Source organism: Streptomyces sp. NPDC051243 (genome assembly GCF_044455405.1).
Taxonomy (GTDB): domain Bacteria; phylum Actinomycetota; class Actinomycetes; order Streptomycetales; family Streptomycetaceae; genus Streptomyces.
This window is the reverse complement of sequence record NZ_JBITES010000011.1, coordinates 1-55935: the sequence shown is the minus strand read 5'-3', so window position 1 is coordinate 55935 and position 55935 is coordinate 1. Positions and strand designations below refer to the sequence as shown.

Annotated in this window: 56 protein-coding genes and 1 pseudogene (1 of these 57 only partly in view); 33 read left to right on the top strand and 24 right to left on the bottom strand. The window is 68.8% G+C overall.

Going from position 1 to position 55935, the window contains the following annotated elements:
* The 14 genes from ACIBAG_RS27380 to ACIBAG_RS27315 all read left to right on the top strand — a co-directional run.
* Positions 1–164, top strand: the 3' end of a protein-coding gene (locus ACIBAG_RS27380) for an SH3 domain-containing protein (protein WP_399108426.1). It extends 196 nt beyond the left edge of the window; only the last 164 of its 360 coding nucleotides appear in the window; its start codon lies off the left edge, out of view; it ends in the stop codon at positions 162–164.
* Positions 165–275: 111 nt separating this feature from the next.
* Positions 276–737 (top strand): hypothetical protein, encoded by a 462-nt coding sequence (locus tag ACIBAG_RS27375; protein ID WP_399108424.1) that lies wholly within the window; start codon positions 276–278, stop codon positions 735–737.
* Positions 734–1177: a hypothetical protein gene (locus ACIBAG_RS27370; RefSeq protein WP_399108422.1), complete on the top strand. Its 444-nt coding sequence runs from the start codon at positions 734–736 to the stop codon at positions 1175–1177. The genes ACIBAG_RS27375 and ACIBAG_RS27370 overlap by 4 nt, the downstream gene beginning before the upstream one ends.
* A 12-nt stretch (positions 1178–1189) precedes the next feature.
* Positions 1190–1612, top strand: a complete 423-nt coding sequence (locus ACIBAG_RS27365; protein WP_399108420.1) for a hypothetical protein — start codon at positions 1190–1192, stop codon at positions 1610–1612.
* A 30-nt stretch (positions 1613–1642) separates the two neighbouring features.
* Positions 1643–2542 (top strand): winged helix-turn-helix transcriptional regulator, encoded by a 900-nt coding sequence (locus ACIBAG_RS27360; RefSeq protein WP_399108418.1) that lies wholly within the window; start codon positions 1643–1645, stop codon positions 2540–2542.
* On the top strand, positions 2539–3114 hold the full coding sequence (locus ACIBAG_RS27355; RefSeq protein WP_399108416.1) for a hypothetical protein: 576 nt from the start codon (positions 2539–2541) through the stop codon (positions 3112–3114). The genes ACIBAG_RS27360 and ACIBAG_RS27355 overlap by 4 nt, the downstream gene beginning before the upstream one ends.
* Positions 3111–4352 (top strand): MFS transporter, encoded by a 1242-nt coding sequence (locus ACIBAG_RS27350; RefSeq protein WP_399108414.1) that lies wholly within the window; start codon positions 3111–3113, stop codon positions 4350–4352. The genes ACIBAG_RS27355 and ACIBAG_RS27350 overlap by 4 nt, the downstream gene beginning before the upstream one ends.
* A 235-nt stretch (positions 4353–4587) precedes the next feature.
* Complete coding sequence (locus tag ACIBAG_RS27345) at positions 4588–4719, top strand: hypothetical protein (RefSeq protein ID WP_399108412.1); 132 nt, start codon at positions 4588–4590, stop codon at positions 4717–4719.
* A gap of 110 nt (positions 4720–4829) precedes the next feature.
* Positions 4830–6047: an ATP-grasp domain-containing protein gene (locus tag ACIBAG_RS27340; RefSeq protein ID WP_399108922.1), complete on the top strand. Its 1218-nt coding sequence runs from the start codon at positions 4830–4832 to the stop codon at positions 6045–6047.
* Entirely contained in the window at positions 6044–7207 is a 1164-nt protein-coding gene (locus tag ACIBAG_RS27335; RefSeq protein ID WP_399108410.1) for an MFS transporter, read from the top strand. The genes ACIBAG_RS27340 and ACIBAG_RS27335 overlap by 4 nt, the downstream gene beginning before the upstream one ends.
* Positions 7204–7845, top strand: coding sequence for an HAD-IA family hydrolase (locus ACIBAG_RS27330; protein ID WP_399108408.1), 642 nt, complete (start codon positions 7204–7206; stop codon positions 7843–7845). Before ACIBAG_RS27335 ends, ACIBAG_RS27330 begins: the two co-directional genes overlap by 4 nt.
* Before the next feature lie 29 nt (positions 7846–7874).
* Entirely contained in the window at positions 7875–8714 is an 840-nt protein-coding gene (locus ACIBAG_RS27325) for a DUF317 domain-containing protein (protein WP_399108407.1), read from the top strand.
* Positions 8715–8724: 10 nt separating this feature from the next.
* On the top strand, positions 8725–9510 hold the full coding sequence (locus tag ACIBAG_RS27320; protein ID WP_399108405.1) for a DUF317 domain-containing protein: 786 nt from the start codon (positions 8725–8727) through the stop codon (positions 9508–9510).
* 49 nt (positions 9511–9559) lie between these two features.
* On the top strand, positions 9560–10594 hold the full coding sequence (locus ACIBAG_RS27315) for a SpaA isopeptide-forming pilin-related protein (protein ID WP_399108403.1): 1035 nt from the start codon (positions 9560–9562) through the stop codon (positions 10592–10594).
* Here ACIBAG_RS27315 and ACIBAG_RS27310 read toward each other — a convergent pair.
* Both ACIBAG_RS27310 and ACIBAG_RS27305 read right to left on the bottom strand, forming a co-directional pair.
* Positions 10588–11135 (bottom strand): annotated as a pseudogene (locus tag ACIBAG_RS27310) (transposase). The gene ACIBAG_RS27315 and the pseudogene ACIBAG_RS27310 sit on opposite strands and share 7 nt — an antisense overlap.
* Positions 11132–11671 carry a winged helix-turn-helix domain-containing protein gene (locus tag ACIBAG_RS27305; RefSeq protein WP_399108401.1) on the bottom strand — a complete coding sequence of 180 codons (540 nt, stop codon included), beginning with the start codon at positions 11669–11671 and terminating at the stop codon, positions 11132–11134. The pseudogene ACIBAG_RS27310 and the gene ACIBAG_RS27305 overlap by 4 nt, the downstream one beginning before the upstream one ends.
* A gap of 534 nt (positions 11672–12205) precedes the next feature.
* On the opposite strand from ACIBAG_RS27305, the gene ACIBAG_RS27300 reads away from it, so the two are divergent.
* The 4 genes from ACIBAG_RS27300 (at position 12206) to ACIBAG_RS27285 (ending at position 15136) form a co-directional block, all read left to right on the top strand.
* Positions 12206–12559 (top strand): DUF317 domain-containing protein, encoded by a 354-nt coding sequence (locus ACIBAG_RS27300; RefSeq protein ID WP_399108399.1) that lies wholly within the window; start codon positions 12206–12208, stop codon positions 12557–12559.
* A 99-nt stretch (positions 12560–12658) separates the two neighbouring features.
* Positions 12659–13141: a hypothetical protein gene (locus ACIBAG_RS27295; RefSeq protein WP_399108397.1), complete on the top strand. Its 483-nt coding sequence runs from the start codon at positions 12659–12661 to the stop codon at positions 13139–13141.
* A gap of 78 nt (positions 13142–13219) precedes the next feature.
* Positions 13220–13906, top strand: a complete 687-nt coding sequence (locus ACIBAG_RS27290) for a DUF317 domain-containing protein (RefSeq protein ID WP_399108920.1) — start codon at positions 13220–13222, stop codon at positions 13904–13906.
* Between the two features lie 1062 nt (positions 13907–14968).
* Positions 14969–15136, top strand: a complete 168-nt coding sequence (locus tag ACIBAG_RS27285; protein ID WP_399108396.1) for a hypothetical protein — start codon at positions 14969–14971, stop codon at positions 15134–15136.
* Between the two features lie 247 nt (positions 15137–15383).
* Here the strand turns inward: ACIBAG_RS27285 and ACIBAG_RS27280 are convergent, their stop codons facing one another.
* The 9 genes from ACIBAG_RS27280 to ACIBAG_RS27240 all read right to left on the bottom strand — a co-directional run bounded on the left by ACIBAG_RS27280 (position 15384) and on the right by ACIBAG_RS27240 (position 23448).
* Positions 15384–16061: a hypothetical protein gene (locus ACIBAG_RS27280; protein ID WP_399108394.1), complete on the bottom strand. Its 678-nt coding sequence runs from the start codon at positions 16059–16061 to the stop codon at positions 15384–15386.
* Between the two features lie 82 nt (positions 16062–16143).
* Positions 16144–16596, bottom strand: coding sequence for a hypothetical protein (locus ACIBAG_RS27275; RefSeq protein ID WP_399108392.1), 453 nt, complete (start codon positions 16594–16596; stop codon positions 16144–16146).
* An 80-nt stretch (positions 16597–16676) separates the two neighbouring features.
* A complete protein-coding gene (locus ACIBAG_RS27270; RefSeq protein ID WP_399108390.1) occupies positions 16677–18392 on the bottom strand; it encodes a relaxase/mobilization nuclease domain-containing protein in 1716 nt (571 codons plus the stop codon).
* 7 nt (positions 18393–18399) lie between these two features.
* Positions 18400–19032, bottom strand: coding sequence for a hypothetical protein (locus ACIBAG_RS27265; RefSeq protein ID WP_399108388.1), 633 nt, complete (start codon positions 19030–19032; stop codon positions 18400–18402).
* Between the two features lie 327 nt (positions 19033–19359).
* The gene (locus ACIBAG_RS27260; protein ID WP_399108386.1) at positions 19360–19551 is read right to left on the bottom strand and encodes a hypothetical protein; all 192 of its coding nucleotides are present in this window, start codon (positions 19549–19551) and stop codon (positions 19360–19362) included.
* Entirely contained in the window at positions 19548–20864 is a 1317-nt protein-coding gene (locus ACIBAG_RS27255; protein WP_399108384.1) for a DUF2637 domain-containing protein, read from the bottom strand. Before ACIBAG_RS27255 ends, ACIBAG_RS27260 begins: the two co-directional genes overlap by 4 nt.
* A complete protein-coding gene (locus ACIBAG_RS27250) occupies positions 20861–21499 on the bottom strand; it encodes a WhiB family transcriptional regulator (RefSeq protein WP_399108383.1) in 639 nt (212 codons plus the stop codon). Before ACIBAG_RS27250 ends, ACIBAG_RS27255 begins: the two co-directional genes overlap by 4 nt.
* Before the next feature lie 135 nt (positions 21500–21634).
* Complete coding sequence (locus ACIBAG_RS27245; protein ID WP_399108382.1) at positions 21635–22390, bottom strand: ATP-binding protein; 756 nt, start codon at positions 22388–22390, stop codon at positions 21635–21637.
* Positions 22387–23448: a hypothetical protein gene (locus ACIBAG_RS27240; protein ID WP_399108381.1), complete on the bottom strand. Its 1062-nt coding sequence runs from the start codon at positions 23446–23448 to the stop codon at positions 22387–22389. Before ACIBAG_RS27240 ends, ACIBAG_RS27245 begins: the two co-directional genes overlap by 4 nt.
* Positions 23449–25062: 1614 nt before the next feature.
* Here ACIBAG_RS27240 and ACIBAG_RS27235 point away from each other — a divergent pair.
* Both ACIBAG_RS27235 and ACIBAG_RS27230 read left to right on the top strand, forming a co-directional pair.
* Positions 25063–26451, top strand: a complete 1389-nt coding sequence (locus tag ACIBAG_RS27235) for a helix-turn-helix transcriptional regulator (protein WP_399108379.1) — start codon at positions 25063–25065, stop codon at positions 26449–26451.
* A 91-nt stretch (positions 26452–26542) separates the two neighbouring features.
* Positions 26543–26950 carry an acyl-CoA thioesterase gene (locus tag ACIBAG_RS27230; protein ID WP_399108377.1) on the top strand — a complete coding sequence of 136 codons (408 nt, stop codon included), beginning with the start codon at positions 26543–26545 and terminating at the stop codon, positions 26948–26950.
* A gap of 323 nt (positions 26951–27273) precedes the next feature.
* On the opposite strand, the gene ACIBAG_RS27225 is transcribed toward ACIBAG_RS27230, so the two are convergent.
* A complete protein-coding gene (locus ACIBAG_RS27225; RefSeq protein WP_399108375.1) occupies positions 27274–28545 on the bottom strand; it encodes an integrase in 1272 nt (423 codons plus the stop codon).
* Positions 28546–28642: 97 nt separating this feature from the next.
* Between ACIBAG_RS27225 and ACIBAG_RS27220 the strand changes: the two genes are divergently transcribed.
* A complete protein-coding gene (locus ACIBAG_RS27220) occupies positions 28643–29257 on the top strand; it encodes a hypothetical protein (RefSeq protein WP_399108373.1) in 615 nt (204 codons plus the stop codon).
* Positions 29258–29261: 4 nt separating this feature from the next.
* On the opposite strand, the gene ACIBAG_RS27215 is transcribed toward ACIBAG_RS27220, so the two are convergent.
* The 8 genes from ACIBAG_RS27215 to ACIBAG_RS27180 form a co-directional block, all read right to left on the bottom strand.
* Positions 29262–29576, bottom strand: coding sequence for a DUF6302 family protein (locus ACIBAG_RS27215; RefSeq protein ID WP_399108372.1), 315 nt, complete (start codon positions 29574–29576; stop codon positions 29262–29264).
* A 12-nt stretch (positions 29577–29588) separates the two neighbouring features.
* On the bottom strand, positions 29589–30392 hold the full coding sequence (locus ACIBAG_RS27210) for an aminoglycoside phosphotransferase (RefSeq protein WP_399108371.1): 804 nt from the start codon (positions 30390–30392) through the stop codon (positions 29589–29591).
* Positions 30393–30461: 69 nt separating this feature from the next.
* On the bottom strand, positions 30462–30602 hold the full coding sequence (locus tag ACIBAG_RS27205; RefSeq protein WP_004003493.1) for a hypothetical protein: 141 nt from the start codon (positions 30600–30602) through the stop codon (positions 30462–30464).
* 5 nt (positions 30603–30607) lie between these two features.
* Positions 30608–31717, bottom strand: a complete 1110-nt coding sequence (locus tag ACIBAG_RS27200; protein WP_399108369.1) for a radical SAM protein — start codon at positions 31715–31717, stop codon at positions 30608–30610.
* A gap of 156 nt (positions 31718–31873) precedes the next feature.
* The gene (locus ACIBAG_RS27195; RefSeq protein ID WP_399108366.1) at positions 31874–32581 is read right to left on the bottom strand and encodes a hypothetical protein; all 708 of its coding nucleotides are present in this window, start codon (positions 32579–32581) and stop codon (positions 31874–31876) included.
* Positions 32581–33534, bottom strand: a complete 954-nt coding sequence (locus ACIBAG_RS27190) for an ATP-binding protein (RefSeq protein WP_399108364.1) — start codon at positions 33532–33534, stop codon at positions 32581–32583. Before ACIBAG_RS27190 ends, ACIBAG_RS27195 begins: the two co-directional genes overlap by 1 nt.
* On the bottom strand, positions 33531–33929 hold the full coding sequence (locus ACIBAG_RS27185) for a DUF6415 family natural product biosynthesis protein (protein WP_399108362.1): 399 nt from the start codon (positions 33927–33929) through the stop codon (positions 33531–33533). Before ACIBAG_RS27185 ends, ACIBAG_RS27190 begins: the two co-directional genes overlap by 4 nt.
* Entirely contained in the window at positions 33929–34219 is a 291-nt protein-coding gene (locus tag ACIBAG_RS27180) for an ATP-binding protein (RefSeq protein WP_399108361.1), read from the bottom strand. The genes ACIBAG_RS27185 and ACIBAG_RS27180 overlap by 1 nt, the downstream gene beginning before the upstream one ends.
* Before the next feature lie 457 nt (positions 34220–34676).
* On the opposite strand from ACIBAG_RS27180, the gene ACIBAG_RS27175 reads away from it, so the two are divergent.
* The 4 genes from ACIBAG_RS27175 to ACIBAG_RS27160 all read left to right on the top strand — a co-directional run bounded on the left by ACIBAG_RS27175 (position 34677) and on the right by ACIBAG_RS27160 (position 39233).
* Positions 34677–36005, top strand: coding sequence for a hypothetical protein (locus ACIBAG_RS27175; protein ID WP_399108359.1), 1329 nt, complete (start codon positions 34677–34679; stop codon positions 36003–36005).
* A gap of 10 nt (positions 36006–36015) precedes the next feature.
* Complete coding sequence (locus ACIBAG_RS27170) at positions 36016–36570, top strand: GNAT family N-acetyltransferase (RefSeq protein WP_399108357.1); 555 nt, start codon at positions 36016–36018, stop codon at positions 36568–36570.
* Positions 36571–37686: 1116 nt separating this feature from the next.
* Entirely contained in the window at positions 37687–37914 is a 228-nt protein-coding gene (locus tag ACIBAG_RS27165; RefSeq protein ID WP_399108356.1) for a helix-turn-helix domain-containing protein, read from the top strand.
* A gap of 122 nt (positions 37915–38036) precedes the next feature.
* A complete protein-coding gene (locus ACIBAG_RS27160) occupies positions 38037–39233 on the top strand; it encodes a tyrosine-type recombinase/integrase (protein WP_399108354.1) in 1197 nt (398 codons plus the stop codon).
* A 36-nt stretch (positions 39234–39269) separates the two neighbouring features.
* Here the strand turns inward: ACIBAG_RS27160 and ACIBAG_RS27155 are convergent, their stop codons facing one another.
* Positions 39270–40577, bottom strand: coding sequence for a hypothetical protein (locus ACIBAG_RS27155; RefSeq protein WP_399108352.1), 1308 nt, complete (start codon positions 40575–40577; stop codon positions 39270–39272).
* 97 nt (positions 40578–40674) lie between these two features.
* Between ACIBAG_RS27155 and ACIBAG_RS27150 the strand changes: the two genes are divergently transcribed.
* From ACIBAG_RS27150 to ACIBAG_RS27125, 6 genes are all read left to right on the top strand, one after another.
* A complete protein-coding gene (locus ACIBAG_RS27150) occupies positions 40675–41100 on the top strand; it encodes a helix-turn-helix domain-containing protein (RefSeq protein WP_399108350.1) in 426 nt (141 codons plus the stop codon).
* Entirely contained in the window at positions 41087–41605 is a 519-nt protein-coding gene (locus tag ACIBAG_RS27145) for an ImmA/IrrE family metallo-endopeptidase (protein ID WP_399108348.1), read from the top strand. The genes ACIBAG_RS27150 and ACIBAG_RS27145 overlap by 14 nt, the downstream gene beginning before the upstream one ends.
* A 167-nt stretch (positions 41606–41772) precedes the next feature.
* On the top strand, positions 41773–41925 hold the full coding sequence (locus ACIBAG_RS27140) for a hypothetical protein (RefSeq protein ID WP_399108346.1): 153 nt from the start codon (positions 41773–41775) through the stop codon (positions 41923–41925).
* 202 nt (positions 41926–42127) lie between these two features.
* On the top strand, positions 42128–42388 hold the full coding sequence (locus tag ACIBAG_RS27135; protein WP_399108345.1) for a multiubiquitin domain-containing protein: 261 nt from the start codon (positions 42128–42130) through the stop codon (positions 42386–42388).
* Positions 42363–43532, top strand: a complete 1170-nt coding sequence (locus ACIBAG_RS27130; protein WP_399108343.1) for a ThiF family adenylyltransferase — start codon at positions 42363–42365, stop codon at positions 43530–43532. The genes ACIBAG_RS27135 and ACIBAG_RS27130 overlap by 26 nt, the downstream gene beginning before the upstream one ends.
* On the top strand, positions 43529–43930 hold the full coding sequence (locus ACIBAG_RS27125; RefSeq protein WP_399108342.1) for a DUF6527 family protein: 402 nt from the start codon (positions 43529–43531) through the stop codon (positions 43928–43930). The genes ACIBAG_RS27130 and ACIBAG_RS27125 overlap by 4 nt, the downstream gene beginning before the upstream one ends.
* An 81-nt stretch (positions 43931–44011) precedes the next feature.
* On the opposite strand, the gene ACIBAG_RS27120 is transcribed toward ACIBAG_RS27125, so the two are convergent.
* A complete protein-coding gene (locus tag ACIBAG_RS27120) occupies positions 44012–46171 on the bottom strand; it encodes a Shedu anti-phage system protein SduA domain-containing protein (RefSeq protein WP_399108340.1) in 2160 nt (719 codons plus the stop codon).
* A gap of 1211 nt (positions 46172–47382) precedes the next feature.
* Positions 47383–47742, bottom strand: coding sequence for an ATP-binding protein (locus tag ACIBAG_RS27115; RefSeq protein ID WP_399108338.1), 360 nt, complete (start codon positions 47740–47742; stop codon positions 47383–47385).
* Positions 47743–48208: 466 nt separating this feature from the next.
* On the opposite strand from ACIBAG_RS27115, the gene ACIBAG_RS27110 reads away from it, so the two are divergent.
* Positions 48209–49186 (top strand): LacI family DNA-binding transcriptional regulator, encoded by a 978-nt coding sequence (locus ACIBAG_RS27110; RefSeq protein ID WP_399108336.1) that lies wholly within the window; start codon positions 48209–48211, stop codon positions 49184–49186.
* Between the two features lie 244 nt (positions 49187–49430).
* Here the strand turns inward: ACIBAG_RS27110 and ACIBAG_RS27105 are convergent, their stop codons facing one another.
* The gene (locus tag ACIBAG_RS27105) at positions 49431–52418 is read right to left on the bottom strand and encodes an esterase-like activity of phytase family protein (RefSeq protein ID WP_399108334.1); all 2988 of its coding nucleotides are present in this window, start codon (positions 52416–52418) and stop codon (positions 49431–49433) included.
* Between the two features lie 659 nt (positions 52419–53077).
* Here ACIBAG_RS27105 and ACIBAG_RS27100 point away from each other — a divergent pair.
* Entirely contained in the window at positions 53078–55831 is a 2754-nt protein-coding gene (locus tag ACIBAG_RS27100; protein ID WP_399108333.1) for a tetratricopeptide repeat protein, read from the top strand.
* The last annotated feature ends 104 nt before the right edge of the window (positions 55832–55935 follow it).

The window sequence follows — 55935 nt, the reverse complement described above, 5'->3', positions numbered from 1 at the left end:
CGTCCGCCGCCTCCACCGCCGTCGGCGTCCTCTACAAGAGCCACAAGTTCACCGTGCACAAGACCAGCGGTAAGTGGCGCTACATCACTGACCGGACAACTGGCGTCAAGGGCTGGGTCTCTGCCAAGTACGTCTACCGCACCGCTGGCATGTGCTTGGACTAGCCGCCCCGTTCTCGCGAACTCGCTGAATCGGCGACGCAGTTTCTCATCCTTCGCTGCCTAGCGGCGAACCGAGTCCTCCCCCCCCGCATTTCACAGGAAAGGAGCCGTGTCGTGTCCGACGACGCCGACGATGTGATGGGCGTCATCACCCAGCAGATCGAGACCCGCTTCCAGATGCCGCTGGCTGACCTGCGCCGGGCGGTGGCCTCAGCCCCGCACGCCAACAACGACGCCACCGTCGTCGTGAAGTGGTACGGGATGCTCGCCGAGGCTCAGGAAGTGCTGGAGAAGGCCGAGGAAGCCCTCGGCGCAGCCCTGGAAAGGGCTCCCGCCGACGTACTGGACGAACCGGTCATGAAGCTGGCCCAGCAGGTCAACACTGCCGTGGCGGTGCGAGACGGGCGGGCAATGGTCGTGCGCCACTACCTCGACCCCAACTCTCCGGGCCGCAAGGGGCCGGGTGCCTGGCGCGGGGTCGAAGCAGGCCCCCGCCGCAGCCCGGCCTTGCAGACCGCTCCGGCACCCAGCAGAGCGCACGCCCCGTCCGTCCCGGTACGAGGAGCGTCGCGGTGAGCGTCCAGGACAAGCCCACCAGCCTGGACGAGGCACTGACCCAAGCCTTCGGCGCCTCGCTGGGCGAGCTGTACGCGCAGGCCCACAGCCCCAGTGCGTCCGCCGCTCTGACGCGCGCGATGGAGCTGCGCAGCTTCCTGGCCTTGGCCGAGGAACAGGTGGTCCGGGTCCGGGACCGGGTCCACGCAGCAACCGCCGCAGACCGTGATCTGGGGGAGCTGTCGGCCGAGGCATTGCGGATGGACGCGCAGTGGATGGAGGCGGCCCTATCCGGCCGTGACGGGTACGTCGCCGCCCTCGGCGAGCTGCTGCGCACCATGCCCGCGCCCGGATCGCGCCCCGAGCGGCCGGTGCAGCTGACCCAGCCGAAGCTCACCACCATGCTCCCGCCCGCCCCGGCACCCGCACGTGCCGGGGCGGTGCGGGCCCGCCAACCGTGAAAGCCCCGCCGATTGCACTACGCCACCTCCCAGACCATCGCCGAACGCATCGAGGAGCTGTACGGCCAGCCGATGTCCGCGCTCGAAGCCCACGCCGACGCCAATCCCCGTAGCACCATGCTCGCCGCCCTGACGAGCAGCCACACCGATCTGCAGCTCGCCGAGCGCACTATCGACTTCCAGCTTCAGCGCCTGCGTGAACTGGCCCACCCGGAGCGGCAGATCGGCAGGTTCGAGGCCGGTCACCTGCTCGACTGCGCCCGCCGGATCGCCGACTCCGTCGCTGTCCGGGACGCCCACGCCAAGAGCTTGAGCGCCGTCCTCGCCAGCCTGCACCGCGCCCCCGCCCCGGCGCCCGCGGCTTCGGCGGCAGCGGGCCTTGCCTCCTCCGTGCCGCCGACGCCGGCCGAGCCCGCCGCCACCCACACCCGCTGAACCGCCCGTCCCGCTTGAGGAGTTCCCCTCTTGACCACCACCGGTCTGCCCCGCTCCACCCAGCTCGACATCGCGCGCGTCACCGAGTCGCTGGAGATGATCACCCCGCTGTGGAACGTGTGGATCCTGATGACGCTGTCCGCACAGCGCCTGCGCTACACGGAGATCAAGCCCCGCCTGCCCTGGCTCAACGACGGCACGCTCCACCCCAAGCTGCGCAAGCTCACCGACGCCGGACTCGTCGAGCGCACCGAGGTCGAAAAGGGACACGTCACCTACGGCCTAACCGGACGGGGCGCCGACCTGATGCCCGTCCTGACCGTGATTGCCACCTGGGGCGACACGCATCTGGAAAAGCCCCTGGCGAAGAACAAGGCCACCGGGAAGCTGGAGCGCGTCACGCAGGTCGCGCCCGCGCAGAACATCGAAGACACTCTCGCGCTGATCGGTCCCCGCCATGCCACGCCGATCCTGTGGGCGCTCAAGGCCCGCGGCGCCTCCAGCGCCAAGGCGCTGTCCGCTGCGGCGATGCCGAACCACCGGCTCAGCAACGTCTATCCGCAGCTGGACCGCCTGGTCGAGGACGGCCTGGTCCGCAAGGACGGGCACGTCTTTGACCTGGCCGCCAACGGTCACGCGCTCGCCCCCGTCTACCGGGCCCTTACCGCCTGGGCCATCGGGCGCCCCCTCGCCGACACCGACGCGCACCCCGTGTGGGGCGAGAAGCCACCCCCTGCCCAGGCCCGGTCCGGCCCGTGGCTGACCACCCAGTCCCGCGTACCGGCACCCGCAGCCCCGGCTCCCGCCGAAGCGGCCCCGGCACTAGCCACCCACCCCCCAGCCACGACCTGGCAGTCCACCGACTTGTTCTCGCACCAGATACCGGCCCGCCCCATCACCCTCCCGCAGGCAGGAGGACCGCGCCGATGACCAGACGTGCGACCGACAACTTGGACTGGCGCCGGACCATCCGGGCACTGTCCCTGCCAGCGCTGATCCGCCTGGTCAGCGAGCTTGCCGACAACGGTCCCATCAGCCGCCGCCGCGGGAGTCTGCAGGCCGTCTTCAGTGACCTGACGATCAACCAGCTGAGCCATGCCATCGACCGGGCTCGCGACTTCGGCCTCGTTTACGGCGACGACCACGAACGGATCCGCTACCGGCTTACTCCCCGCGGCGAGGACCTCGCCAACGTGTATGACACAGCTGCATGTTGGGCCCGCACGCACCAGTATCCCCATACGTCCAGTGACTTCGTCACCCGTGTCGAGCACATCCTGCTCCAGCTCGGGCAAGCTCCGGATCTCGCATGCGACGCGGCCCGGAACGGCAGCCCGGGCGGGCAGCCCGTTCCCGATGGAGCCGTCCTCAACGCCCAGGCCGCCACCCTCGAAGCCCCGCACACCGCACTGGCCGAATGGCTCGAGGCGAATACGTATGCCCTGCACCCCACGGCTCCGCGCTCCTCCCACGCGGTGGATGACATGGAGCGTGCTGCGTGAGATCACGTGTCGGACCCCGGCACGCTCGCCGGCCGGAGTCCACCATGCTGCGCGGCATCTACCTGCCCCGCAGCATGGACGCCGGCGCGTTTGCGATGACGACGTACGGCATCCCGATGCTGGTGCTCGCCACCACCAACTCCGCGTCCCTGACCGGCCTTGCGTTCGCATTGGAGTGGCTTCCGCGCCTGGGCGCGTTCGCCGTCGCCGGAGCCATGGTCGACCGCCACGGCACAAGCTGCATCCTGCGTCTGGCCTCGGCGACGCGGGCTGCGGTGGTCGTGGCCGCCGCCCTCGCTCTGCCACAGCTGGAGAGCGGGCTCCCCACCACCATCACTGTGATGCTGCTCGCCACCTTGACCGGCGTGCTCACCGAGTTCTCCTACATCGCCGCAGAGACGGCGGGCGGTGTTGCCAGCCGCCAAGTCGGCGAGCGCGCGCACCGGGTGCAGTCGGTGCTCCTGGGGATCGACCAGGTCGGCACCCTGGCTGGACCCGCTGTCGCTGGGCTGCTGCTGGAGTACACCGGAACAGCCGGAATGCTGTTCACGATTGCCGTCTTCTCGCTTCTCGCGTGCTGGCTCGCCCCTCCGCAGTACGCCCCCGGGCGCACCGAGACACCGAAGCCGGTCCTTGGTGGGCTGCGCACCGGATGGACGACCTTGTGTTCGCTGCCCGCCCTCGGCTGGCTGGTGGGCGGACTGACTGTGTCCAACCTCGCGATCGGCCTGCTCCAGGCCGCGACTCCCGTGATCGTGGTCCAGCAGTTCGGACACTCCAGCGCGGACGTGGGGCTGATCTGGTCGGTGGCCGCTGTCGCCTCCCTGATCACGGTCGCTGTGTGCCGCCGTGCGATCGACCGCTGGGGTCTGTGGCTCGTCGGTGCGCTCTGCGCCGCCATCGCGGCTTGCGGGTGCCTGGCCGTCTCCCTCACTCACACCTACACCGCGTACCTCGTTGTGATCGCGGTGCTCATGGCAGGTGAAGGCGGAATGACGGTGGTCCTGCGCACCCTGCGCTCCCACCTCATCCCGCAGACCGTGTTCGGCGCGACCCTCTCCCTGACGATCCTGCTGCTCCTGCTGCCCTTCCCGCTGGCCGGCGTCCTGGTCGCCACGGTGCCTCCTGCTCTGCTCGGCCATGCGATCACCGGCTGCGCAGTGGTGCAGGCCCTCGGTCTCGCCCTCGCCTTCGTACGCCTTCGCACTCTCCCCGGTCTTCGCGGCCACCTTGCCTGACTTCACCCCTTGCCGCCCGGGAGAGCCACCCGATGCCCACGCCCGCTGATGCCGCCCAGACCGTCCTACCGGTCGCCTGCCCCGTCGTCCCACGCGGGATCCAGGCCCGCAATCACGGACCAGTTCCTCGCCTTGGACCCCGCGCACCCCTACGTCTAACGGGCGCTGGAGAAGCTGACGGCTGAGCGTTGCAGCCTGCGCCACCCGCATCGGTGTCAAGGAACTCTTCGAGGCCATGCGATGGCGACTCCCGCGGGGGCTGCGCGGGCTCTGTAACTACGACACCGCGCTGTACGCGCGGAAGCTGATCGCCGATCACCCCCACTGGGCCTCCGCGTTCGAGCTGCGGCGCCGCCGTACTCCCTGAGCCGCTCGCAGCCCAGTTCCTCGACCGTCCTCGTCCGTCATTTCTGTTTGGAGTCCTGCTTGCCCTCTCGTACCGGTAACCCGGTCGTTCTGATCGTTTCTGCCGCGGACATGGAGGCCGAGGCGTACCGCGGGTTCTGTCTGGAGAACATCGCAGCTCACTACGACGTGGTCCTGATCACCAGTGTCGAACCGACGTGGGAGCGCGCCTTCATCACCGACTGGGAAGTCGCCGACCCCACGGACCAGGCAGCCCTGAGTGCGGCCGGTCAGGCTCTGGCCGGCCGCCACCGACTGGCCGGGATCATGACCTGGACAGAGTGGTACCTCGTCCCCGTCGCACGCCTTGCCCGCCAGCTCGGACTGCCCGCGAGCCCGCCCGAGGTGATGCAGGGCTGCCGCAACAAGGCCACCGCCAGGTCCCTGTTCGCCCGCCACGGGGTGCCCTCGGCCACGTCCGCCCGGGTCCGCACCGTCGAGGAGGCAGCGCAGGCCGCCCGGCGGCTCGGCTACCCGGTCGTCCTCAAGCCCGCCGCTCACGCGGCCAGCGTCGGCGTGATCCGCGTCAACACCCCTGGCGAACTGCCCGCCGCGTACGCGATCGCCGCTCAGACGGCGGGACGTGGGGTGGAGAGCAGGGAGGTTCTGGTCGAGGAGTACCTCGACGGGGACGAGGTGAGCGTCGAGTGCGCCACCTACCAGGGCCACACCACGGTGGTCGCCGTCACCCGCAAGACCGTCGGCATGGAGCCGTACTTCGAGGAACTCGCGCACTGCGTGGACGCGGCCGACCCGCTGCTGGCCACCGTGACGCCCATCGCCGAGGCCGCGATCGCCGCGCTGGGCATCACAGAGGGTGTCAGCCACGTTGAGATGCGCCTGGTCGACGGCCGCCCGCGGCTGATCGAGGTCAACGCGCGCCTCGCCGGCGATCTGATCGGCCACCTCGTCCACCTCGCCACCGGCGTGGACCTCGCCCGGGCCGCCGCCGACATCGCCTCCGGCCGTGCCCCCGACCTGACCTCCACCCGCCACCAGGCCGCAGCGATCCGTTTCATCTACCCCGCCTACTCAGGCACCCTCACCGCACGCCGCCTGACGGAACAGACCGGAGGACTGGAGCGAGTCCGCTTCCAGCGACAGGCCGGCGACCAGCTCGTGCTGCCGCAGGACGGCGGCGATCTGTTCACCGCCCGCATCGGCCTTCTGATCACCACCGGGCCGACCGCTGCCGTCGCGAAGGTCCGCGCTCAGGAGGCATACCGCAACCTCGACATCCAGGTGGCCGCCGCGCGCACGGACTCGGCCGGAGAGGACCTCGCCGCGTGAGCCACCCCGTGGCGACCGAACTGGTACGCAGCCGCCGTCTGCTGACCGGGTACCTCGCCGGTCTCGGTGTGGTGATGGCCGTGTGGGGCGCGCGCATGCCCGCCGTCCAGACGAGCGCCGGCCTGAGCACCGCTGACCTTGCCCTGGTCCTATTGGCCGCCGCCCTCGGCATGGTCGCCGGACTGCAAAAGGGAGGCTGCCTCGCCCAACCGGCGCGACTCCCCGCCCTGCTGACCGGCGGCGCCCTCGCTCTCGCCGTCTGCCTCGCCGCCCTCGGGACATGCCGGAGCCTCGACACTCTCCTCGTGATGGCGTTCGTCTTCGGCGCCGCGCATGGTGTCCTCGACGTCGCGGTCAACGCCGCGGCAGTGCATTGCCAGAACGCCTGTGGGCGTCCGATCATGGCCGGGCTTCATGCGAGTTACAGCCTTGGCGCCCTCCTCGGCGCCGGGGTGGCCGCGGCCACTGCCCACACGTCCCACACCGTTTTGTTCGCCAGTGTCTCGGCCACGGCTACGGCAGCGGCGTGCGCGACGGCTCGGCTCACCCGCCGCGTTACTGTCTCCGGACTCGAGCCTGTCCACCATCCCGGCGCACCGGGCCCGGACGAGCGCCGCGGTTTGTCCCGGCCCCGGTTGTGGCTGCTGGGCGCCCTGGCGGCCGCAACCCTGCTAGGCGAGGGGGCCGCCGCCGACTGGGCCGCAATCCACCTGCACAACCTCGACGCGACGGCGGCGACCAGCGCGGCGGCGTTCGCCCTCTACAGCGCGGCCATGGCCGCCGGGCGCCTCGCCGGGGACCGGCTCACCACCCGCTTCGGGACCCCAGCCGTCGTACGCACCGGCGCCGCCCTGGCCGCGCTCGGCCTCACCGCGGGCCTGGCCGGCTCCACCATCGCCTCCGCGCTTGCCGGGTGGGCGGCCTTCGGCCTGGGCCTGTCCGTGACCATCCCCAGCCTAGTCACCGCCTCCGGCGCCGGCGGACCACGCGCGGTCGCCACCGTTGCGGTCACCGGCTACGTCGGCCTGCTCGCCGGACCCGCCCTCATCGGCGCTATCGCCGCCCTCACCTCCCTGCCGATCGCGCTGCTGCTGCCCGCCCTCCTCGCAGCTGCCGTCGCCGCCCTTGCCCGCAAAGCCCTGGAGAGAACCGCTCCTTGACCAGCTCTTCCCCCTCGCCGACCGGCGTGGACGCCCTGATCATTGACTACAACGGCGTCCTGGGACGACAGCCCACCCCGGCCATGTGGAGACGCCTCGCCGACCTCGCCGAGTGGCCCAGCGGCCACATCGACTCCTTCCAGGACGCCTTCTGGGCCCCACGGGAGGCGTACGACGCCGGAGAAGTCAGCGACCTCGCCTATTGGGCCAAAGTCCTCGGCCACCACCCCGGCCCGCGGTGGTTGCACACCCTGCGTGCCGCCGACACCGCCATGTGGGTCCACACCGACGACCGCGTCCTCGACATCCTGCACCGCGCCCGCGCGACGGGCCTGCCCACGGTGCTGCTCTCCAACGCCCCGCATGCCTTGAGCGACACGCTCGATTCCACAGACTGGCGGCGAACGCTGATGACCGAGGCCCTGTACTCGGCCCGCCTGGGCCTGTGCAAGCCCAACCCGGCCGCGTACGCACACGCCCTGGCCGCCACCAGCATCGCCGACCCGAGACGTGTCCTGTTCATCGACGACCGCGAAGACAACTGCCAGGCCGCCGCCGAGCTGGGACTGCGCACCCTGCACTACACCGGCCAACCCGCCCGCCTGCAGGAGCAGTTGCTCCCGACCGCCCACCTCTGACTTTCCACCCGCCCCTGACGGACATGCCCATGACCGACCCCACCCTGATCGAGGGAGACGTCTACGTCTCCCCGCGCTACCTCGCCGGACTCGGCGACAACGTCGACCTGAGCTTCGAACCCGTCGACCACTGGCCCCACCACCACATGAACGGCCACTGCCAACTGCTGATCACCTCCCCCGACTACCGCATCAAGATCGGCTGGTTCGGCGACGACTTCGACGTATGGAGGATCAGCGCCGCCGAGGACGCCGTCTCCGCAGCCATCTGGACGGCCAGCTTCAACGACAACATGCCGCCCGAGATCGTCCAGGGCCTCACCAGCGCCCTGGCCCGCGAGTGGAACGAGGACACTGAATCCTTCCTCACCTCCCGCTCGTACTACTGGACGGACACGATCCAGCCCTTCCTCGACGCCGGCTGGCAACGCAAGCCGCTATCCCGCGGCGTCGTGGAAGTCATCGCCCCGGACCGGCTCGCGGGCGCCCGGATCGACGTCGTCAGCTCCGACCCCGATGCCGAAACGGTGACCTTGTGGACCGGGCCACCCGGCTGGGCCACCCGAGGCGAGGCGGTCTTCACCGCGCGCACCCCCAAGCACCTGATCGCCGCCACAGCCGCCGCCTTCATCGACCCCACCCCCGTCGTCCGCTACCAGGCCGACCTGAACCCCCGGCTCGCGCAACTCGCCCAACTCACGCCCGTCCAGCCGCCGAAACCTCCCACGCCCACCCCGCTCGACGTCCAGCGGGCTGCTGCCGCCCACCGACGCCCGCCCGCGCTTGCCACGCGCAGCGTCCCCCGCTGGAGCACCACCACGCTCCCACCGGCTCCCGCCGGCGCTGCTCTGCCAGGCCGCCGCCGCTGAGGACCCGCCCATGTCGACCGCCCCCTTCACGAACCTCGACCCGGACCAGCAGGTGGAGGTCCTGCCCCGCCACCTGGCCGGCCCCGGACCTATCGACCTCCGTGCGGTCTGGCCCTTCCCCGAGGACTGGTCCGTGCACCAGGCCGCCGAAGGAGCGGCCCTCGCCACCAGCCCCTGCCTTCGGCTCTTCACCGGCCTGGTCCCGGACCCCGACAGCCGAGGCAAGGGCAAGTGGACCGTCACCGCCCACCGCGCCCCGTTCGCACCTGCGGCCTGGCAGATCACCTTCGACGCCACCACCCCCGTCGAGCTGCTGCACGACTTCCACACCGAACTGCTCGACCTCTACTTCATAGACCGCGACACAGCACCAGGCCAGCTGTTCGAGGACGACACCCCGCCGCAGGAGGCGTACACGTTGCTGCTCGCCGACGGCTGGAGCCACCAGGTCAAAACCGACGGCACCCAGTACTTCCGCGCCCCCGAGGCCCTCGGCGTCGTGCAGCACCGCTACGCCATCATCACCACCGATACGCCGATCTGGACTGCCTGGGGCGGATACCCGAGCGAGCCGTACTGGCGCGCACGGTTCTCCTACGGCACGCCCACCACGCTCGTCGCCGCCTTCACCGCCTCACTGGTCTCCACGGAGCCGGTGACCCGCGCGGTGAAGGACGTCCCTTTCCACACCCGCCGCCACGTCTACGTCACGGCGACGAACCCGGAGAAGCAGGCGCCGGCCTCTTCGCCGGTCGCCACGCCACCTGTGCTGCCCGGCCCGAGCCGGTCCCGCTGACGACCTATCGCCCCCGGGCAGCCCTGCCCCGTTCCTGGAGAGTTCCTACTTGCGCACCCGTTCCGCCCGCTGCCTTCCCGCCGCGGCTCTCACCGTTGCCGCCACTGTGAACGGATCCCTGGCCTGGGCCCCGGCCGCCTTCGCCCAGGCCCCGGATCCGACTCCGACCGTCTCCACCACACCCTCAGCACGCGCTGCCGCAGACAGCGGGGGCGTCGCCATCCTCAAGAAGGACGAGGGCGGCGAGGTCCTCGCCGGCGCGTCCTTCACCCTCTGCGACTCCACGGGCAAGGAAACCGCCAGCGGCACGACCGACGCCCAGGGCCACCTTGTGTTCAAGGACCTGGCGCCGGGCGTCTACCGGCTCAAGGAGGTTGCCAGCGGCAGCGCGCTGCACGACGTCGTCGAGGACCAGGACGTCATCGTCACTCCCGGCACCGACGCCCCGCTCACGATCATCGACCCGTTCAAGCCCGCCTCCGTCCTGCTCAAGGCCAAGGACGACAAGAGCGGCAAGCTCCTGCCCGGCGCCACCGTGAACATCGGCACCGGCGACAAGACCCTCCTCACGTTGACCACCGGAGACGAGGGCACCACCACTGCCAAGCTCCCGGTCAACAACCGCACTGGCACCGACTTTTGGGCCATGCAGACCCGGGCACCCCAGGGATACGGCCTCGAAAAGCAACGGCGCGACTTCGACGCCAAGCCCGGCGACTCAGTCACCGTGACCGTCACCAACGCCAAGACCCACATGACGCCGCCGAGCCCCGACCTCTCGGACAAACCGACCGAGAAGCCCACCGGCAAGCCGACGCAGAAGCCGACGTCCGGCAGCTCCGCTGCCCCTGCTACTCCGGAGCCGACCGAGAAGCAGACCGACACCCCGGCTCCCGACGAGACCACATCGAGCAGTGCGGCCCCCGACCCCGACGGCTCCCTGGCCCACACCGGCGCCGACGCCACCGCGTGGCTTATCGGCGGCGCCGGAGTCCTCCTCACTGCTGGCGCAGGCGCCCTCCTGATCTCCCGTCGGCGCCGTACGGACGAGTCCGACAACAACGGCTCCACCGCGAGCTACTGACCTTTCCGTTGAGTTGTCGGGTCCAACGAGAGGCCGGTTTCGGCGAGGCATCCGTCGATGAGGTGGGGGTGTCGTTGGATGCGGCGCATGCCGCTGCGGCCGTTCGGACGAGGTGGTCGCGGTCGGTGAAGACCACGTTGGCCGTGCTGCTGCGCCGCAGTAACGACCAGATCCCTTCGACCGGGTTGAGGTCGGGTGCGTAGGAGGGCAGCTGCACGATGGTGAGCCAGTCGTGCCCGGCCGCGTACTGCCGTAATCGACTACAGCGGTGGACATTCAGATTGTCCCAGACGACCACGACCGGGCCGCCGAGCTGCAGATGGGCCCGCACGAGAAGGTCACGGTAGTCCTGCCAGGTGAAGCCCCGATGATCACCTCGGAGATGCCCCTGAATACGAGGCCGGTAGATCAGCCGACTGCGTTCACCGTGCTTGAAGCAGGCCAGGGCAGCCATCGAGATACGACCGCGAGAGGCGCCGTTGAACCGCACCACAGGCATCCCGCCCCTCGGCGCCCAAGTACGTGCGCGGTGCGACGTCATCGAGACGGCGGCTTCATCCTCAAAGACCAGCCATGCCCCGAGCGCCGCCGCGGTGGCTTTGCCTTGGGCCAGGCCTCCTTCACCCAGCCGGCCACTGCCGCGTCGTCCCGCTCGAGGGCCCGCCGGGCAGGCTGCTGACACGACCAGCCGTGCCGCCGCAGCAACTCCCACACCCCGCGGATCGACAACGACACCCCCAGCTGGTCCGCGATCAGCAGGTGCACGCGCGAGAGCGTCCACCGCTCATCCGCCCAGCCCTGAGCCATCGCGCCCTCCAGCAGGAGCGGCTCGAGCACAGCGAAGTCACGGTCGCCGACCTTCGGCCGCTTCGCCGGACCCGACGTGCACAGTGCCCCTCTTCCGCCCTCCCGCCAATACCGACGCCAACGCTCCACCGACCGGACGCTGACACGTAATTCCTTCGCGATCACCGTGTTCTTCTCGCCCCGCGCGAAACCGTCGGCGGCCAGCATTCGCACCCGCTCCCGCTCTACCTGGCTCCGCGGCGTGCAACCACCGCCCTGCGCATACCTCATGGCCACGGCATAGCGCAGGGATCTAGCGATGTCACCCGACCGACAACTCAACGGAAAGGTCAGTAACAACACATCCCCCGAACCCGGCCCCCGGAATCGCGCCCCCCCGCGACTCCGGGGGCTTCGGCATACCCAGCGGAAAACTCGGTGGGATCGGCGAGCGGATCCATGAATCGTCCTGTGTCGGTGATGCTCGCGCTGTCCCGCAGCCAGCCGTCGTAGGGCATCGTCGAAGGCAACCAGGGCATCGTCCAGCGGTGCCCGGACAGCGAGGAGTACGGAGATCCGGATACCCCGGCCGGGGCCGACGGCGGACGGCGGTGCGCACACGCACAACGAAGAGGAACACCCCGCAGGGGCTGTAGTCGACGAGAAGTTCGGTGTAGGCGATGGCGCACACCCGCCGACCAGTTAACAGCGGCCACAGTTCGCCGTTGGCAGACAGGAAAGTTCGCGAACTGACTGGTGGAAGCCGCCAGGAGCATGTCAACGTAGACGACCTTCCCGAAACCCCAGGTCAGAGAGGTGATGCCTGTGACCGCGGACGCGTCCACTCCAGGATTCTCCACAACTACCGAGGCCCTGAGACTGCGCTCGTGGCGGCTGGGTCCCGGCCAGGCGACGATGGTCACCGACCTGTTCAACGCGGAGTTCTTCCACCTCATCGTGGACGACCGGGCCGATGTCCACATCAGCAGCAAGGACGGCCGCTTCTACCTCGGACATTTCCCGCTCGGCCGCCCCGGCACCGAAGGAGACGGCTGGACGCTCGCCGTCACCGGGACTGCCAAGGTCCCCGGTTACCGGGTCCGCTTCGACACCGAAACGCCGGCGGAGATCGTCGCGGCCGCGGTGCAGCGCGTGCTGGCAACCTCCCGCCCTCTGTGAACCCACTGCCGCCGCGAGGCTCAGGCCCGCTGCTCAGATGTGGCACCTACCCTGCCCTCGGCCCCTGGTGGGGCGCCCGATACTGCAAGGAGAACGTACTTGGCCCCGGAGCTGACCGTCGGCGACCTGCTGGATCGCCTGTCCGCCAGCGACCTCGACGTGGTGGTCCGTCTGTGGATCAATCCCTTCGCCCGCGCGGCCCGCCGCCTGGGCGGCGTGGTCCCCACCCGTGATGACGCCAGCCGGCCGGTGGTGTTCATCGCCGAAGCCAAGGATGCCGAGCCGCTGGAAGCGCTGCCGGAGTCGACCATCGGCGACCTGCTCGACCAGCTGTCGGCCTGCGACCACGAGGCCGTCGTGCAGCTCGCCATCAACCCCGACTTCCCGATGGCCCACCGTGCGGGCGCCGTTGCCGGTGCCCGCGACGAGCAGGGTCATCCGGTGCTGTTCCTCACCGAACCGGAGGAAGCCGAGCAGTTCGGCCCCCTCCCGCCCGACGTTGCGGTCGCGCTGACCTGGCACGAGCCGACCGAAGCCCCGCCGCGCAGACGGCGCGGCACCCGCCCCAGCGGTGGGCAGTGAACCATTCCCGAGCCCACGGAGGCGCCCCTGAAACCGCACCATCCCTCTAATTCCTCCCGCCCCGCTTCGCCGGACGCTCTGCGCTGGGTGACCCCGCGCCATCTGGCTGGCGACGACGACGTCCTCGCCGAGCGAATCGGCGACACCCTCACCGGCCTGGGCTGGCACATGTGGCCGACCTCCCGCGACACCCTGCTGTATGTCAGCCCGGATAGGCTCCGCGGCGCCGAATGGATTCTGGCCAGCAGCCCGTTCACGCTCGGCGGCCTGCGGGTGGCCCTGCAGATCTCCGCGCGCCCGGATGCCACCAGCGCGTTGGTGCAGTGGAACGCGTACTTCACCACCGGCCTGCCGCACGAGACACTTCACGACTTCCTCGTCGCGCTCGACGCCAGCGCGGTGCCCGATACAGGCTTCGAGGAGCCCGAGGCAGTGGTCACGGCGCTGAGCGCGCATGGCTGGATCCGTGACGTGGATCGCCCCGGCACCGCCGCCACGGACCCCGGCTTCGCCTCGCACATCTCGCTCGAGATGCTGCCGGACCGGATCGCCGACGCCGATCTGCGGGAGGACTTGATGGGCTGGCAGGCATGGGCCGAGCCCACGTTCGGTGCCCCCTACCTGTGGTGCGCGAGCTTCAGCCCGAGCGTCCCCAACGAGCTGGTCGCAGTCTTCGCGGCCTCGCTCGCCTCCCCGGTCCCGGTGGCACGCCACCGGCTGCCACAGAGCACGGAGAAGCGCCTCACCATCGTCCACCGTTGCTGACAGCAGGGCCCAGCACGTTGGCCGGGCCCAGACCTCCGCGGGCCGCGTTCACGCCTCAGTCCCGGAAGAGGTGTCCTTCGCGGACCCCCTCCCCGCTTTCGACGCGCCGTGCCGCAAGCGCTGCGGCTCCGTCGGTTCCCTCGCCGGTAACCGCGACCTCGCCGATGCGCGCGCCTGGTGCATCGGCTGCCATACACGGGCCGACACCGCCCGCGGCCCGTGCCGGCCACCCCTGCGAGGACGACTGCGCCCTCGCCACCGACCACGACGGCCTGTGCGCCGTACGCGTCTGACCGATTCCCCGCCGCTTACCCCCAAGGAGGTCCCTTGCCCCTGTCGCTGATCCGGCTCGCCATCGGCCGTACGAACGGCACCGCCCACTACGGCTGTCCTGCTCGACGCCACCCAGCCGCTGACCGTGTGCGCCACCCACTCGCCCGACCTCAAACCCATCGGCGAGAACACCGCGCACACCCTGTGCCAGAGCTGCACCCGCGCCTGGCTCATCCTCACCATGCTGCCGCACTCCGAAGGCGAACCGGATTTCCGCCCTGCCGCAGGCGCGGGCAAGAGCGCCGTTGCGCACTGGCCGATCTCGGGGCACCTGCTCGGCTACTGCGGCAAGCCGCTCGACGACGGGTCATCCACCGCGGGCGAGGTGTGTGCCAACTGCACCGGACTCAGCGCCGCCTTCGACCGCTTCCGCCACACCGTTGGCGAGCTGGTCCTGCCCAGTGGCGAGCCGTCCCTTGTGGACGACAGTGTCCCCTGTGGGCCGCGAGCGGGCGGAACAACCTCGTCACGGGCTACCGCCGTGATGCGCTCGTGGGCACCTCTTGGTGCGCGCAGCAGCTCGCCGGCCCCAACTCCGACGCCTCCCACGAGTGCGGGACATGCCGAGGTCGCCCGCCAGACCTACACGCTTCCCCAGGCCCGTGAACGCGCTCGCTGGTCGCATCAGCGACAGGAACGCGCGGCCTCGACGTCTTCGACGACCGGGCCGGTGCTCTGCAACCCGGCGACGCCTACTCGCTGTCGGGGTGCGCCGAGACGCATCACGTCGTGGCCGCGGCCGACCGTATCCGGGAGAGCCACCGGGATCTCGTCGTCTACCTGCTGACCGACGACCGGCTCGCCGACGTACGGGTGCACCGTGACCGTGTGGTGGCCTTCCAACGGCCCTCGCACGTGACCGATGTGCTGCTTCAGCCCACAGCGTTCGTTCCGTAGATCGCCCCGACCCATCCCAGCCCGGTGGCCGAGCCTCAATGGCCTGGTCACCGGGCTTTTGCCGTACGAGAGTGCGTCGGAGCCGCCAAGTTCGACACCGTGGCCATCAACCCAGGAACCGGCCAAATGCCATAGAGGGGCCCAGTTCTCTCTCCGCAGACGCTCGGAGCCGACGCCCGCCCGCGCCGTAACAAGGCGCGGCCCCGCCAGCGAGACGCGCTTGCGGGGCCGCTGATACGACTGCGGGCTAGGACACGGCCTTGGTCTTGGCGAACGCCTTGTTCAGATACGTGTCCACGAGTCCGGGCGAGCCGGAGACGACCATCAGGACGGTGCCACTACGGATCGCCGTCTGCTTGACGACGCTGCGCTGACCACCGGCGGAGTAGGCGAGCAGCTGGCTCCACTGCTCGTCGCCGAGTTTGGGAGCGGTGGTCGTCTGAGTGGTCATGTCGATGGCAGTGCTGCCCGAGACGACCTGGTACTCGGGGCAGGAGACCATCGCGTCGAAGATGCGGCCAACGCCGTCGGACAATTTGTTGGCTGTGTCGCTGTACAGCTCCTCGCTCACCTCGGAGTCGCTGCCGCCACTGTAAGTGAACGCGGCCTTCGCCTTGTGCGCGAAGTCGAGGCTCTGGCTGGTCGCCGCGTGCCCGCCGAGCTTGTCGAGGGCGGGGCAGCCGATCACCGTGACGTCGTCGTTGTGCTGAGCGCGCTCGGCTTTACGGACGTAGCCCTCGCCGAGGTCCTGCTCGGTCAGGAGCCGCTTGCTCAGCGCGGCCGAGGACAGCGGCTTGGCGTCGGCGGCGTCGCTTCCACCGTGGGGCGAGGAGGCCGCCGTCGGCGAGGTGCCGGAAGGGTCGGCGGAGCAGGCGGTAAGGGCGAGTGCGGTCAGGAAGAGGGCGGTCGTGGTGTGGTGACGCATGCGAACCCCTTGGTGTGCGGAGCGGACGGGTCTGACTGGGCCGACACACGAGCCACTGCCGGCGGGTAGGGGTTACGGGTGGTCAGTGGCCCAGGTGGCGCAGGCCGTCGTCCAGGGTGGGGTGGAAGTGGTCCACGGGACCGGAGTTGCGGTTGTACCAGGCTGGGTCCAGGCGCGGCTCGGCGGTGTTGTGGCCTGCCCGGCAGCGCAGCCAGATCGTGTCGTCGCGCATGCTGAAGACAATCCAGTCCCGGTACGCGGCGCACTGCGGGCACTCGCGGACCTCGCCGTTGATGACGAGCGGCTGCTCCCAGCGCATCATCAACCCCTCGACCTCGTGGCGCGAGGGCACGCGAAGGTCCGGCGGCGGGAAGTCGGGTACGTCCTCGGGGCCGCCGCCGTCCTGGGCGATCGGCGCCGGCTCGGCGGCCGGGCTGACGAAGTCGGGCGCCGCCCAGGTCGCGTGCATCTCCAGCAGAGCCTGGCCGGCGAGATGGGCCTCGCGGAACTCGCGGTTGGCACGTCGTCGAAGCATCTGTCCCCCTCTTCGTCGTTGATCGGCCACACGGAGAGTGCCCCAGGTCTCTGACCTGCTGCAACTTGCAGATTCAGGAATCACTTCGGCTTCCTGGGCCGACTGCTGTGGCCTGTCGAGGGCCGCTTTGGGCGCTCGGCGCCCTGCGGCGCGGTGGCGTCGACCTCGGGCATGGTGGACGCGTCGGCGGGCAGGTCCGCCATGCGGCGCAGCCGCCACACCAGTACGTCGCTGACCGAGTCGGCAGTGTCCAGTTCGCGTCGCCCGACGGCTTCGGCGAGCAGGGTGGCTGGCTCGTGGCCGGCGGCTTCTACGTCGGCGAGGGTCGCAGCGAGTGCGTGCCAGCCGGGCTCGGCGAGGATCTGCTCGGCCAGCTCCGGCACCGCCTGGCGCAGGTGTGCGGCTTGGCGGCGCTGGAGCGGCTGGGAGAGTCGGAGGCCACGGTGGCGCAGCACGGCCATCGGGTGGTGGGCGGCGGACTGGTAGGCCACGCGCAGGTGTTCGGCGGCCTGGCGGGCGGCAGCGGCCTGCTGGGCGTGGTTCTTCCTGCCGTGCCAGTGGGCTGCGGCGATGACCAGGAAGGCGACCATGTCGATCACCATGGCGGTGGTGGCGCCGTCCTCGCCGCGGCCAAGGGCGGGTCCGCCGTAGACGAGGTCGCGGGCGGCCTGGCGCAACGCGCGGTCGTGACCGCGCTCGGCCTGTACGTGGGAGCGGGAGGCCCGCTCGAAAGCCCGTGCCGCGTCCCGGAGTTGTTTGCGGGTGTGGGCGGCGGAGGTCTTGGCGAGGGCGTCGAGGACCTCCCCGGCCGCCGCGATGTGCGCGGCGATCTGTTGGTCGTTGCCGTGGTCGATGATCAGGATCGCCTGCCAGGCGGCGGCTGCCGCGCGGCGCCGAGCTTGTGCCGGACCGCTCGGTGTGCCGGCGCGGATCTCGGGAGCGGGGGCTTGCTGTGCGGCGGACCAGCGTTCACGAATGCGGGGCAAGGACAGGTCGGGGGCGAGCGTGGAGCCCGCGAAGAAGACCGGTTCGTCGTCCTCGTTGCGGTCATCGACCAGCGCCACCGTGTAGCCCAGCAGATCACCGGAGGGCGCGACGCGCTTGCGGATGAGCAGGCCGGCCGCGGCCAGCCGGTCGAAGAACTCCTCCTCGCTGGCGGCGCCGGCCACCGCGCGGCGGACCGTCTCACGCAGTTCCTCGCGGGCGGTCTGCTCCCGGCCCTGGCGCTCGGCCTTGTGGCGCTCCGCGCTGGTGGGGCGCTTGGCAGCGGTTCCGTCACCTTCGTTGACCAGGGTCAGGCCCAACTCCTTCTCGATGAGACGGCATTCCGCCTGGGCGCGCTTGCCGGAGCGGAAGTCGTCGGGGCGGCTTCCGTCCTCGCACACGAGGGTGGCGACGATGTGGATGTGGTCGTCCGCGTGGCGTACGGCCGCCCAGCGGCAGCCGGGTTCCCCGTCGCCTGGATCAATACCGGTGGCCGCGACAACCCGGCGAGCGATGTTCGCCCACTCGTCGTCGCTTAGCGTGCGGTCGCCGGGAGCCGCGCGCACCGAGGTGTGCCACACGGGCAGGGCGGGGCGGGAGCGTGGAGGGAGGGCCTCGACAGACTGGTCGAGGAGCCCTGCCAGATCCTTGACGGCGCGGTGGAAGTCAGCGCTGCGCCCTGGGTCGGGCGCCAGGCCGTCGAAGGACGCGACGAGGTGCGGGTCGACGTGCTCCTCGGCACGTCCGGGGCCGTACAGGTAGTAGAGGAGACCGGCGGTGTCGTCGCCCGGGTCGTTGATGCTGGGAATCATGCCGGGTTCATGCCGAGTTCTGCTGGCGGGCGATGAGTTGGGATACGGCTTCGTGGACGCGGTCGGCCGCCGCGCGGACAGCGGCGATGGCCGTCTCGAGCTGCGGTGCGTCGGCGCCGGAATTGAGTGCCTTGACGGCCTGATTGAGGTTGCTGCCCGCCCAGCCGAGACGGCGGCGGGAGTCGAACAGGGCGGTGATCACTGCGCGGTCGTCGGCTATCTCGGCGGCGGTGCGGTCAACGTCGCGGGCGGCGCACAGGGCGGAGCGGGCGAGGAAGCCGGCGACAGACAGATTCGTCTGGGCAGCGGCGGACTTGATCAGGGCGAACTCTTCATCGTTGAAGCGTGCATTGGGCTGGTGCAGACGCTTCTTCTCGCGCGGCTGGCGCGGACGCTGACGGGCACGCGGTGCGGCGGATGAGCGGCGACGGCGGCGGTTCGGCTGGTTGTTCCCCCCTGGCCTCGGTCCGCCCTCGGTCGAAGCCTGCCGGACCTGCGCCCCCTGGTGCAGGTCCGACCCCGGCCCCTTCGGGGCGGGGTCGGCGGAAGCTACGCTTCCGCCCCAACTTGCTCCCGGCGAGACCGAGTTGGTGACAGGCTCGTTGGGGTTGTGGGGCTGGGGTTCGTTCGGCTTCGTCATCGGGCGCGGTTCCTCGTTGTACGGGTGTGGTGCTGGATATGGGCGGCGAGGCCGACCATGGCGGCGGGTCCGTCCAGGACGCGGACGGGCGCCTCGGCGGAGGTCTGCACGAGCCACTGACCGTTCGGGGTCCGGAGGGCTGCGTGCAGGAGGCGGTGGCCCACCAGGACCTCTGCCCAGGCGCTCGCTTCGGCTGCGGTCGAGATCGCTGTGCGGGTGTTGCGGGAACGGATGGCGGGCCCTTCAGGGTCGAGGGTGGCCCGGCATCTAGCCGGGCCACCGGGTCGCAGGGGTGGATAGGGCGGTTGACCTGCGGTTACATCTCTGTCAGCCGCATATCGGGCAGCGGTCGAAGTGTCGGCCTAGGGCTTTGGCCATGCGGGACTTCATGGCGAGGGCGTTGGTCGCGCTCGTCTTCGCCGCTGTCGTGCCCGTGCTGCGCTGCGAGTGGTTACGCAGGAACGCGATGTCCTGCTCGTAGCCGCTCTTGAGGCGCTGGAAGCGCTCGCAGGTCTTCATCGGGTCTTCCTCGTGTCTCGGGGCAGGTGAGCGAGCGTCGGGTCCGCGTACAAGGCGGCCTGCAGATCGCTGAACAGCGCGTTGCTGACGCTGATGTTGTTGCGCCGCAGGTGCGGTCGGATGGCCCGGCGGGTCATCCGACCTTCTTCAAGCGCGGCTTTGCGGGCGACCTCGACCTTCACCTCCCAGGAGACCTCGTCGTCCTGGTCCGTCGGTTGGTCCGCAGGGTTCGTCCGCGGCGTGGTCGAGGCGCATTGGTCCGTGGTCCGCGCCCCCTGCGATCCGCCGGAGGAGTCGTCCTCGCCCTGGTCCGTCGGTTGGTCCGCGTCCAGGTCCGGAGCCGGGGCGTCGTGGTCCGCGGGGGTAGGGCCGGTGGGCTGGTCCGCGGTCCGCGTTGTGTGGCCCGAGGCCCGCAAGTGGTCCTGGTCCGCCGGAGAGCCCTGGTCCGCGGTCGCCGGACCAGGCTCTTCGACTGGTCCGTGCTTCTCGCCCGCCTGGATGTGGTCCACCGGAGGGGACGAACCGTCAGTCGTTTGACCTGCGGCGTCGCTGGTCCGCTCTTCGCGTGTGGCCTGCGGACCAGAGGCGGTCCGTCGGTCCACGGCAGGTGTGTCGTGGTCCGCCGGGTGGTCCGTGCCCTGGTCCTCGTCGTGGTCCGCCGGTTGGTCCGCGTCGTAATTCGCGTAGTCCGGGGCGGGGGTGGTCCGCTGGTCCGGAGCGGGAGCCTCGTGATCCGCGGGGGTGGGTTCGGTGGGCTGGTCCGTGGTCCGCCGTCTTCCGCTCTGGCGGCGAACCTTGGTCCACAGGCGTCGGACCAGACTCGTGGTCCGCTTCTTGGAAGCCTCGCCCGCGTGGTCCGTTGGGGCTCCGGCGCCCGGGTGGTGGCGGGTGATGAGGATGTAGAGGTGGACCGCGCCGGCCAGGGCGAGCGGGGCGAGGGTGGAGAGCACCGCGACGACCGTGTCGCTCAGACGCAGAGCGGCGTGAGTGGTCTGCTGGTTGAGGCGGACCGCGTGCAGGGCATTGGCCCAGATACTCGCGGCGGTGGCACCGCCGAAGAGCGTCCAGACATACAGCCGCGCCAGCGCTGGGGCTGCGGAGAGCACCAGCAGGGCGCGTACCCCGTAGGCGATGAAGCCGTCGATCACGAGCGGGAAGAGGTAGGTGAGGAATCCGCGGACGTGGATGGCGACAGCCATCTGCCGCAAGGCGTCGTAGCTGAGGGCGCATCCGGCGAAGCCGAGGGCCACGATGGCGAGGCGGTCCCAGGCTCCGACCGGCGCGACGGCGGGGCGTGTAGCGGTGGGGGTCATGCAGCCTTTCCGAGCGAGGAGATCAGGGTGTGGGTCTGCAGCCGGCTGCGATCGTCGGGCGTGGCGTCCTCGTCGTCCGGCAGGTTCTCGTGGGCGTCGTCCTCGTCCCGGTCTTGGTCCAAGTCCTCGTCCAGATCCCAGAAGCGGTCCCGGTCCTCGACGACGTGGCCGGCCTCGCGCATCAGGTCGCGGATCCAGTCGAGGTCGGCGCTCAGGAGGTAGGCCACGCGCTCCGGGCTCCAACCGCGCAGGTTGGCGTGGTGGATGAACGTGCTGCGCTCCGCGGTGCTGAGGTAAACGTCGCGGCCCTGGAGGACGGCGCGCACGTGGCCGTAGTCCAGGCGCTCGCTGAGTTTCTTGAGCCAGGGCCGACGCTCCTTGGCGGTCAGACCGCCCCAGATGCCGTAGCGGATCTGGTTGTCGATCGCGTAGTTGAAGCAGTCCTTCTTCACAGGGCAGGTGGCGCAGGTCCGCTTCGCCTCGGCGATGGCCTGGTGGTCCCGGGGCGTGTGGAAGAACAGCTCGTCGGCATCCTCCGGGTCCATGCCGTGGCATGAACCCCTGGCGTGCCAGCTGTGGTCGGCGATTCCCCGCAGGTCAGGTGCGGGGGAGTTGTTGGTGGTGATGTGGCGCAAGGAAGTCTCCGGGGTCGCCTCGCCGGGGAGGGCGGGAGGGGCAGCACCGTGGTGCGGCGGTGTACGGCGAGGCGGGGCAGGGTGTGGCGGGGCAGGGCCGCACGGTGGGGGGGGGATTGGTGGCGCGCGAGCGGGTCAGCGGCGCTGGAAGCGGCGGTCGGGGCCGGTGAACTCGACGGCGGTGCACATGCCGGACAGGCGGGAGAGCACGCGGTCGCCGACCTTGTCGCGCAGCACCGCCTGGCGCGCCGGGGTCTCGCTGGTGCGGACGGGCGGCATGTTGCTGGTGAAGATCGTCGGCAGCTGGTTCTGGCTGCGCCAGTTGACCAGCCGGAAGGTGATCTCCTCGGTCCACTCGCTGGGCTTGGCCGCCCCGAGGTCGTCGAGCAGCAGTAGCGGGATCCGCATGATCCGCCGCAGCAGGTGCTCGGGGTCCACGCCGGCGCGAGGTCGAAGGTCGGCGTACAGGTCGGCGGCGGTGGCCGCGTACCAGTTCACCCCGCATCCGGCTGCGGTCAGCGCGCGGATCGCGCCGTACGCCTGGTGCGTTTTGCCGGCGCCGGTGGAGCCCCACAGCAGCAGGCTGGGCCCGTGCGTGATCTCCCGGCGTCCAGCCGTGCCGTAGTGCGGGTTGCGGCCCTCGGCATTCGGCGCCACGGCGTTGCCAGCGACGGACCGCACCCACGCGGCGACGTCCGGGTGCTCGGGCACGGCGGCACGGTAGTCGACCGGGATGCGCGCCTGGGCGGCTTCCAGGGCCGGGATCGGCTCCGGGGTGTCCGGCAGCGGGCGGTCCAGGTCCAGGCCGCGCTCGGCGAGCTTGGCCTCCAGGCGGGCCCGCAGCCGCTCGGAGATCGCGGGCTGCGGGTCGGCGTAGCGGGAGCGGGTCACAGGCGGCCTCCAAACGTCGTCGGCTCGGCGGTGGGGTTCAGGTACGGCGTGTAGGAACTTGCGGTGCTGGCCCAGGGCCCCGCGCCGGAGGCAGACGACAGCGCCGAGGTGGCCTGCGGCGTGGCATTGACGACCTCGTTCACCAGACTTGGCAGGACGCTGGGGTTGAGCCCTTTGGCCCGCAGCTTGTCGAGCGCGGTGCGGATGTCGCCGGCCTCGAAGCGCTCGTCGAGCAGGGCGTTGATCTTCCGGCCCAGATGACCGAGGAAGTCCTCCGGCGGGCGGCGGTTGCAGCCTCTGACGTACTCAGCCACCAGCTGCTTGGCCGAGACCTTGACCGAGGGAGCGCCGGGCGCGGGTGCCTCGCGCCCCGTAAGGAAAGATCCAGGATCCAAGATCCTAGATCCAGGGCGTGAGGGCTCCTGGAGCTCTCCCGTAGTCCTCCGGGAGTCCTCCCGGAGTGCCATCTGAGCTGCGGGTTTATCCAGGGGTGCCGAGTTGGTGCCCGTAGGAGCGTCGACCGGTGCCGCCTCGGGCTCCAGCGCGCGCTGCGGGGGGTCGGCGCCGTGGACCGCAGGGCTGGTGAGCCCTCCCTGCGGACTCCGGGAGTCCTCCGGGAGCCCTCCGGGAGGGGTCAGTGCCACCGGAGACGATGCATGTGCCCGCTTGCTGGGGCAGGCCGCGTCCTGGCACTTGCCGCATTTCTGCTCGGCCTGGTGAACAGGGCAGCGCGGCAGGCGGGAAGCAGTCGCCTTGTTGATCTTCTGGTGCTGGTCCCAGGTCACGATGTGCAGCCAGGTCCGCCCGTCACATCCCGTGTAGCGGCACACCAGCCCGGCGGAGGCCAGCTCGTCCAGATCACGGGCGACGTGCGTGGCGGTGTGCTCCGGACGCAGCGCCCACAACCGCCCGGCGATGATGGCGGGATGGTCACGGTGCCGACCGGAGTCGTCGGCCTGGGTCAGGAGCCCGAAGAAGGTCCGCTCGGCGGTGAGGCTGACCGAGGCCAGGTCTTCCGACTCGAATGCCTCGGGCTTGATCGTGCGGATGCGTGCCATCAGAGCGCACCTCCGCCACGGCACGGGAGGCAGCCCAGCCGGACTGGCGCGTGACCAGAGCGGGCGGAAGGGACGCGGCCTGCCGCGCAGGCCACGCGGAACGGCCTTTTGCGCAGGGCAGCGGACATGCAACACTCTCCTCTGAAGTGAATCCGCTCCGGGGCGTGAAGGTGGAATTGACCCGGGTGCGGTGAAGGTGGGTAAGTCTCCGGCCCTTGCACAGGCAGGAGTTCCATTCGGCGGTCGGCGTCCGGGAGTTGCACCTCCTGGGCGCCGCCGCTGTTTTCCGGGCTACCCAGCCCGGCTGGCTCGCGTGAACCGCATACCGCTCCTTCTGACGTCAGCCACTGGGCGAGGCGCCCGGCGAGGGACGACGAACATATGTAGGGGCCGCGACAAGATCCAGACTTAGCTCAAGACCGCGGTACAAGTCGCAGAGCGAGGCGCCGACGCCGGTGGCTGCTGTGCTCCTCGCATATGTCGCGCCGGGCAGGGTGCCCGCGCAACGGCGTTGCGCCTGGCGTTCGTCCGCGCCATCAGGCAGGTGGGCAACGCCCAGGCGACACAGGGCTCGTTGGGTACCCGATCGGCGATCGAGCGGGCACGCCAACGCCCATCGGCTTGTGTCCGTGCAGGGCGCCGAGCGGGGAATCGAGGATGGACGCCGCGCTGGCCGTGGGCACCGGCCTTCTGTGCAGGGCAGGCGGCATTAAGTCTCTCCTCCGTAGTTAGATCGCGCCGGGGCGCCCGTGGAAAGGTCCGGTGCAGTGAAGGTGGGTAAATCTCCACGTTCGGGAGTTGCTGCTCCCATCGCGCCGTCGCCGTTTTTCAGGGCTATGTCACGCGGATGGATCGCGTTTGCTGCACGTGACTCCTATCGCCGTCCGTCGCGATCGGGTAGTCGGCGGGGGACGACGAACATATGCATGCCCTGCGTCAAGCTCTAGACCTTGCTGAAGGACTCTCCACAAGTCGCACGGGAGGTCGTCTCCACCTGCGCCCGCGGCTGGATGTGGCCGACCGGGACACAGGCAGCAAGGTGATCGCTCCGACGTCCTCGGAGATGATCTTCATCGCGTCCCCCTCGTGCCTCAGGCCACTCCGGTCGGTCGAACCGGCTGGCCAGAGCGATTTAAGCCAAGCCTCATCAGAGGCGTCAACGGTGATCTTTTGCCCGGTTTACTCGGATAGGTCGCCCGGCCGGGGTGTGGCTACAGGTGGACCTACGGCCCCGTAAGTCGCTTTCCATGTATGGGGAATGGCGACAGTTGGTCATTTTGACGACGCATTACATAAGGTGGTCTAGACCGCCAGCGGAGCGGTCCGATGAAAACCGGCAACGTTTTGCCGATTTTCGACTCGGTGTCGCTAAGTGATCAGATGGCGTGTCCGATTCGAGTGCGAACGCCCCGTCATGCCGGACATAAGTTGTTCGAGGTTGAACGAGTGTAAGGGGTGCGATTTGTGGCCCACTCCACAGATGGTCAAGATCATTTGAAAATTGCGTATTGTTCCTGGCGGGGGGACTCCGGGCGGGGTCCAGCACATGTGTGCTGGGCCCTTTTATGTGCCCGGGAAATGAGAGTCCCCTCAGAGGCGTAAGGCAGGTTTCTCGTGGTCGCAAACGGACACGACCAAAGCGGTAACGACGGTGCGGACGAAGGCATTTCCAGGAAGAGTGGCGGCGGACAGCAGCCCGCCGGCCAGTACATGGGCTTCGGTGCGCTGCTGCGCCGGTGGCGCAGGGATGCACGCGTCACGCAGGCCAGGGCGGCCAAGGCCCTGGGCATGGGGGAGCGCACCTACCGCAAGATCGAAAAGGGTGCGACGCCGCCACGGCTCACTCCTGCGCAGTGCGAGTCCCTGTCGATCCTGCTTGGCTTGGACCGCGAGGAGCGCCATGCGCTCCTGCTGTACAACATCGGCTCGAACCTGATACCGCCGCGCGGCGCCGGCCAACCAGAGCTGCAGAAGGCGCTGCGGCTGCTCATCGACCGGCAGATGCCCAGCCCCGCCTATCTGTGCGACCAGCACTGGAACATCCTCGGCTTCAACACCGCCATGGCCGAGTGGTGGCCCTGGGTGATGGAGCCGGGGGCGAACCTCATCCTCTGGGCCCTCACGGCGCCCGAGGCACGCACCCAGTATCAGGACTGGGACATGCACGCCTCGGCATACGTGAAGATGCTCAAGTTCGCCCAGGCCACCAAGCCGGACGACGCCGAGCTGCGCGAGCTGATCGAAAAGGTCAAGAAGGACCCCGACGCCCGCCACGTCTGGGAAAACGAGCACGACATGGGCGAAACGCGCGACGGCCATGTCTTCCGGATGAATGTGCCGACCCTCGACTGGGAAACCGTCGAGGTCGTCAGCCACGTCCTCTACCCGGCGTCCCTGCCCGAGTGCCGCTTCGTCGTGATCACCTGGGTCGAGGGCGGCGAGGAGGAGCACGACGCGCTCGGAGGCACCCGGAACGCCTGGGCCGCCACCACTGCCAACCAGGACGATGTGGAAGCAGCCCAGCGGCACACGCAGAATCGCCTGGCCGAAGACACCGCAACCCGCTGGCGGCGGGAGGCGGCGGCCCTCGCGTCCCGCACCGTCGTGGCGACCGCACAAGAGGCGGCCGCGCTTGCGGGGGAGAACGGCATTCCGATGCCGGTGATCAGCAAGGTCGTGGGCCCCGACACACAACTGACGCTCTCACCGGACCAGCGCACCGTGGTGTGGGCCGTGGAAGAAGCGGTCGGTTGCTGGTCCGTCACCCACGTCTCGCCCGCCACCGTCTTGGCGCGGGTGTCGAGGGAAGCCGTACACGGAGCGGGCCGCGCCGAAATGCTCCCACTGGTCCGCGCCGCACTGCCGGCCGAAGCCGACGCGGCCGCCACGCGCATCGGACAGCTCCTCGAAGAGCGCGAGAACGAGCAGCGGGTCCTGCGCGAGGTCCTGACCATGCTCGACGCCGACGAGCCGAATACCCGGCAGGCAGGACAACAGACCTAGACCGGCTGGCGTCCCCCTAGAGGCTGCCTTGCCAGCGGCTTCCGGCGTGCGCCCTCTGCCCAACCCCCGCCGTCTGCAAAGGAAGACCCACATGCCGAAATACACCTATCCGCTCCCGCTGCGCTGGGCCGACGCCGACAGCTACGGGCACGTCAACAACGCACTGTTCCTCCGCTACATGGAGGAAGCGCGGACGCGGATGTTCCATGACATGCTGCCCGCCGGCGAGACCGAGCGACGCCAGTGCGCCTTCGTGGTCAGCCAGTCCGTCGTGAACTACCGTTCTCCCCTCGTGTATCGCGAGGAGCCCATCGAGGTGGACGTATGGGTCGTCAGCTGCCGTGGAGCACGACTCGAACTTGGATACGCGATCCGAGACGCTGACCACACGTACGCCGAGGCCACGACCAAAATGGCTGCGTACAACCTGAACACGGGCAGTCCGCGGCGCATCTCGGAGCCCGAGATCGAGTTCTTCGCTCGCTTCGCGGAAGCCTGATCCACTGCAGGGCGCCGGGAGCGCGCACTGGCGTGGCAATCGTGCACGTCGCTCTCAAAGTGGGCTCGGGGAGTCTCCTGATACCTCGAAGCTGGCCGCCCGGACAAGAGCTGTCCTCCCTGCTGGAGACCCGTCGCGGCCAGATCGGTTAGCTCATCGCACTCGCCGAGCCCTCTGTAGGTGAACGCCCGCCGTCGGCGAAATCGGTGAGGCGGGCGATGGTGTTCTAAAAGTCGGTTCTGCGACCCCTCCGCACTACGACTGGGTACCAGTCCGACACTGCCCCCGTCTTGGTGTGGAAGTGGAGCGTAGCGCCGATCTTGTTATGGGATCTCCCTACTGCCCTTACCCACCCTCAGCCACGGATTCTCGCTCCGTGCGAGGGCGCGGTCGAGGTACTCCTTCTTCACCACGGCGGAGCCGGGCTTCCACCGGCCCTGCCTGGTGGGGTCACCCCCGGCGTCAGCGATGGCCCGTGCTCCGCCGCGGCGGAGGCCGTGGGCTGTGATCCCCTGCCAGTTGGGCAGGCTGGCCGTGTATGCGCAGCTGCGTACCCAGTCGTTGATGGCGTCGCCGGAGACGTGGTCGCCGCGGACGGCGGCAGTGGAGCGGTTCTGCAGAGTGCCGACGACGGTGAGTGCTCGGGAGAATGCGCTGTCGCGGGCGCCGAGCCGGTGGAGCATGTTGAACCATTCCCGAGTTGCGTAGACCGGGTTGATCAGGGGGTCTTCGTCCCAGACGGGGATGAACGTCTCCTCGCCCTTGGCCTGCTGGTCGGTCTTGGAAGTGGCGATCCACGGGGCGACGCCGTCCTCTTCCACGTCGACGTCGGCCTGTAGCAGGTCGGCGAGTTCGATGCGCCTGTTTAGGGCACCGCGGCCAAGGACGAGCGCGCACCGGTTGCGGACGCCGATGGGATGGCGTTGGTCGCAGGCGGCGACCATGGCGCGGAACATGTCGTCGGTGATGGCCGGCGCCTTCTTCACCCGGTGCCGCCTGCCCCACGTCTTGCGGTACTCGTTGAGCATGCCGCGCGCCACCTTCGTTCCCGGCCGGGCGTCCTCCGGCTGCCACGTACGAATGGCGGACATATGGGTCCCGATGGTATTCGGTCGGTAGTCGCGGGCGATCATGCTGGCGACGTATTCGATGAATGTGGCCGTCGTGCACGGCCGCGCCACGCGGCCCATCTCGTTACACCAGCGCTCGAAGATGCCGCGCTGGCTGCGATAGTTCTTGTCGGTGTTCGCCGGCGCCGACGCCTTGTCGATGCGGCGGGCGGTCTGATCGGAGACGTACAAGTCGCGCGCGGTGTACGTCGGCCGTTCGGTGACGGGAAGCTCTCCCGGCCGGAGGACGGTGTGCCGGTCGACCAGGGGGCGTGCCGGGGCGGTCGGCTCGGCGAGAGTCGGCAGCAAGCTGACCTTGTCGACCAACTCGGCGTCGACTGCCTCCACCAGCTCGTCACTCACGGAACGCCCCCAGTATCCGCTGCCCTTGGCCAGGGGCTTGTGCCCGTTACAGGGCAGCCCGGTCAAGCAGCCACGTATAATGGAAATTATACGTGGCTGCTGTTGGTAACGTGCCACGATCATGCGCTAGTTGCTGGGCTGTCAGATCTCGCTGACAGACCGGTACACGTACCTGCCGGCGGAAGGGATGCCCTGTCAACTCGGGCTACATTCCTGGCGCATGGACATCCCATGGGGCGAGATCGCCACCTTCTCCACGGCCGCGCTCAGCGCGGCTGCTACGGCTGGCGCGTGGCTGGCTGCACGCCGCTCTGCGAAGACCGCAGAGACGTTGGCCCGAATTGAGCAGGACCGCTGGCACGCGGAACTGTTGCCCCAGTTCCAGGTCGCCATCGACCGGGGAGAAGGCGATCGAGCAACCCTCAGCGTGCGGCTGGTGGGCCCGATTCCTCTGCGGCACTTGGACGAGATCCGCATAGAGATCGCACCCAGCGACGACATGTCGCGGGTCGCACGCCTTCCCGGCGGCCCGACCCAACAGGAGTTGGATGGCCAGGTGTGGGGCCCGCTCCGCTTCACGCACGGGGCCGACGGTGCTGACGTCAACGGGAAGTCTGTCGCCCCGTTCGCCCTGGAAGTAGGCAAGGGACGCCCGTTCAGCATCGAGCGCACCAGGCCGCCCCACTGGCAGGAAGGAAACGATGGGGATGCCCGCTGGCGAGACCAGTGGCTGAACGAGCCCATGCGCCTCGTCTTCACCTGTCGGCGTGAAGGCTTCAAGCCCTGGACGGTGCCTTGCGATGTGGAGGTTCCTGAGGCTCCGCGCGTTCGTTGAGCGGTTAGGCACGCTGGAATGAAGCGCCCCCTGCTCCCCGCCCAGGCAGCGGCTGCGGGGGCACCCTGACGTCCGGGAAGCCGGAGCGCCTGGTGAGAGCGTCGCGCAGGTGCGGGACGCCCGCGGCGGTGTCGACGCAGATGTAGCCCCCATGCCGCTGTCCGCGGACAGGCGCCGCGAGATGGCCCGTTCGTCGACGACGAGCACCAGTCCGGTGCGGACGAGCTTCGGCTCTTGCCGGCGCTCGCGGTACCACGACGCTTCCTGCCTGTCCCGCGCTCTGCAGCTCGCAGTTCAACGGCGCGCTGGTCCTCTGCATCGGGACCCGGGATCAAAGCTTGCCGGTCCGGTGCTCGGCCCAGGTCTGTGCAGCGCGTTGCATGGGCCTCGCCCAGTCGTCTGGGCTCTGGTGCGCGATGGAGTCCCACAGCCGGCGCTGGACGAGGGCGAGGGCGTCGAGCCCGGCGGGCGGGGCCAGCTCCCATGCCGGGTGCGCGGCGGCCTCGCCCTCGGCTTGGCTGGGCGTGTGGCCGTGGGCGATGAGCCACAGCAGCCACAGCGCGGGGTCGATCCAGGCGGCGCCGAGGGACGCCCATGCCCAGTCGACGAACAGGGCGCCGCGGTTCGTCATCAGGATGTTGTGGGGGTTCCATTCAGTGTGGAGCAGGCTGTTCCCGGCGAACCACGACAGGTCGGCCGGGTCGTCGACGTACTTCCGGAGCCGGTGGGGCATGGACTTCAGCTCGATACTCGGGGACGGGACCTCGGCCAGGCGCGTCATGGTGGCCACGACGGCGGGGAGGTCGGGTGACCCGGGCGTGAAGTCGGCGTGCTCCCCGGTGACGTACTCGAAGCCGAGGAGACTCCACCCGTCGTCTTCCATGTGCCAGTGCAGCTTGGGGGCGACGTCCCGCACGTATGGGTTGACGCCCGCCTCGCGGTCCTGCGTCCAGACGCGGGGGTGATCGAGCGGCAGGCCCTTGACGAACAGCGTGTGTTCGGTCGTGCGCACGCGAGCGGCGATGGCGCTGTTAAGGCCGGCGCTCACGGTCCCGACATCGACAGCCGGACCGCTGGCCTTCTCGACCAACCGGAGTACCTCGTCCGGGAGTTCGGTCAGACGCGGGGTGGGCATTTGAGCCTCCAATGGGGGAATGACGCTGGGGCCGCGCACCGGCACGTGGCCCCAGCAGGGTGGTTCGGTTCAGTTGTACGGGTTGTCGTCGCCGCAGCCGGGGAGACTGCCCTTCAGCAGCTCCTCAAGGTTGGCGACCAGGACGACCGCCTCCGGATCCTCCACGATGGGCTCCGGCTTGCGCGTGATCTCGACGATTACGGCAGGCATAGCGCTTACCTCTCTCCGTGTTGGCAGTAGTTGACCAGTGGTGCCTTCGCCTCCTGGAAGACCTTCGCCATCGGCCTGCACACCCGGCACGCGCCGGACAGTTTGCAGCCGTTGCATCCTCCGGTGCGAAGCATGAGGGACTCGGCGATGTCACCGAGTCGGGCCAGACCCTCCACGCCTTCGGCGATCAGGTCGATGCTCGGTTTGCGGCCGACCTTGCAGATGGAGGCCCGCCCGAATGGGTCGGCGTGGAAGAACGTCACGCCGGCGGGGCAGCCGGTGAACGGTGCCCGATTGGTGAGGTACTGGGGTGACTGCGACGGCAGCGGCTCGGCGGTGCCGTGGATCGTCGGCGAGATGTTCGCGTACTCGCGGAACGGCACGCGGAGCTGCCCGGCCCAGTCCCGCATGGCCTCGACCTCATGCGCGTTCTCCCGGACGATGATCAGGCTCAGGTCGATGTTCAGTCCCGCGGCGAGGGCGCTGTCCAGGCCCTCTCGGAAACGGTCGAACGCGCCGCGGTTCCGGGTGACCGTGTCGTACGTTTCGGCCGTCGCTCCGTACACGCTCAGGGTCAGCTTCGCCGGCGGATTCGCGACCAGCAGCTTGAGGATGTGGTCCTTGTGCAGCCGAGATCCGTTCGACAGGATCTCGATGATCAGGCCCAGTTCGTAGGCGTGCTGGTACGCCTCGGGGAAGTCCGGGTCGATGAGCGGCTCGCCGCCGGTCATCTGCAACCAGATCACGCCCACGTCGCGCATGACGGCAAGCAGCTTCCGCTTGCCCGTCATGTCCAGGCCCTCGAACCGCTTCTCGCCGAGGTAGCACATGATGCAGTCGTAGTCACAGCCGAGGTTGAGCTCCCACGTTGCCCGGCTGAACGCGTACGGCCCCGCCTCGCGGACCAGGAGGACGTCGCCGATGCTTCGGCCGGCCAGGTCTATGTGCCACTGCGCGCGTACGGCGTCGACGAGCCACTGGGGCACCGTGTCGGAAATCGCCGCGAGGGTGCGCAGTTCCTCGAACTTGGCGTGTGGGAGCTGCACGGCCTTGGTGCTGCCCGGCCGCAGTATGAGGCGCCGCCCTCCGAACGGTGCCGCAACGAGCTGGTGCACGTCGTCATCCCTTCGTCTGGGAGCTGGTGGGTCAGGGCCCGGCGCGGGGCGGGAGAGCGCCGTGGGGATGGAAACGGTGTCTGCCCCACCCCGCGCCGGGAGTTGTGCTCTGCCCGCGGGCTAAGGCCGAATCGGCCCCGGGCCGCCGGGCAGAGACTAGGTCGCGCCCACCCGTTGCCGTTGGCCGCTGGTCACTTCACGCCGTGCGTCTTCCCCCGCCATCGCGTGGAGCTCCTCCAGGGACACGGGGGTGATGCCGTGGAGGCTGACCACGGTGAAGTTGGCCAGCGTCCACCGGATCCGCTTGTCACCGATGTGCACGTGCGCGAGGTCGTCCGGCCGCTTCCCAGGGGTGGGGAGCGGAGCGAGAGTGACCGGGTCGTAGAGCACTCCGGCCACTCCCCACAGCGGGGTGTACTGAACGAGCGCGGCGGCGAACCCTCGCCGCAGGTGCGGGCACGTATCAATCGACTCAATCGCGCAGGTCGGGTGTAGAGGGGGTGCGGCGGTGGTCTCCCCCTCGGCGATCGGGACGGCGGCGCCCATCAGGTGCAGGGTCCGCTCGTCGGCCCGCGAGTCCAGAACCGACTCTCCGCATACCTGGCACAGGCTGTACCGCATCGCCCGTTTCTGCCGGAGCGAGTTGAGCCGGGCGAAGTCGGGCCGGCCGCGGCCCTGCCCGAGGCCGGAGCGTACCCAAAGCGCCTCGTGGCGGCGGTCGGTCACGGGGTTCTCGTCCTCGTAGCCGATGCCCTCGCCGCCGCGCCCGACGATCCGGACGATCTTCGGCTGGTCGACGGCCTCCGCTGTCCACTGCGTGACGTAGGGGACGTGGAGGAAGTTCCAGTAATGCTGTTTCGGCATTACAGGTCCACCTCCCCTGGCGGGAGGACCGCGCGCACGGTCTTGCCAGGGCCGTCGTGGTGCAGAAACCAGGTGACCCGGGCGCCCAGACGTGCGACGTGCGAAAGGCCGCGTCCCCGCTCGCCTCTCGATGCGGCGTCGAAGTCGGGGAATGAGGGGTTGAGGTCACTCACGTCGATGATGAGATCGCCCGCCGCGGTGACGGCAGTACGCAGGTGGAGAGTCTGCGTCTCCGGGTGACCGGGCATGCCGTGGCGTACTGCGTTGTCGACCAGCCGGGCGACCATCTCGACGGCCTGGACGATGGGCCCTGCCCAGCGGAGGACGGGAAATATGGTTCGCGTCCACCACCGCGCCGCCCTCACGGCGCTGATGCCGCAGGGCAGTTCGGTCTGGAGGGCGACGACGATCGGCGATGGTCGCGTGACCGGCACGAGATCTGTCCCGACGTCCTGGACGGGCGGCTGCACGGTGCGCAGCAGCTGCGGCAGGGCACGGTAGACCATGCTCGCTTGGGTTGGCGCTCCGCCCAGCAGCTTCCGAGTCTGCTTGGCGAGCTGGTCCACTTCCCAGACCTGCACGCCCAAGTCGTCGAGTGCGTACTGCTTCAGCGTTCTGCCGCGGGCCAGCGCTTGGACGTAGTCGAGGGCGTCAGGAGGTAGCGAACCGGCGTCCTCTGGGTCCGGGACATCAAGGATCCTGTGGACACGCGCTCGAAAAACGAGTTCTGGCTGCCGACCCTGCGGCCGGCAGCGCTCGGCGCCGAGTTTAGGCGCGGCCCCGGCCCAGACTGACCCCAAGCCCGTAGCGGGAATGCGATGCTTCTCCTCGGCGAGCTTCCCCGTGATCTCCGTGCTGCTGTGACCCAAGGCAGCCAGAGCAATCGCGCGACGTTCCACCTGAGTCAGCGGCGTAGCGTCTTTCGGCAGTTCGGGGCGTGCAATGACAGTCACCAACCGTCATCTCCCATCAGGTCGAGAAGCGCGAGGACGGCCAGGGCGAACCGGCGGACATGGCCGTGTGCACCGTCTGGGCGAGGATGCTCGGCGCTCACCTGGATCAGGCACTGGATCTCATCGAGCGGGTACGGATTCACGAGGTGCGGCACGAACTGCACAAGCGTCGTCGTCGCCTCCCGGAATCGCCCCGCGATGTCCACGATTTCGCCAGGAGTGGGGTGCGCGTGCTCGCCGAGTACGGCCTCCAAGTCGTCGTACAGCTCGTCATCGATCGCCTCATGGGCGAGGGAGCGACGCAGGCCGGCGAGGAGCACTCCCAGTGTCTCGTGATTATTGGATGACGGTCGGCCCAGGAGTTGCGCGGCGACGTCGGCCGTCACGGCGACCATCACGATCCCCCTTGGGGGGCCGCCAGGAGGCACCAGACGGTCGTGCCGTCGTCGCTGACGCCCCACTTCCCGTCGTTCTCCTGTACCAGGCCCTCAACGATCGTGAGGCCCCGACCCGACTGGTCGTTGTCGTTCGCCGACTTGGGCTGAATGCTGCCCTCCTGGCCGTCGCAGACCTCGATGCGGAGGAAGTCGTCCTGATGGGTCACCGTCAGCCTGATCTCCGTGGTGCCGCTGTGGAGGACTGCGTTCGTCAGCAGTTCGGAGACGATCGTCAGCGCATCACCCATCAGCGCATCGAGGCCGCAGTACCTGAGCCGTGCTGCGGTGACTCGCCGCATGATTCCCACGCAGCGTGCGTCTTCTGCACGGGGCGGGGCGTCACCGCAACGGGGCGCAACACTGAAGCGCTCGTTCACCACGTCCCCGTCGCGGCGGAGGACCGCGCGAGGCGTCCGTACGGCTGTCGTCGCTCCGGCAACTCTCGGGGGCATGGGGAACTCCCTGGTTCGTCAATGTGCACGTCCGGGCACTCTCAGCGAGGGCTGTTACGAGCGTTGCAACGGCGCGCAGACGGCTCTACCCCCAGACCGGCCTCGGGGTTTAGCAAAATTGACGGAGTCCCTCTGCTCTCCCTCGGACTCACCTCGGATCTGCTAAGTAGCTCCTGAATGGGGCAAGTTGATGTTGACGGCGCACTAACGTCATGACAGTGACGTGCTAGGCGGATGGATTGGGGAGGCACCCGTGTTGTTCTTCCGGCACGCCCTCGAAGGACGCGGTATACGGACCCCCGAGGACTTCCTGCCGCACTACAGGAGGGCGGCCGAGCGGCTCCGCTTGGAGAACGTGGATCCGGCACCGAAGACCATCGAAGGATGGATCTATGAAGGGCGGAAACCGCAACGGGCCTTCCGGCCGGCCATCGTGGAGATGCTGGGCTACAGCATTGAGGACCTGTGGACTGAGGTACCCGAGGGCTCCACGCCGAACTTCGTTCCGCTGACCAGCGCGTCACCGACTGCACTCCATGCCGACGCGGGCGTGGACCTGAACGAGATGAAAAGGACGGGCGCGATGGCTGTGCAACGCGCGAAGGAGTTCCTCCTGGACAAGGACCGACAGATGGTGGGCGACGAGACGCTCGGCCTCCTCGATGACGAGGTGGCCCGTTTGGTCGCCGTGTACCCGCGTGAACCACTGTCGGCCATTTGGGACGACCTGCTCGAGACCCAGGACCAGGTGTTCCGTCTCCTCGACGGCCGCAGGGTCCGACCATCACAGCTGCGTGACCTGAACTTCAAGGCTGCCGTGCTGTCCTTCCTCGTGGCCAAGGGCTTCAACGACATGGAAGTCCCGCAGCACGCGATGACGATGACGCGGGTCGCCGCGTCCTGTGCCAAGGACGCCGAGCACCCCGGTCTCATCGCACTCACCGACGGCCTGAAGTCGCTTATCGCCTACTGGGCGGACCGGCCCGGCGACGCCTACCACTACGCCAGCCAGGGAGCCGAAACCGCCGCTGGCCTTCGCGGTACCGTCGGACTGTGGTTGCTCGGCCTCCAAGCGCGCGCCGCCGCAATCCTGGGCGACCAGGAAACGGTGCGCGCCGCCAACCAGAAGGCCGCCGACCGACGAGAGCGAGTCATTCCGGACGACTTGGACCAGCTCGGTGGTCTGTTCACCTACGCCCCCGAGAAGCAGCTCTACTACGCGGTGGAAGCCGAGGCCCTTCTCGGCCACGGTGATGAGCAGCTCGCCGCGCAGGCAGAACAAGCCGTGCAAGGTTTCAGCGACCCCAACTCCCCGAACTGGGCGTTCGGCGACCTCGCAGGTTCCCAATGCGACCTCGCCCTGATCCGTCTCTTCGGAGGGGACCTGGATGGCGCCGCTGAAGCCATCCGCCCAGTCTTGGACCTGCCGGTCACCCACAGGAACAACGGCATTGTCGTCTCAGCGCTCCGCGTCCGCCAGGCACTGATGAGTAGCCCGGCGCGCACTGCCCTGGTAGGCCAAGACCTCCGTGCGGAGATCGAAGCCTTCCCGGCGAGTCGGCCGGCGCTGCCCCGCGGGTAGAGTCCGAGGCATGTACCCGGTCAAGCGCTCCAGCTCGCGCCTTGAGCTACGTGAGCTCACCATCGAGGACGTCGACGCAGTGCTCGCCATCTATGGCAGTCCCGAGGCGACGGAGCATTTGTCGTTCGAGCCGCGCACTCGCGAGCAGGTCAGCGAGATCGTGGCCCGGTCCGTCGCCTCGGCCACGGCTAAGCCCCGCAGCGAGTATGCGCTCGCTGTCGTCGAACGGGGCACGAACGAACTGATCGGGTTCGGCAGACTCGCCATGGATCCCCACCAGCCGCGCGGGGCCACGTTCGGCTTCGCGCTGCGCCCGAACGCCTGGGGTGTCGGCTACGGTCGCGAGACCGTCCGCCTTCTCCTCGGGCTCGGGTTCGAGGAACTCGACCTGCACCGCATCTGGGGGGCGCGCTCTCCACACAACGAAGCCTCGGCGAAGACCATGACGGCCGCGGGCATGGTCGAGGAAGGCACCATCCGCGGCCACATCAACAAGGCCGGCCAATGGCGTGACTCGGTTGTGCACGCGATGCTTGAGGACGAGTGGAGAGCATCGTGTCGGTGAACTCCAGCCGCCGGAAATGGTTTGCTGGCGGTCCCAATTAGCTCTGCGCATACAGCACGCTCCAGGTCGAGGCCGTAATCGAAGCATTGTTGGGGCCGATACCCTCACGCACCCCTACCAGCGCACCGTGGCGGCACGCTGCCGCGCTCCCGGGCTGGTTGCAGCGCCCGGCACCGCGTCGGCCAGCCTCTTGCTGACCGTCCTTAGCAATCAGGAATGGGTCATTCTTGGTGCCTTTGAGACGGCCAATGCCACCTGCAGGAACTGGTCCTCTCGACAGGTGACCGAGGGTGCGCGTACGTCTGGCCCGATGGGGAGATCCGGCGCGAGACCTGGGATGCAGCCATATTCGCATCTTCCGGCGTACGCCGGGCGCTGCGCGCGGATCGCGCAGAGACTGGCAGCAGGACTACCGGAGGACGAGTGGTCACGCGATTCCGGCGGGTACCGCTTCCCACAGGTGAGTTGTTGGCTTGGTGTGGGCCGACGTGCCTGCCGCTGCGCGCGATGTCCGTCAAACCGGTAACCGTCTTTACGTGATCCAGGCCTATCCGCGACGGAGTACTGGTCAGGCAGGACCGGACCTCTCGCTTAGTTCTGTCACGAGTTGAGCAACCCTGCGCGGGACGCCAACTTCACTACCCAGGGACTTCGTTTTCTGAGATTCTGTTTGGCCTTTTCTCGGTGCCGGCATTCGCCCACGGCAGACAGGGAACCTTCCCACAGGACTGGAACCTGCGTTGGGGTCATGTCAACCTACAACATCCCGGAAACACAGTTCAGCGAGAGGTCAGTGAAAGATGGGCTCTTGGTGCAGGTGACGGACGACGCATCCCTCGACCTCCGGCTCCCGGCGTGTCCGTGCTTCTTCGGCTGGCAGCGGTCCGTGATGCCTTCTGTGCCGGGGCGCAACATAGACCACGATCACCGGTTAGCCTAACCGGTGATCGTGACGACCATTGAAGGCGGTCGCAACAGACCTGTGCGGCGGCAGTCGTCGCGCACGCAGTTGGGGGACGCAACACCTAAGGAGGTAATGAGGGTCGCCTGCGGCTCCGGTGTGTCCTCTGGTCGAGGAGTGTGTGGCGGTGGCATGGATTCACCACCACGCGTCCTATGCGCAGATGCTGCTGCCATCGTCTACTCAGAAAGGATTTCAGAATGCCGCAGGGTGGAAGCTATCGACTCCTGACTCCGGCGGAGGTCGCGGAGTGGTTGCAGGTCAGCGAGATGACGATCAAGAACAAGTACCGGGCTTGGGGGATCAGGCCCCAGAAGGTTGGAAGGTTGCTGCGGTTCCGGGAGCGAGATGTCGTCGCTTACTTGGAGTCCAACTATGGCTAAGCCATGGACGTAGTTCCGACTGAGAAGGGAGAAATTTGGCTCGGGTCTTCCAAAAGTGCAAGGAAGACGAGAAGAGTAGGCACTATCCGTGTGTCACCAGTAGGTGCGGCCACCCGTGGACTGTGCGATACAGGGAGCCTGGCGGCAGGACGGGGCGCCAGCGGGAAAAATCTTTCGACAAGTATGGCCCGGCCGACAAGTTCGCGGCCAAGGTCGAACGTGAGAAGGACCTCGGAACCTATATTGCACCAACTGGGTTCTTGACCCCCTTGGTGGCGGTGTACCGGGAGTTCATCAAGTCTGGCGACCGGGTTGGCGGAACCCGATATCAGTATGAGACCAGCCTGCGGCTGCACGTCGAACCATACTTCACGAGCCAGCCAATCGGGGCTGTGAAGCCCAAGGACTTGAAGGACTGGCTCCGGTGGATGGTCGAGGAGCGCGGCTACGAAGAGTCAACTGCAGTCAACCGCTACGAGACGCTCAGCGGAGTCTTCAGCTACGCCGTCGCCAACGACTACATCACCAAGAACCCGTGCCATCACGTGAAGACCGGCCGCCAGCGCGTCAAGCGCAGGGCAAAGAAGACCATCCGGCTTCCGACCCTTGCCGAGATCGCGGCGATAGCGGCTCACCTGCCGGGCCCGTATCAGCTGTTGGTCTGGCTCATGGCGGGGTGCGGCCTGCGGGTCGGCGAGGCAACAGCTGTGACCTTGCAGCAGTTCGACTTTGAGGCCGGCCTTCTCTACGTCGATCGTCAGATCACGCAGGACGGAGCGAACGAGGAGCCGAAGACCAAGCGGCAGAAGGCCATCACCAAGGGCCGTGGGCGAGCGCACACCATCCGACATCTCAAGTGGCGCGACCACGACGAGGGGCGGGCTGTGCCGCTTCCGCGGACGATCGAGGCGAAGGTGAAGGAGCACCTGCGGTTGTACGGCACCTTCCGTGTGGAGAAGGGGCTGAACCGTATGGAGGGCGACTACCTCTTCGCCAACGTCGGGCGGACCAACATTCTCATGTACTCGCTGGTGGATCGGCTGTGGCGCAACGCCAGGAAAGCCGCGGGCATAACACGGAAGATCACGACGCACTGGTTGCGCCACTTCTTCGCTTCGGCGGGGCTCGCCAGAGGGGTGCCTGTGACGGACATGGCTGAATGGCTGGGTCATCGGGATCCGAAGGTCACCCTTCAGACCTATGCGCACGTCATGCCTGACGCTCCGGATCGCCTGCGATCTGTGATGGACGCCGTGTTCACTCTGGAGACAGAACTCAATCTGCCTCTCCAGTTCGAATCGGTCGTGGAGGCGGCATAGCTCGTTCCATCCGCGGGCCGCTGACCAACTGCCCGGTCAGCGGCCCCGTCTGGGCCCGCGAGAAGCCGGTTGCGTGACCGACCGACTCCGGGAGGTGAGGCGGCAGGCGGGACAGGCCATGGGACTGCGGGGGCCGTAACGGTGGATGGGGGTGGCGCAGAGCATGCAGGGACCGATCTCCCAGGGCGGGCACTTCAGGTCCGCAGCGACCATCAGGCGCTCGCGCGCAGTGAGGCGCAAAGCAATGGGCCTGCTGGGCTGGAGCAGGGTCTGGTCGGGGGCGTGGTCGAAGGTGTGCAGGCCGGTCGCCGAGCTCAGGTCCCGGTGCGGGCGCGGGCCGTTGCTGTAGGGGCCTTCCTCTCCGTAGCGACAGGAACTGTCGAGTTCCCGTTCGGTGTAGGTGACCGGCTCGTCGTCGACTGTGCCGGACTCGGGCGGGACATCGGTTTCGCCGGTGATCTCGCGCCAACGACGGACGTCACTGGCCAGGGCCCACAGATAGGAGGCACGCCGGGCATCGTGCCGGTTGCGGCAGCGTACCGGGAGGTGTTCCCCGTCCGCGCTGGTGACGATGAGTTCGTCCAGCTGTGTGGCGCGTTCCTGGGGCAGGCACAGGGCGGGAAGGAACCAGCCGCTGTGCCACTTCCCACAGGTGCTGCCGGTCTCGGGGCAGGGACGCTCGCTACTGGGAGTGCATTTCCAGATCTGCAGGTGGCGGACCCCGCCGCGGATGATGAGAGCGAGCGGGGAGACGATCCTCTGCCAGGGCACGTCGTCGACGCGGGTCCAGGGGGCGCGGTCGATGAGAGCGGATGTGTCGTCCGCGGTGACCCACAGGGGCGTGATGTTGCGCTCGCGGGCCTTGGCGGAGCGCCGACGTACGGTGTTGGCGGTGATGGGAGAGTACTGGGCCTCCCATCCGATGCGGGCGCCTACCCCGGTCACCAGCACATCGGTGATGACCCGCCCGTCCTGCGACCGGGCCTCGGTCTGCACATCCAGTCCGTGCCGCGCGGCCGTGCGCGCGATCCGTTCCTTCATCGCCTTGTGCTTGTCGCTCTCCTGAGGTGTCGCCGCGTGGGTGAGCGGTAGGTGCGCCGCCACCCACGTCACGTGGCCGTTGCTGCGCTGGCGCCGTACGAACATCCACGGCGATTTGCCGGCGAGGGCGCACTGGCACTCCTCGCCCCGGTAGTCCTTCAGGCACTGCAGCAGGTTCCGGGGCCGCTGCCCGACGGGCTGGGTGATCTCTTCCAGCAGCCCGGCGTAGTCCGGGTTGTCGAGGTCCTCGTACGTCAGGTTGATCTCGATGCCGTGCCCGGTGTGAAACACCCCGTTGGCCATGAAAACGACAGTAGATCGCGGTGAGGGGTGGTGGAAGAGCGCCTCTGCCGGGGGGCGACCGCCGTAGCGGTCTTCGGGCGAGCGCTGCTGGGGCAAGGTGAGTGAGGTTTTCCGTCCGGGGGCGGGACGCCGCTGTGGTGGTCTTGGTGAGGGTGGGCTAAGTTGGAATGTCAGTGTGGCTGTCATCGTGGGGAGTCGTGTGGACGACGCTGAGCGGGATTTCAATGCGGAGATCGGACGGAGGGTTAGGGGAGCGAGAGCCCGGGCCCGGTTGACGCAGGAACTGCTGGCGCGGAAGACGGGACTGACGCGCGGGTCGATCACGAACATCGAGTCCGGTGCGCAGGCTCCGCCGCCCTACCGGCTGGTCCGTCTGGCCGCGGCGCTGGGAGTGGCACCGGCCGATCTCCTGCCGGGGCTGGAGGAGCCCGGTCACGTGGCCGAGCTGCCGGAGTATCTCGCGGACACGGTGGCATCCCTTGCGACGGCGGTCGACCGGAGGACACGCGATGGCCAGGTCTGACGCGGAGGCGCGGACGCTGCTGGCGGAGTTCGGCATCGACGAGGCGCCCATCGACCCCGTGCAGCTTGCCGAGAAGCTGGGCGTGATCGTCTTGCCGCAGGACATGCCGGACGATGTCTCCGGCATGCTGCTGCGTCGCGAAGGCGAGCAGGTCATCGGCGTGAACCAGAAGCATCACATCAACCGGCAGCGTTTCACCGTGGCGCATGAGCTCGGGCATCTGCGCCTGCATCGCGGTCGTCCGCTGATCCTGGACACCGACACTCGGGTCAACTTCCGTGACACGGTCTCGAGCATGGCCACCGACCGCGAGGAGATGGAGGCCAACCGCTTCGCGGCTGCCCTGCTGGCCCCTGAGCCCCTGGTGCGCCGCGCGGCACGCGACGCCGAGTTCCGCACGGCCCAGCAGTTGGTGCGCCTGATGGCCGTGCACTTCGAAATGAGCGACATGGCCATGAACTACCGGCTCATCAACCTCGGCGTCATCGCGGATCCCACGGCGTAGAGCCCAGCTGGTCCACAAAGAGGCCGCCCGCAGCAGGGCGGCCTCTTTTGAGCAGATGTATGACAGTGAAACTGTCCCTCAAAAAATGTTGCCCGAGTGGGACTGTCCGTGCTGCACTGCTTGCAGGCAGCAGAGGCCTCCGAGGCCTCTGGGACAGGAGGTTCGTCATGTCCGGCAAGTCCAGCAAGGCGAGCGGATCCGGCGGGAAGCGGGGCCGGAGTGCGATCACGGGCCGGTTCGTCAAGCAGTCGACGGTACGCAGGCACCCGTCGACGACGGTGAACGAGCGCGCGTCGCGCGGCTCGAAGAAGAGCAAGTAGGCGGGCTTCGCGCCCGCCTCTCGCATATTCCGGCCCGCTGCAGCGGGCCGGAAAGCCGTCACGGCGACGGCGGACAACCGGGACCAGGACACCGGCCGCAGGACGCAGACGTCCCCCGTTGGCTGGCCGCCATGTTCCCCGACGGCAGTGACCGCCCCTGGCGTCCTGCCGGCCGGACACCGCACATCACAGGAGGAAGCCGATGGCACACGACGACCACGGACACCACACCGTCACGATCATCGTCAACGCCCGCTCGTACGACTGGGAGACGAAGGAGATCACTTTCGAGCAGGCCGTCGAACTGGCTTACCCCGGGCAGCCGCCGACCGAGCAGGACACCTACACGGTCCGCTACAGCCGCGGCCACGACGGACACGGCTCGGGCAGCCTGACGGCCGGCCACAGCGTGAAGGTCAAGAACGGAATGGTGTTCGATGTCTACCGCACTACTCGCTCGTGACCCGGACGTGTCGCGCCTGCTCGACGACGGATACGACGTCGTCCTGCAGGCGGGGCACCTGATCGCCCGTCACATCCCCTACGTCACCCAGACGCGCAGCATCGAGTACGGCTTCCTCGCCTACCCGGTGACCGTCAGCGGAGACCGTCTCGTCTCCGGCACCGACCACCGCATCTGGTTCGGGGGATCGGCCCCGTGCGACGAGCACGGCCGACCGCTCCCGCTGGCCACTCCCGAAGCCCGCGCCATCACCGACGGGCTGCAGGTGCAGTTCATGCTCTCCAGCAAGCCGGGCCCGGCCGGATATCCCGACGAGTACACCAAAGTCACCGCCTACGCGCGCATCATCGCCGACCAGGCCCAGGCGATCGACCCGGCCGTCACGCCCACCCCGGGCGCGGCCTGGCAGGAGATCGATGAGGACACCCCGTTCGCCTACCGGGACACCGCGACCTCGCGCGCCGGCCTCGCCGTCGTCAACCGCCGCTACCGCGGCCACCACATCTTGATCGTCGGTCTGGGGGGCTCCGGAAGCTACATCCTGGACCAGGTCGCCAAGACCGAGGTCGACACCATTCGGCTCATCGACGGCGACAGCTTCGACAACCACAACGCCTTCCGGGCACCCGGCGCGCCCACCCTCGACACCCTGCGCAGCCGCCCCAACAAAGCCGCCTACTTCGCATCCCTCTACTCGCACATGCACCGGCACATCACCGCCCACGAGCAGTACCTGGACGAGGACAACCTCGCCCTCCTCGACGGGGCGACCTTCGTCTTCCTCGCCTCCGACGACGCGGCGAGCAAACCCGCCGTCATGGACTGGCTGGAGACCCGCGACGTGCCGTTCATCGACGTCGGCATGGGAATCGAGGAGATCGACGGCCGGCTCAGCGGGCTGCTCCGCGTGACGACAAGCCTGCCCGGACGGCGTGAACAAGCACGCGGAAGGATCCCGACCCCGGCCCCCGAACGCGACGTATACGGACGCAACATCCAGACCGCAGACCTCAACGCCCTCAACGCGATCCTCGCCGTCAATCGCTGGAAACGCTTCCTGGGCATCTACGCAGACGCGACAGATGAAGGCTTCGCCACCTACTCGCTGATCACCAACGAGATTGCCAACGAGGACCTTCCATGACCGCTGTCAGCCGCCTGCGCCCGGCATTCGTCGAGACCTTCCCTGCCACCATGGACCAGGGAGTGCTGTACATCTCTATTTCCTACCGCACCTGCGGTCACCTGTGCGGCTGCGGCTGCGGAGAAGAAGTCATCACACCTCTGTCACCGGCGCAGTGGTCTTTCACCTTCAACGGCGAGACGGTGTCCCTGGCCCCCTCGGTTGGGAACTGGGCGCTTCCTTGCCGGTCCCACTACTGGATCCGCGAGGGCGAAATCCATTGGAGCCGACGCTACTCGGACACAGAAATTGCCGCCAACCGTGAACGCGACCGCCGTCGGCTCGACGAGGCCAGTGCCGCCGCCGCCCCCACACCGTTGGCCAGGCTGCGTCGGCGCCTGGACCGATGGCGTCGATAAGGGGATGCAGTGCCCTGCCCTTTCCTTGCTTGGCCGACGGTGGCCACTCTCTCACTGTCCTACCGGGCGGCAGGATGGGGTTCAGTCGGTGAAGTCTCCGAGTGAGCGTTCGGCGTTGTCCAGGAGCTCCTTGTACGTCAGCACCTCGATGCGGCCCAGATGGGTGTTGAGGGTGCGCAGCACGTCATTGATCGTGCCTTCCGGAACCCCGGGCTGCGCGGCGGGATGGCCGATGAGGACGAGGGCGCGGGCCCGCCGCGCTTCCAGGCCGAACTGGTCCCGGATTCGGAGACGGTGCTCGTCCAGGTGCACCAGGTAGTTGAGGGCCTGGCCCACTGCGTCATGGACCTGCGCACTGGGCACCCAGCCACTGCGGTGCCGCTTCACCAGTGATCCGCGCAAGGCCATCGAGCGTTTGATCTCCACAATCTGCAGCGTGCCGTCGCCGCGGATCAGCGGGATGTCGACCTCGTCGCCGGGCACCAGCCTGCGTCGTGCGGCCTCTCCCGCGAACTGCCCCCCAAATATCCAGAACTGTCCCTGCAGAACCCTCTGGAGGTCCCGTTCCAGAGCGTGAGGGTCCTCGGCCACCTGCCTGAGTTCCGCCAGGCCTGCCTTGCGGTGCACGAGCTGCAAGAGCGCGGCAAGAGCCTGTGCGTCGTCGAGAGCGCCGAGCGCGTCCAGGGCCTGCGGCGCGCGCTGGACGATTCCTAGCAGGCGCTTGAGGCTGCGGCGCCCCTCCTCGGCGTCTGTGGACTCCTCCGCTGCCTTCTGCGCACCGTATTGCACACGCGGTGTCCGGACGGCGCCCGACAGCAAGAGATCCAGATCCATCTGAGGAGCCTGCTCGAAGTGTGGGGCGGCGGCGGTGTCGAAACACGGGCCGCCGGTCAGTTGGCGCAGGCGAAGCAGCGGGAACTGGACCTCCCACATCGCATCGCTCGAGCGGCTCACTGGCTTGCGCACGCCGGTGCGGACCCACGACGCGACAGGTGCTTCCTGGTCTACGGTGAACTCGCCGAGATACCGGCACAGCTGCCTCTGCTGCTCGAAGACCCGCAGAGGCAATCCGCGCCGCAGGTGATGGAGCAGCATCTGGTTTTCCCGGCTGATGTAGTCGCCGTTCTGAAGGCAGCCCGGCACCGAGAGGACGCCGCCGTCCCAGGACGGGGCCGACTGCATGCCCGGCGCCGGTTGCGTCCGCACGAAAAGGAAGGTGTTCGGGGTGGTGCCGCTGGAGCCGCCGGCGCCGGACCGGCTCCCGCCGTACACGTCATGGAGCCTGCGACGCCGTACGACGGTTCCCGGCGGAACGATCCACGGGATGCTACCCACGGGGTTGTCTGCTGCGGCCCGTTGCAGGCGCGGAAGTTCAGCCCACTGCTCCCGGTTCAGATCCAAGCGGACGAACCCGAAGTCTCCCCGGTAGTACGACCGGTTGGTGTCTCGGACGCTGTGCGTGAACGCGGTGAGGCCTGCAGCACGCAGCGCCTTCAACGGTACGGGAGAACTCAAGGAGATCGAGCCGAAGTCGAAGACGACAGCTTTCGCGGAAGGCTCCAGCACCGAGGCAGGAGTGTCTTCCGTGCTGCGAACAGAGCCGACAGCCACCAAGCCGCCGAGGCGGCCCGGTCTCCACAGGGCAACAGGATCCCCGACCGCGACGGCTTCCGCGGTGACGGCATGATGAGGCCTCAGCTCGCCGTTGCGTTCGATACTCAGTCTCGACACCGCGCGGTCCGCGACCGCGAGCCATCCCTGCACCAATCCCTCCCATGCTGGCACGTCTTCGTATGCCCGCGCCCAGCATGGTCGCCGGCACTGACAACAGGCCATGTCCTCGCCCATGGAGCCGTCGATCGGCGACGGTGTGCACCAGGTAGCGGGCCTTGTCCACGGCAGCACCGGGCGCCGCCCCAGCGACGCGAGCGGGGTCCCGCAGTACCGCCGGACGACTCCCGTGGGATGACGCCCGACTTCCCGGCCCAGTTGCTCCCCGCGCCTGCGGAAATGGTCCTCAGTGGAACGAGATCCTCGGCGGTAGCAGTTATGTCCAGTGTCGGTGGATCCCTGCGCGGTGTGGTCGCAGGCGTACTGCTGCGCTCGGCTGAAGGAGAGGCCGCTGGGAGCTGGGTACCCAACGGAGTCGATCCGGTGGCCGTCCTCAAGATCGATCACGCCGTAGCCGACCAGTTGCCAGAGCGTCTCGTGGATGAGTTCCCGTACCAGCATTGTGCTCATAGCCGCCGCCTTTGCGGCGGCCGACGGAGCCACACCGAGGAGCGTATAGGCCGATGCGTTTCGCAACGTTGTGTAATCGAGCCCCAATGGCGCTGAGCTTGTTGGAGCGCGCCGTGTAGCTGGTCTGCCAACACCGAGCCAGCACGCCACCAACCCCGTGCTGGTTCCGTGCTGACTTCGAGGGCCGGAATCATGGAAAACCGCAGGTCCTAGCCCCGATCGAATGAGTTGTCGTACCAGTCGATGGTTGTTCCTATGAAGCTCGCTGCTACAACTTTCCGCATTTGGCGGAGGGTTGGAGCGGGCGCTGCGGGTGCGGTCATATCGGTCACTTCCGGGCGGGGGCGAGGGTGCTTTGGGTGCTGCACAGGCTAGGAACTGCTGCAGCGTCGCCCCATGTGGTGTGAACCCATACTTTGATGCCGTCTGGTGGTGCGAAACGCTGTGGAGTTCGCCCGTTGGAACACATGCTGTGGCGAAATTTGCCCCCGCCCCGTACCCGCCGTCCAGCTCGTCACCTGTTCTGCCATCCTGCCTCGAATGCAGAACTTGCTGGTTCTTGAGCGGTACATCGGCAGAACTTGCATTGTTGCAGTTCAAGGCTGGTTAGTGCGGGGGCGGGGGCGGGGGCGTGCCGGGCCGAATCCGGGTCGAATCGGCACGCCTTGGCGTACCTAGCTGGGTTGTCGCAGGTCAGGGTGGTGGCAGACAGGATCACTCGGCGTGGCCTCTTGTCGGAGGAGGGGGGGAGGTGGGGGCTGTTCGCGACTTCGAAGCGCGTTGCCGGCGATGTCGTCGCGCACGAGCGGCAGGTCGCTGACGCCTCGACTTCGAACTGCACATGAGTGACCGCCCTGAGCTGCGGTGACGCCTGATCGGGCGGGTTGGCGAGGTCGCGCTGCGTGTGCTCCGTGCAGTGATGCAAGGGTCTTGTTCGCCGCCGAGGTGCAGCTGAGGGCGCTGGCGCGCACCGATCCGCGTCTGCGGAACGGTCGTTGAACTGACGGTGCAACTGCTGCGAGGAATGATCCCACGACGGTCCACGGCTCATCGGATGCGTGGCACGCGTCGGGAGTGGCGCTCACGTGACGGTCCGGGACCTGCTGGCTGGGCTGGATGTCCAGGATGAGGATGGCATCGGACGCACCGGGGCGGGTGCTGGCACCGGACGGGCGCGAATAGGAGCGGTGACCAGCCCGTCAGGTCTTCGTTCACACCGCTGCGGGGACGGCGAGGTCGGCCCATACGGTGTGGCCGTCATTCAGCACCTTGTGCCCCCACTCCGCAGCCAGCGCCTCGACCAGGAGGAGCCCTCGGCCGTGGCACTCGTCGGCATCGGCGAATGGGCTGCGAGGAGCGGGGCCGTCCCACCCGCGCCCGCCGTCGACGACCTCGACCCGGAGGCTCGTCGTGCGATCCGGGAGGGCCAGCAGGCGCAGTGAGTGCCGAATGGGACCGCCCCCGTGCGTGATCGCATTGGTGACCAGCTCGGAGACGATCAAGGCGACATCGCTGATCAGAGTCTTCAGGTTCCAGTTCTGGAGTTGCTCAGCGACGTGTCGCCGGGCCATGGAGGGGGCCGCTGTCGCGGTCGCCAGCAGCCATACGCTCTCGGACGGGGCAGCTTCCGGAGATGCAACGCAGGTCAGGGATGTCATGGCGTTCTCGCAAGCATTCAGTCGTGCGTTCGTGCGGCTGTGACGGCCGGGGTGATGACGCGTGTCTGGCGATCCGACCGGGGTTGGTCCGGTTCGCCTTCCGGGGGCATCGCCTTTCGACTTGGATTTCGACGCTAGGCATCCAAAACGTTTTGCACAACAGCCAAAACGTTTTGGATGGAGTTCACGAAGATCCGGACAGAAGGGTCCAATGCGGGCGGTTTCTTTGTGCGGAGCGTCGGCGGATGATTACGCTCACTTGTGTGAGCAAGGGGCCACCGGCTCCGCCGGACAGGGTGGGCGGTGCAGCACCATGACCCCACAGAATGCCGCGCCGAGACGGGCCGCCGATGGACGCCAGCCCGCGTCCATCAAGGACGTGGCGGCTGCGGCCGGTGTCAGTCCGACGACGGTCTCGCATGTGCTCAGCGGGAACCGGCCGGTCAACGAGCAGACAGCCACCCGGGTCCGGAGTGTGGTCAGCCGCCTCGGGTATGTGCCGGCCTCCCTGGCGCGCGGCCTGCAGGCAGGTTCCACTTCGGTGATCGGCCTCCTGATCCCCGACATCAGCAACACGTTTTTCGCCGAGCTCGCCAAGGGCGTCGAGGACGCCGCGCACCATCTCGGTTACGGCGTCATTCTGTGCAACACGGAGTTCGACAGTGACAGGGAGGACCGCTACCTGGGTCTGATCCGCAGCCGTTTCGTCGACGGCGTGGTCTACGCGGCCGGCTCGCCCCCGTCGCGACAGCGGCTGGACGCCCTGGTGGGCCAATTCCCCATTGCCCTTGCCGACGAGGAGGTCGAAGGGCTCGAAGCCACCCTCATCACGACGGCCGATCACGAGGGTGGGGGGCGCCTGGTCGGAGAGCATCTAAGGACACTCGGGCATCGCCGTGCGCTGATGCTGACCGGCCCCAGCGACCTCAGGAGCAGCAGCGCGCGCAGCTCCGGGTTCATGCAAGCATTCGAAGGCGAGGTCGTCGAACGAGTCGGCGACTTCAAGGAAGAATCCGGATACCGCCTGACAACGGAAGCTCTCGCGACCGGCCGCCTCGAACAGACAGCCGTCTTCGCCGGTAATGACCTGATGGCCATCGGGGCCCTCGCCGCACTCCGCGAGGCAGGCCTGTCCGTGCCGCAGGACGTGTCGCTGGCGGGTTTCGACGACATCAGGGCAGCCTCGCTGGTCTTCCCACCCCTGACGACTGTCCATCAACCCGCGTACGACGTGGGACACACCGCGACAACCCAACTTCTCAAGTACGTCGCACGGCACCAGGTACCGCCCTCGTCCAGGCACACTCTGCCTGTCGAACTGAAGGTGAGGGAAAGTACGGGGCCGCCCGCCTCCTGACGTGTTCGCCGGCTCTTTCTGCGATGAGCCGCGCCGGGCACGGGCGGCCCCACCGCGAGGTGCCGCAGGGTGGCCGAGCGGTCGGGATCCGGTTGGCCGCGGACGCCCAGCGGCAGGGCGGCTCGCGCGGCCAGTTGGCGGTGTGGGTAGGTCCGGGTGACCGTTCGCCGGACGTTCACCATCCGCTGCCGCCCTGCCGCCCTGCCGCCCTGCCCTACGCCATTAGGAGAACTCCATCAGGCAGTCACGGAAGTTCGGTGACGCGGTCGGTGCCCGGAGGGGCAACCGGGCTACTGGCCGTGAGGTACTCGGTCAGGGCCGCGATGTCGTCACCGCCACCGACGGTGTTCTTGCCCTGGGCGAAGGTGGTGAAGCCGTCGCCGCCCGCCGCGAGGAAGGTGTTGGCGGCCACCCGGTACGTGGTGTCCGGATTCAGGGTCTCGCCGTTGAGCTTGATCGACGCCGGGGCGATACGGTCGCCGACCGGGCCGCTGCGGGAGTAGGAGTAGGTCAGGCCCTTGGAGACACCCAGGACGAGCGTGGGCGCCCGGGTGCCAGAGTTGTTGAACTGCTCTTCCAGGATCTTCTCGATCTGCGCTCCGGTGAGGTCCACGGTCACCAGGGACCCGGCGAAGGGCTGCACGGCGAACGCCTCGGCGTAGGTGATCTCACCGGGTGCCTCGCCGCCCGTCGAGGTGGCGTACACCAGGTCGGCCCTGACCCCGCCCGGGTTCATGAGCGCAATCTGTGCCCCTCCCTTGTCCGTCGCCGAGGTCGCCGCGAGCTGGGCGTCGGCGACCAGGTTCGCCAGGTCGGACTCGGCGTCGCGGGTCTCGGAGCGGGTGATGTCGGCGGTGACGCTGCCGACGACCCGGTTGGCCAGGGGCGCGGAGAGGGCCTTCCACTTGGCGATGACCTCGGTCTGGTCGGCGTCCTTGGTGCCGGTGCGGGTGACGAGGTGGTTCATCGCGGCGACCTGGTCGCGTACGACGTCGCCGGTACGGCGGTCGACGGTCAGCCGGGTCTCGGTGACCACCCGGCCGAAGGAGGAGGCCGAGGTGACCATGCGCGGCTTGCCCGCCGGGTCGGGCAGCGAGCAGATGTACGGCTGGTGGGTGTGGCCGGTGACCACGGTGTCGATCGCAGGGTCCAGGTTCTTCGCGATGTCGACGATCGGCCCGGAGATTCCGTCGCACTGGCCGTAGCTGCCGGCCTGGATGCCGCCCTCGTGCAGCAGGACCACGAGGGCCTCGACGCCCTGCTCGCGCAGGTTCCTCGCGGCCGCGTTGGCGGTCTGGACCTCGTCGAGGAAGCGCACGGACTTGATCCCCGACTGGCCGGTGGCCTCGGGGGTGCCCTCCAGGGTCATGCCGATGAAGCCGACCTCGACCCCGTCGACCTTCTTGATCCAGGTGGGGGCGAGGAGCGGTTCACCGGTGGTGCGGTCGATGACGTTGGCGGCGAGCCAGGGGAACGCGGCACCGTCGTACGGCTCGTCCTTGATGTAGCAGCCGTCCTCGGGGTGGCAGCCGCCGTGCTGCATGCGCAGCAGTTCCTCGGTGCCCTCGTCGAACTCGTGGTTGCCGACACTGGTGACGTCCAGGTGCAGCTTCTCCATGGACTCGACGGTCGGTTCGTCGTGGAAGAGTCCGGAGAGGAAGGGGCTGGCGCCGATGACATCGCCCGCGGCGACGGTCAGCGAGGCCTCGGTGCCCTCGCGGAGCTGGTTCAGCCTGGTCGCTAGGTACTCGACGCCACCGACCGTGGTGGACTTCGGGTCCAGCTTGGAGCCGAGGTTGGCGTCCCGCCCGGTGGGCGGTTCCAGGTTGCCGTGGAAGTCGTTGAAGGACAGCAGCTGGACGTCGACCGTCCGCGCGGGCTTCGACGCGGTGGGGAAGTTGCGGGTGTACGTCGTCCAGAGCTTGATGTCCTTGCCGTCCGTGCGGCCGTTGCCGTCGAGGTCACCGGCCGGGCCGGCGCCGGGAAGGGCCGCCAGGTCCTTGCCGTTCACGGCGTTGTCGCCGTTGATGTCCGGGGTGTGGGCGGCGAGCAGCCCGGGGCGGACGGAGAGCAGGTGGAACTTGGTGACGCTGCCGTTGAAGCCGAAGTTGTCGTCGGCGACGAGGACGAGGGAGCGGGAGCCGTCGGGCAGGGTCGGGCCCCAGGTGATGCCCTCGACGTTGTCGGCGTCGGTGCCGGTGGTGGTGAAGTCGTACAGCAGCTTCTTCGTCATCGGCTTCTCGGAGCCGGATAGCTTCTCCTTGCCGCCGACGTCGGTGGCGCCGATGGTGCTCGTCCAGTACAGGCGGATGGAGAAGCCGACTCCGGAGGCGAAGGACCGCTCGACGGTGATGTAGTCGGTCTCATTGATCGCGAGGATCTCGGAGACTCCCCGGTCCGCGGAGTAGGTGCCGACGGGGGCAGGCAGCGGGGCGGTGGGCGCGTCGGAGATCGGGTCGACCTCGTAGACGTGCTCGGCCTCGGCGGCCCCGGTTTCACGGTCCGTCACCAGCAGCCGGGACGGGCTCTTGGCCGTCAGCCCTGCCGCGGGGCCGTCCTGGACGAGGGCGTTCTCCGTGACGGTGACGGCTTTGCTGCCGTCCGGGGAGAGGGTCAGACCTTCCAGGGCCTGGTTGTTGCGGACGCCCGAGACGAGCGTTCCGGAGGCGGACTTCACCGGCGCGTACGCCTTGGGCAGCGGCAGTTCACGTTCGTAGCCGCCGGAGGTGCTCGCCTCGCGGACGAAGGCGGGCTGCCCGGACGAGGAGGCACCCTCGCTCGTCCACAGCAGGCTCTTGCCGCCCGGTGTCCAGCGGATCGCCTCCGGGTCGACCTGCTTGGCGACGAAGGGCTCGCCGGTGGTGTCGTCGAGCACTGTCAGGGCATCGAGGTCGGGCTCGTCGTGCGCGAACGCGGTCCCGTCCAGCGGCAGTCGCAGGGTGTAGAAGCGGGCCTTGCCGTTCTCCGAGCGGTCGTCGCTGAGGGCGACGTACGCGTCGGACTTCTTGTCGTAGTCGATGCCGGACAGCCCCCCGAACGGCATGCGGAACTCGCTCGTCCCGGCGGGCACGGTCAGGGTGTCCAGCAACCGTATGCCGTGCTGCTCGACGGCATCGGTACCACCGGGCTCCGCGGCGAACCCGCCGGCGACGGCCAGTCCGCCGAGGAGCGCGGCTGCGGTGAGACCGGCCACGAGCGTGCGTCTGCGACGCGTTCGAAGTCTGTGTCGCATGGTGGTCCTTCCACTCTGTCCGAGAGGTGGTCGTGCAGGGAGTGAAGTGCCGACAGGCAAGGCTGGGCCCAGCCCTCGGCCGTTGACCGGGGCGGACTGTGTCGGCTGGGGTGTGGGTGGGCCGCTCAGCGGCCCGTTGGAACAGCGTCAGAGCGAGGCGTGGTGTGCGCCGACGGCCGGGCGGGCGTACCGGTCCTCGGGCGCTCGTCCTGGGGTCGGGGCGGACGCCCGCTCATCCATGGCGCACAAGCTAGGTATCCAAAACCCTTTGCACAACCGTCGATCTCACGGACGTCGATCCGCTCGGCGGCAATTCCTCATGCCTGCTTGCCTCGCAGGCGTTGAGCAGCGCGGCGATGCCCATACGCGGCGGCCGTGGACACATCGCCCTGGCCATGTTCGCTTACGCCGGTGTCATCACCAGCGGGGGCTGCACACGATCCAGCGGGCAGCCCAGGAAGGGAACACTGACCCGAGAACGAACTCGTCCAGGCGCCGCGCGTACTGGCGTCGGGCTCGTACCATGCTTGCGGAGGCTCGCAGGTGTGGGGACATCCGAGTGACGTTGCCCGCCCGGTCGCGCTTGGTCGGCCCGCGTCACAGGCGAGGTTGCCCGGAGGCGGAGTCTTGCGTGGAGTCGGCTGAAAGGGGCGCCGTAGGTGGGCGAGCACGGAACCGGTGATCCTCGGCTCGTCTTCGCGGCGGAACTGACCCGACTGCGTCGCAGGCTGCCGGACGTGCCGGACGAGGCGCTGGCCCGGCGGGCCGGCGCGGTGGTGCTGCCGTCCGGACGCCGGGTCACCGTTGACGCACGTCGGCTCGGCGAATGGACCAGCGGGCGGTCGGTGCCCCGCCAGTTCGAGGCCGTGATGGCCCTGGTGCGCGCTGTCGAGCAGGCGACCGGTGGCGTCGCGGCCGACCGGACAGCGGTGGCGCGCTGGCAGGGTCTGTGGCGCGCCGCGCGGGAGCACCGCAGCGACCGCCTCGCCACCGGATTGCGGGAGCGCATCACCGCACGGCCTCAGGGTGTGCAGGCGCCGATCGTCATCGGGCGTCCGCCGAGCGATGCCGCCGCGCTGCGCCGGCGTCAGGAGTTCGCCGAGCGCATCGACGATGGCCTGGCGGACGATTCCGTACGGCGGATCTTGCTCACCGGTGCGGGCGGCGTCGGCAAGTCGCAGCTGGCCGCGGCGGCGTTCCACCGTGCCAAGCGGCGAAGCGAGCTTCTGCTCTGGGTGGCCGCCGACAACCGTGCTTCCGTGCTGGACGGTTATGCCCGCGCCTGGCGCGCGCTCTCGCGGGCGAGCGTCACCGGCGAGGGCGCCACGCCCGGCACCGACCTCGGCAGCGACGACGAGACGCAGGCCGACCTGTTCCTCGCCTGGCTGCGGTCGACCGCGACGTCCTGGCTCGTGGTCCTCGACGACGTCGACGACCTCGGCGAAGTGGCCGGGCTGTGGCCGGAGGGCGACGCCGGCCGGGCCGTGGTCACCACCCGTCGGCGGGACGCCGTACTGCTTCGTCCGGGCGTCCGCGTGATCCCCGTCGGCGTGTTCACCGCCGAGGAGGCCACCGGGTACCTGGCCGACCGGCTGTCGCTGGATCCGGACACCGCCGCCGGGCCGGCCGGGCTCCCGGCGCACCGCCCGGAGGACCTGGTCGCCCTCACCTCGGTGCTCGGGCACTTTCCGCTCGCCCTCTCCCAGGCGGCGGCCTTCCTCATCGACACCGGCATGGACCTGCCCTCGTACCTGAACCTCCTGACCGACGAGCGGGAGAACCTCGCCGGTCTGTTCCCGTCGTCGTCCCCCGCCGACGAGCACGGCGGCACGGTGACCAGCACCCTCCAACTCGCCCTGGCGCGAGCGGAGTCACTGGCTCCGCCCGGAGCCGCTCGTGCCCTGCTCGAATTGATCTCGATGCTGGCGCCCGACGGCATTCCGGAGGAGGTCCTGCTCAGCTCAACAGCCCGCGCATGGCTCGACGGTGACCGCTGCTGCGAGCGAGGCGAACCCCCCGAGCGGGGCGCACTGACTGAGCGGGGCGCCCTCCCCGCACGCAGCAACCTGCTCGCCTTGCGTGCCCTGCACCGGTTGAGTCTCGTCACCGTCACCCACCAGGAACCGTCCGGCACTGCCGTCGTCGAGGTGCACTCGCTGGTCCAGCGGGCGGTCCGCGACGGCGTACGGCCGGACCGCCGCGCGGCGATCGCGAGGGCGGCGGCCGATGCCCTGGAAGAGGTGTGGTCCGCGCCGGACTGCGCGCCCGAAAGGACGGCCGTGCTGTACCGCTGCGCCGAAGCACTGCTGGCCCACGCCGGCGACCACCTCTGGTACGACGTCGGCATGCACCCGTTGCTCCGCAGGCTGGGGACGCACCTGGCCGGCCTGGGCCGTCACGACGCGGCACGGACCATGGCGACGCAGCTCGCCGACCGGGCCCGGCGGCAACTCCCCGCCGGCCATCGGGATCTGCTCACGGTGCGCGCGCAAGTGGCACAGGCCGAAGGCGACTTGGGGAACACGACGGAGGCCGTACGGCTGCTGGCGGACCTCCGGCGCGAGGCCGAGGACAGTCTGGGTCCGGCCGATCCGGACACGCTGTCCATACGGCTGCACGAGGCCCGCTGGCGGATGGAGACGGGGCTGATCGTCGCCGCCCTGGCCGACTTCGACGCCCTGGCCGCCGAGGCTCGGGCTGTGCTCGCCCCGCACGATCCGTTGGTGACGGCCGCCGAAGAGCATGTCGCCCTGTGCCGCGGCCTGTCCGGGGACGCTGCCGGCGCCCGCGACGCCTATGCCGCACTCGCCCGGGACCTGGAGCGCAGCCTGGGGCCACGGCACCCGTCGACGCTGCGAGTCCTGTCCGACCTCAGCCGGTGGATCGGGGAGACGGGCGACGTGCGGACGGCCGTCGCCACCTACCAGAAGGCGGTCGACGGACTGGTCAGCGTTCTCGGCCGACTCCACCACGACACCCTCATCGCCCGGCACAACCTCGCCTACTGGCACGGGATCGCCGGAGACCACGACCTGGCAGTCGAGCAGTTCGTCACGGCGGCCGACGACGCGGAAGCCGGCCTTGGCACAGAGCACCCCACCACCCTGACCTGCCAGACCAACCTGGCCTTCTGGCGCGGTGTCGCCGGAGACACCGTCGCGGCAGTGGAACAACTCGGGCGGCTTCACCAGACGGTGGAGCGGGTGTTCGGCGCCGACCACCCGCGGTCCCTGCGCATCCGCCAGCAGCGGGCCGAACTGCTGTACAGCGGTGGGGACCACACCACCGCCGTGACCCAACTCACCGCCGTGCTCGCCGACATGGTCCGGGTCCAGGGCACCCACCACCCACGTACCCGCGAGACCGAGCGACTGCTGGCCGACTGGTCCCAGGAACCAACCGCCGCTCCCTAGGCCGTGTCCGCAAAGTCCCGCCTGCCCCGCGACGCCTGGCACGCACTCTCGCCGCACCGGGCGCCGCGGGGCCCGCCCTCCGGGCGGACGACGGGACTTTGCGG

Excerpts from the sequence above, each read along its gene's own strand:
- ACIBAG_RS27355 (WP_399108416.1), top strand. The coding sequence starts at position 2,539 with ATGACCAGACGTGCGACCGACAACTTGGACTGGCGCCGGACCATCCGG.
- ACIBAG_RS27345 (WP_399108412.1), top strand. The coding sequence starts at position 4,588 with ATGCGATGGCGACTCCCGCGGGGGCTGCGCGGGCTCTGTAACTACGAC.
- ACIBAG_RS27340 (WP_399108922.1), top strand. The coding sequence starts at position 4,830 with ATGGAGGCCGAGGCGTACCGCGGGTTCTGTCTGGAGAACATCGCAGCT.
- ACIBAG_RS27325 (WP_399108407.1), top strand. The coding sequence starts at position 7,875 with ATGACCGACCCCACCCTGATCGAGGGAGACGTCTACGTCTCCCCGCGC.
- ACIBAG_RS27320 (WP_399108405.1), top strand. The coding sequence starts at position 8,725 with ATGTCGACCGCCCCCTTCACGAACCTCGACCCGGACCAGCAGGTGGAG.
- ACIBAG_RS27305 (WP_399108401.1), bottom strand. The coding sequence starts at position 11,671 with ATGAGGTATGCGCAGGGCGGTGGTTGCACGCCGCGGAGCCAGGTAGAG.
- ACIBAG_RS27280 (WP_399108394.1), bottom strand. The coding sequence starts at position 16,061 with ATGCGTCACCACACCACGACCGCCCTCTTCCTGACCGCACTCGCCCTT.
- ACIBAG_RS27275 (WP_399108392.1), bottom strand. The coding sequence starts at position 16,596 with ATGCTTCGACGACGTGCCAACCGCGAGTTCCGCGAGGCCCATCTCGCC.
- ACIBAG_RS27270 (WP_399108390.1), bottom strand. The coding sequence starts at position 18,392 with ATGATTCCCAGCATCAACGACCCGGGCGACGACACCGCCGGTCTCCTC.
- ACIBAG_RS27265 (WP_399108388.1), bottom strand. The coding sequence starts at position 19,032 with ATGACGAAGCCGAACGAACCCCAGCCCCACAACCCCAACGAGCCTGTC.
- ACIBAG_RS27260 (WP_399108386.1), bottom strand. The coding sequence starts at position 19,551 with ATGAAGACCTGCGAGCGCTTCCAGCGCCTCAAGAGCGGCTACGAGCAG.
- ACIBAG_RS27255 (WP_399108384.1), bottom strand. The coding sequence starts at position 20,864 with ATGACCCCCACCGCTACACGCCCCGCCGTCGCGCCGGTCGGAGCCTGG.
- ACIBAG_RS27240 (WP_399108381.1), bottom strand. The coding sequence starts at position 23,448 with ATGGCACGCATCCGCACGATCAAGCCCGAGGCATTCGAGTCGGAAGAC.
- ACIBAG_RS27230 (WP_399108377.1), top strand. The coding sequence starts at position 26,543 with ATGCCGAAATACACCTATCCGCTCCCGCTGCGCTGGGCCGACGCCGAC.
- ACIBAG_RS27225 (WP_399108375.1), bottom strand. The coding sequence starts at position 28,545 with ATGATCGTGGCACGTTACCAACAGCAGCCACGTATAATTTCCATTATA.
- ACIBAG_RS27220 (WP_399108373.1), top strand. The coding sequence starts at position 28,643 with ATGGACATCCCATGGGGCGAGATCGCCACCTTCTCCACGGCCGCGCTC.
- ACIBAG_RS27215 (WP_399108372.1), bottom strand. The coding sequence starts at position 29,576 with ATGCAGAGGACCAGCGCGCCGTTGAACTGCGAGCTGCAGAGCGCGGGA.
- ACIBAG_RS27210 (WP_399108371.1), bottom strand. The coding sequence starts at position 30,392 with ATGCCCACCCCGCGTCTGACCGAACTCCCGGACGAGGTACTCCGGTTG.
- ACIBAG_RS27205 (WP_004003493.1), bottom strand. The coding sequence starts at position 30,602 with ATGCCTGCCGTAATCGTCGAGATCACGCGCAAGCCGGAGCCCATCGTG.
- ACIBAG_RS27195 (WP_399108366.1), bottom strand. The coding sequence starts at position 32,581 with ATGCCGAAACAGCATTACTGGAACTTCCTCCACGTCCCCTACGTCACG.
- ACIBAG_RS27185 (WP_399108362.1), bottom strand. The coding sequence starts at position 33,929 with ATGGTCGCCGTGACGGCCGACGTCGCCGCGCAACTCCTGGGCCGACCG.
- ACIBAG_RS27180 (WP_399108361.1), bottom strand. The coding sequence starts at position 34,219 with ATGGGTGATGCGCTGACGATCGTCTCCGAACTGCTGACGAACGCAGTC.
- ACIBAG_RS27170 (WP_399108357.1), top strand. The coding sequence starts at position 36,016 with ATGTACCCGGTCAAGCGCTCCAGCTCGCGCCTTGAGCTACGTGAGCTC.
- ACIBAG_RS27165 (WP_399108356.1), top strand. The coding sequence starts at position 37,687 with ATGCGCAGATGCTGCTGCCATCGTCTACTCAGAAAGGATTTCAGAATG.
- ACIBAG_RS27155 (WP_399108352.1), bottom strand. The coding sequence starts at position 40,577 with ATGGCCAACGGGGTGTTTCACACCGGGCACGGCATCGAGATCAACCTG.
- ACIBAG_RS27145 (WP_399108348.1), top strand. The coding sequence starts at position 41,087 with ATGGCCAGGTCTGACGCGGAGGCGCGGACGCTGCTGGCGGAGTTCGGC.
- ACIBAG_RS27140 (WP_399108346.1), top strand. The coding sequence starts at position 41,773 with ATGTCCGGCAAGTCCAGCAAGGCGAGCGGATCCGGCGGGAAGCGGGGC.
- ACIBAG_RS27135 (WP_399108345.1), top strand. The coding sequence starts at position 42,128 with ATGGCACACGACGACCACGGACACCACACCGTCACGATCATCGTCAAC.
- ACIBAG_RS27130 (WP_399108343.1), top strand. The coding sequence starts at position 42,363 with ATGTCTACCGCACTACTCGCTCGTGACCCGGACGTGTCGCGCCTGCTC.
- ACIBAG_RS27125 (WP_399108342.1), top strand. The coding sequence starts at position 43,529 with ATGACCGCTGTCAGCCGCCTGCGCCCGGCATTCGTCGAGACCTTCCCT.
- ACIBAG_RS27120 (WP_399108340.1), bottom strand. The coding sequence starts at position 46,171 with ATGAGCACAATGCTGGTACGGGAACTCATCCACGAGACGCTCTGGCAA.
- ACIBAG_RS27115 (WP_399108338.1), bottom strand. The coding sequence starts at position 47,742 with ATGGCCCGGCGACACGTCGCTGAGCAACTCCAGAACTGGAACCTGAAG.
- ACIBAG_RS27105 (WP_399108334.1), bottom strand. The coding sequence starts at position 52,418 with ATGCGACACAGACTTCGAACGCGTCGCAGACGCACGCTCGTGGCCGGT.